Consider the following 57,671-nt stretch of genomic DNA (forward strand, 5'->3'; position numbering starts at 1 on the left):
AAGTGGGAAAGGATGTGGAGTTGCACAGACAACCAGGATGTTGGCTTAGAAGCAGCCACCATTTAAAGAGTGCGTAATAGCTCACTGGTCGAGTGACTCTGCGCCGAAAATGTAACGGGGCTAAACACACCACCGAAGCTATGGCTTGATGCTTTGCATCAGGGGTAGGGGAGCGTTGTATGTAGGTTGAAGGTGTACCGTAAGGAGCGCTGGACAGCATACAAGTGAGAATGCCGGTATGAGTAACGAAAAGATCAGTGAGAATCTGATCCGCCGAAAGCCTAAGGGTTCCTGAGGAAGGTTCGTCCGCTCAGGGTAAGTCGGGACCTAAGGCGAGGCCGAAAGGCGTAGTCGAAGGACAACAGGCCCTAATTCCTGTACCACCGTAATCCGTTATGAGCGATGGGGTGACGCAGCAGGGTAGTGACGCAGACTGATGGATGTCTGTCCAAGCAGTGAGGCTGGTGTGTAGGCAAATCCGCACACCGTTAAGGCTGGGCTGTGATGGGGAGTGAAAATTACAGTAGCGAAGGTCATGATCTCACACTGCCAAGAAAAGCCTCTAGTCAGGAGAAGGTGCCCGTACCGCAAACCGACACAGGTAGGCGAGAAGAGAATTCTAAGGCGCGCGGAAGAACTCTCGTTAAGGAACTCGGCAAAATGACCCCGTAACTTCGGGAGAAGGGGTGCCCCGGTAGTGTGAATAGCACGAGGGGGCCGCAGTGAAAAGGCCCAAGCGACTGTTTAGCAAAAACACAGGTCTGTGCGAAGCCGCAAGGCGAAGTATACGGGCTGACGCCTGCCCGGTGCTGGAAGGTTAAGGGGAGTGGTTAGGGAGTAATCCCGAAGCTATGAACCGAAGCCCCAGTAAACGGCGGCCGTAACTATAACGGTCCTAAGGTAGCGAAATTCCTTGTCAGGTAAATTCTGACCCGCACGAATGGCGTAACGACTTGGGCGCTGTCTCAACGAGAGATCCGGTGAAATTTTAATACCTGTGAAGATGCAGGTTACCCGCGACAAGACGGAAAGACCCCATGGAGCTTTACTGCAGCTTGATATTGGACTTTGATACGATTTGTACAGGATAGGTGGGAGCCTAAGAAGCAGGAGCGCCAGCTTCTGTGGAGGCAACGTTGGGATACCACCCTGATCGTATCGGAGTTCTAACCTGGTACCGTAAACCGGTATGGGGACAGTGTCAGGTGGGCAGTTTGACTGGGGCGGTCGCCTCCTAAAGAGTAACGGAGGCGCCCCAAGGTTCCCTCAGAATGGTTGGAAATCATTCGAAGAGTGCAAAGGCATAAGGGAGCTTGACTGCGAGACTGACAAGTCGAGCAGGGACGAAAGTCGGGCTTAGTGATCCGGTGGTACCGCATGGAAGGGCCATCGCTCAACGGATAAAAGCTACCCTGGGGATAACAGGCTTATCTCCCCCAAGAGTCCACATCGACGGGGAGGTTTGGCACCTCGATGTCGGCTCATCGCATCCTGGGGCTGAAGTAGGTCCCAAGGGTTGGGCTGTTCGCCCATTAAAGCGGTACGCGAGCTGGGTTCAGAACGTCGTGAGACAGTTCGGTCCCTATCTGTCGTGGGCGTAGGAAATTTGAGAGGAGCTGTCCTTAGTACGAGAGGACCGGGATGGACGCACCGCTGGTGCACCAGTTGTTCCGCCAGGAGCACAGCTGGGTAGCTAAGTGCGGAAGGGATAAGCGCTGAAAGCATCTAAGCGTGAAGCCCCCCTCAAGATGAGATTTCCCAGTATGTAAGACCCCTTGAAGACGACGAGGTAGATAGGCTGGAGGTGGAAGTGCAGCAATGCATGGAGCTGACCAGTACTAATCGGTCGAGGGCTTATCCTCAAAGTTTCACGAAGTGAAACTACTTCGGAAGCATATTCTAAGAACCCCGAGAACAATGGGGCACACGCAAATTCGTTTCGTATCTAGTTTTCAGGCGATCAAGCCTGAAGAGAAGATGTGGGCTTTTATTAAGGTCTGATATTTTCTCGCAGCGATGAGTTTTCTAAAGTCGGATATTTTCCTGAAGTGATTCAGGGAGTATTGACCCGGAAAAATCCCGTTTGGTAGCGATGGCGGAGGGGTTCCACACGTACCCATCCCGAACACGACCGTTAAGCCCTCCAGCGCCGATGGTACTTGGACCGCAGGGTCCTGGGAGAGTAGGACGCCGCCAAGCGAAGAACCACTGCCGATTATCGGTGGTGGTTTTTATTTTTTTATAAAGCGGATCTTTAACTAATCCATATATGAGAACAACCCGTCTCTCTAAAGCGAGAAACGGGTTGTTTGCTTATGTGCTGTAGTTTTAAGGCATATAATAGGAGATATCTTGCTCATTGAGCTTGATCACGCCGCCCTTGGGTTGTCTGCGAAGTGAGAGGAAACCATAGTAACGAGGAAGTATAATCCAAATATGCCAGAACATCATTGAAATTACAAAGGATATGGGTGACCATGGCAGGAGAATTGCAATCAAGCACAAACCTATCCAAGTCGTATGTAACTGAACTTTGCGAAATGTCCGGTAGCTAACATGCTGATCTGGCATATAACCGATCCAGGGAAGCTTGTAGCTGACTCTCCAGCGCTTACTATAGGAGTGAAGGACAATGATAAGTACCGAGCGGGAAATAGCCAGTTGAAACCATAGGATTATAGGTAATGAGAAAATAAATGAAAATACGCTTGTCCAAAAGATTAAAATAATTTCTGCCAGTACACAGACAAGGGGCAACAACAGGAAACTAACAACGAGAGGCCTGGGGAATGTAACTTTCTTAAGAAGCCTGTACTGGTAGAAGGTTGCCTGGCTGGTATTTTCAAGGGACATGGAGTAGCAAGTCCTCCTTTAGAAATCACTTAAATTGTAAACATGTATGTATGCGCATGTCTTATTAATATATCGGATGTAAAAAAGAATATTTAAGGTTTGCCCCGTACAAACACCTAAAGAAAGCCCACTGCATACATATATAGAAACAATTGAAAGGGCTATGAAATAGGTTTAAAATAATAGAAACTGTGCCATACTGATAGTAAAAAGATAAGGTGGGATCTTTAATGGACGGGCAGAGTGAAGGAAAGTGCATCATTTGCGGCGAGCACAAACAAGAGGGTATTGTCATTGTCTCTGAGTTTATCTGTGACGCATGTGAGTCGGAAATGGTTCATACAGATGTTAAGGATGATAAATACCACTTTTTCATTCACCGAATGAAGCAGATCTGGTTACAAAATAATGCTTAGGCTTTGACGAAAGGATCCACTTAGGTAGAAGGGGGTCCTTTTTTGTTTGGCTTTTTGGGGATAGCAGAGTCATGAAATATATAGGACACAGGGCTATTATACGCTAAAATATAGATAAACTGCAGGGAAGGATTCCATATCATATGTCTAAACAGAACGACAATATAAATGCTCCTTTAGCAGAGGCACTTGTGAGATATGCTGAGAGGAAGGATGCTTCTTTTCATGTTCCCGGGCATAAGAATGGGCGTGTGTTTCAGAGGCAGGCTGAGGAATATAAGCCTTTTCGTGAAATAGCGAGTATAGATGCTACAGAGATTTCCGGGTTGGATGATCTTCATCATCCGGAGGGGGCAATAGCTGAGGCTCAGGAAAAGGCAGCCCGCTTCTTCGGAGCCGAAGCGACTTATTTCCTGGTTGCCGGAAGTACTGCCGGCAACCTAGCCTTGATTCTCTCGGTGTGTACATCACCGGGAGATGTGCTGCTTGTTCAGCGCAATGTGCACAAATCCGTGATTCACGGACTTATGCTGGCTGGCGCGAACGCGGTGTTCTTAGGGCCGCAGGCTGATGCCGCCAGCGGCCTGACGACCATCCCGTCTGTAGAGACGGTGCGTGAGGCCCTCCGCCGGTATCCCGGCGCCAAGGGGCTGTTAGTAACGCATCCGAATTACTACGGGATGGGGGGCAGCCTTGCTCCGCTTGCCGAGCTGTGCCACAGCAGCGGAATTCCGCTGCTTGTTGATGAGGCACACGGTGCCCACTTCGGGCTGCATCCTGCGCTGCCAAGAAGCGCGCTCAGCGACGGTGCGGATGGCGTCGTACAATCGACGCACAAGATGCTGTCGGGGCTGACCATGAGCGCCATGCTGCACGTGCAGGGGAGCCTGATTGACCGCCAGCTGCTCCGTCAGCGGCTGACTATGATCCAAAGCTCAAGCCCTTCCTATCCTATCATGGCGTCCCTCGATCTTAGCCGGGGCCATCTGGAGGCAGAAGGGCCCTCCATTTTTGAAGAAGGTCTTAGGTACGCCGTCAAGCTCCGTAAGGAGATTCAGAAATTAAAGCGATTCGGTATAGTTGATATAACACCAGTTGCAGACTGTATAGATCCCGGCGAAATAAATGGAGCTCTGAATGGATACACCTTTCAGGATCCTTTTAAAGTGGTGATCTATGATAAATATGGCTGGTTAAGCGGGTATCAGCTGCAGGAACGTCTGGAACAGGCGGGCTGCATTCCTGAAATGAGTGATCCCCAGTACGTAGTCTTGGCACTTAGCCTAGGGACAAGCTTTGAGGATGTAGAGAGGCTATTATCGGTTCTCGTTAATCTTGATGAAGAGAGCCAGGGGGCAGGGATATCATCGGAGGGGCAGGCTCTGAGCAGAGAAAGTTATTCCGAAACTCTAGGTAGACAAGATACCTCCTCCGACTCGGAGACTTCATGGGGGCTTAACCATAGTAAGGCAGAGGGAAATCCGGCGAATAATAATCAAAAATTTTCCACGTGGAACATTCACAGCGATTCGGATATTAGCACCATGGTACCCTTTCGAATGACTCCGGTAAGGGAAGAGGAGATTGAGAGGGTGTCTATTTATCATACAGAAGGACGGGTGGCAGCAGAAATGGTGATCCCTTATCCACCTGGGATTCCCTTGCTACACCCTGGTGAACTGATTACTCCAGAGATATCCCAGCTGCTTACGAAATTGCACCAAGCAGGTGCAAAGTGTCAAGGAACAGCGGATTCAACAATGAGCACCCTACGTGTATATAAAAATCAGAAAGTTGGAGCAGAACATGAACGGTAATTTGGGGAAATTTATTACTTTTGAGGGAGGAGAGGGGTCTGGGAAGACAACAGTCCTAAGCAGGCTTTCAGATATGATGAAGGAACAGGGTTCTTCATTCATGATCACCCGGGAGCCAGGTGGCATCGAAATTGCTGAGAAGATCAGAACCATCATTCTTGATCCAGTGAATACAGCGATGGATGGACGAACCGAGGCACTGCTCTACGCGGCAGCAAGGCGGCAGCATTTAGTTGAGAAGGTTATCCCTGCACTGCAGCAAGGGATACATGTCTTCTGTGACCGTTTTATTGACAGCAGTCTGGCTTATCAAGGACACGCACGTGGGCTAGGCATCCAGCATATTTTATCGGTAAATTCCTTTGCTACGGAAGGGACAATGCCTGATCAAACGTTTTACCTGGATATCGAACCGGAGAAGGGGCTTGCAAGAATAGAAGCCAATCAAGGCCGAGAGGTGAATCGCCTCGATCTTGAAGGATTAGCCTTCCACCACAAGGTAAGAGAGGGATATCACTTGATAGCGGAGTCTTTTCCTGAACGGATTGTCATAATTGATGCAGACAGAGATATAGAAACTGTGGTTAATGATATAAAAGGCCACCTCAGCTTGACTTTAAAGGGTTTTCGCGGGTAATTGTTGAGTGGTATAATATTTTCTAAGAGGAGCTATGCTTTTCTTAAAAAGTGTAGGGAAGCTGCCGGAAGCAGATGCCTACACCACGAATTCAAGGGGGACTGTGAAGATGAAGCTGATTGTTGCAATCATCCAAGACAAGGACAGTAATCGTCTATCGGCCGCGCTAGTGAAATCCAACTTCCGTGCAACCAAGTTGGCCAGTACGGGCGGCTTTCTTCGTGCCGGGAACACGACGTTTATGATCGGGGTAGACGACAATCAGGTAGAGACCGTGCTGGGTGTCATTCGAAGCAGTTGTAAGGTTCGTGAGCAGCTAGTCACTCCGGTTACTCCGATGAGCGGAACTACAGATTCATATCTGCCTCTGCCTGTTGAGGTACAGGTTGGCGGGGCCACCGTGTTCGTTCTTCCAGTTGATCGGTTTGAACATTTCTAATCGGTTAGAGTATAACCAAGGTTAAGCTAATGATTAAATGAGGAATGGCGTGATATAGATTGAAAATTGAACCGGGATACAGACCGCTTACTAGTGGTAGAGGGATTACAGACGGATCGAATAAGCCTGTAGCAGCCAAAAACTTCTCAGATGCGATGCAGCAGCAAGGAGAGCAGGCGTCTCAGCAGGAACTGAACCGCCGGGTGAAGGAAATTCAGCTGCAGGGCGACCGTCTGGCACATTCCATGACGGTTCGGGAACTTAAAGCTTACCGGCTTCTGGTCAAACGCTTTCTGGAGGACACCGTTCGGCGCGGTGTCCGAATGAAGGAAGTGAAGGGCTGGGATCGGCGAGGAAGAGGTAAAAAGTATAACCTGATTGATGAGATTGACTCAGCTCTGCTTAGTATGGCGGATGAGCTGCTTGAAAGTGAGCAGGGTAAGATTGAACTGCTCCAGAAGATTGGTGAAATACGCGGAATGCTGATTAATTTAAGTTTTTAAGTTGACCTTTTGCGTAGAGGAAGAGAGGAACTATGTCTTTTAAGGAAATTGCCGGGCAGGAAGCGGCCAAGAAGCTGCTGCAGAATGGGCTTCGCCAGAACAAGATATCTCATGCTTATTTGTTCAGCGGCCCTGCTGGAAGCGGACAGAAAGAAATGGCTTTATCCTTCGTACAAGCTCTATTCTGTACGGAAGGTGGAGATGATGCCTGCGGGGAATGCCTTGAATGCCGCAAGCTGCTCCATGGCAATCATCCGGATCTGCATCTGATAGAACCTGAAGGGAACTCCATAAAAATTGACCAAATCCGCGATCTGCAGCGGATTTTCTCTTATCGCTCAGAAAGTGGAAATTTGAAGGCTTATATTATTCAAGACGCAGAGAAAATGACCGTACAGGCAGCAAACAGCCTGCTGAAATTCCTGGAGGAGCCCCCTTCTCCAGCGGTTGCAATTCTGCTGTCTGATAATGGACGAGCCTTGCTTCCAACTATTCAATCCAGGTCACAGCTGGTTCCCTTTACGGCCCTTAGCCCGGGACTGATGATGCAGGTTTTGTCGAATGAGGATTATCCGGCTGCTTTAGTTCGTGCAGCGGTTCATTTGGCGGCAGGTCTTGGGGCTTGCCGGGATCTACTGCAGCAGAATTGGTTTGCAGAAATCAGAAATGTAGTGGTACAATTGGGAAAGGAATCGACGAGCAGAGCGGGTTCTACTCTAATTACAGCTCAGCAGGGCGTAATCAAAGCAGGACTCGGTGATCACTTGGATGTCCTATTCGACCTGTTTCATTTGTGGTTTAAAGATATGATTCATGCCAGTTATCAAAAGCACGATAGTATCGTTTTCATAGATGAGTGGGAGTTTATCTCCAATCATGCCAGAACACGAAGCGCCGAAGAATGGATCTCCTATATGGCGCTGGCCGCAGACAGCAAGAAGAAGCTGCGGTATAATATGAACGGCCAGCTATGCCTGGAGCAGTTCCTGATTACTTTGATGGAACAGAAATGAAGCCGGTGCTTTATGGACGGGCTAGTAGGACAAACTTTCTCCCACATATATGGATTGAAGCCTTGGATTCAATTTGTATAGGTTTAGAATTTAGTTACCAGGCGGGTAATTCCGCTGGATTAGCACAAGCTATACGAGGGGGTTAGTTTTTGTACACTGTAGTGGGTGTCCGTTTCAAAAAAGCGGGCAAAATATATTACTTCGATCCACTCGAGCTTACGGTGGAGAAAGAGAATTGTGTCATCGTAGAGACAGCCCGAGGGATTGAATACGGTAAAGTGGTCGTCGGCAAAAAGTTGGTGGACGAGTCGGATGTGGTGCTTCCACTGAAGAAGGTCATCCGGGTTGCAGATGGATCAGATGCCAAGGTTGTTGAGGAGAATAAGCTTGCGGCAAAGAATGCTTTTGCCACATGTTTAAATAAAATTAAAGATCATGATTTAAAAATGAAGCTGGTCGATGTGGAATTTACCTTTGATCGTAATAAGATTATTTTTTATTTTACGGCTGAGGGTAGGGTGGATTTCCGGGAGCTTGTTAAGGATTTAGCAAGTATATTCCGAACAAGAATTGAACTCCGCCAAATTGGTGTCAGAGATGAGGCGAAGATGCTGGGCGGAATCGGACCGTGTGGCCGGGTGCTGTGCTGTTCATCATGGCTTGGTGATTTCGAGCCCGTATCTATTAAGATGGCTAAGGATCAAAGCTTGTCCTTAAATCCTACCAAGATCTCCGGTCTGTGCGGCCGGTTGATGTGCTGCCTTAAGTTTGAACATGATAATTATGAAAGTACAAAAGAAGAGCTGCCTTCCGTAGGTAAATTGGTCATCACTTCCCTGGGTGAAGGGAAAGTGGTAGGAATTAATGCCGGTTCACGGACAGTGCATGTACAGCTTTTCGAAATCGGCAAGGTTAAAGAACTTCCATTGGATGACGTGGTCATCAAGTAAACCATAGAGATGACTCTTGGGGTGGGAACTTGGACAAAAAAGATATTTATACAAACCTGCTTGATTTGGAAACCAAAATGGAAAATTTGCATAGTGAACTTGGAATTCTCAAGCTCGAAGTGAAGAAATTGCTGGAGGAGAACCAGCGTTATTCTCTTGAGAATGAACAGCTGCGCAAAGTATTGAAGCGAGAAGCGGAAGCTAGTGGGTCTGCGTCTGTGATATCTGATTATCCTGCCGACCTCCATCTCCATGAGGACGGGGAGAATATTGATATTGTTGGCGAGGGCTATGATAATCTGGCTCGCCTGTATCATGAAGGCTTCCACATTTGTAATGTGTATTATGGACATCTGCGTACAGAGGGCGACTGCCTTTTCTGCCTGTCTTTTCTTAATAAATAACAAGCCGTAGGAGGTTATTCCTACGGTTTTTTTCAAATTCAAATGAAATGGAAGTAATAGATGAATGCAAACCGTACCAATTTATGATCAAGAGCGGGTAGATGATTTGCTTACTCATAACCTGCACATTATACAAAGTGATGAGGTATTCAGCTTCTCTATGGATGCTGTCCTGCTTGCACGGTTCGCCTCTGTGCCGAAGCATGGCAAGATATTGGATCTCTGCACTGGGAATGGGGTCGTCCCACTTCTGCTAACGACAAGAACAGAAGCGCAGATTGAAGGGATTGAGATTCAGGAAAGGCTGGCAGATATGGCGCAGCGAAGCATCCGGATGAATGGACTGGAGGACCGTATTAAGATTAGACTCGGAGATCTGAGAGATCTGGTGAGCGAGACCGGGCATGGGGCCTATGATGCGATTACGGTGAATCCTCCTTATATGCCGCTTAGAGCAGGGGAAACCAAGCTAAATACACACCAAGCTATCGCGCGCCATGAGATTCACTGCAGCCTGGAAGAGGTTATACAAGCCTCAATGCGACTTCTACGCAATGGGGGGAAAGTTACCATGGTACATAAGCCACAGCGGCTGGGTGAGATCATCTCGCTGCTCAGGCAGTATCGGCTTGAACCCAAGCTAATCCGGTTCGTACACCCACGCAAGCATATGGAGGCTAATATTGTGCTAATTGAAGCGTTAAGAGACGGGAAGCCGGATATGCGTATTCTCCCGCCCCTTATCGTGTACCAAGAGGACGGCCAATATTGCCCGGAGATTATGGATATCTATTACGGATCAAATGAGGGAACTGAATGAATATACACGTACAGAAAAGCTTTCAATTAGATGGGGAGCGGCAGATCGGAAGACTGTTCCTTGTAGCTACACCCATCGGCAATCTGGAGGACATGACCTACCGGGCAGTACGTACGCTGCAAGAGGCTGATATTATCGCTGCTGAGGATACCAGGCAGACTCGCAAGCTGCTATCACACTTTGAAATCTCACCTAAGCGGCTGCTCAGTTATCATGAACACAACAAGGTGGCAAGCGGTCCTGAACTTGTTAGACTTATAATAGAAGGAAATGATCTTGCACTCGTCAGCGATGCTGGTCTTCCCGCTATTTCCGACCCTGGCCATGACCTGGTTAAGCTAGCACTTGAAGAGGGCATTTCCGTCATTCCGGTTCCTGGAGCCAACGCCGCACTTTCCGCGTTGATTATATCCGGGCTTCCAACCGAACGGTTCCAGTTCGCCGGATTTCTGCCCAGAGATAAGAAGGACAGGGAACGTCATCTTAGCTCACTACGAGATTATGAAGGAACCATCCTGCTCTATGAGTCGCCTCACCGGATTATCAAGACATTACAGCATATTCTAGATGTGTGCGGGGACCGGAATATTGCGATGGCCAGGGAGCTGACAAAGAGGTATGAAGAGGTGGCAAGGGGACCGATTAGTGATTGTCTGAGCTGGCTCGAGGAGCATCCGCCTCTTGGGGAGTACTGCATTGCGATTGAGGGTGCCCAGGAAGATGAGGTCCAGGAGCGTAAAGGGTTATGGTGGCAGCCGCTAACTATTGAGGATCATGTCACACACTATGAGCAGGAGGAGGGCCTTGGCAGGAAGGATGCCATGAAGAAGGTGGCGATTGACCGGGGGGTATCCAAAAGGGATATCTACAATGCCTTGCTATAAAGACAAAATTCAGGTTAATAAAAGAGTACACAAAAAAATGACCTTCTTCAGGCGTATACAGGGCCTGGAGAAGGTACCAAGGAGATATGAAAAAGGTTAGAATTAACAGTTTAAGTAAATCTATTATATACTAATTTTCTTAATTTGTCACAGGTGCAGGAATCTCGGAAAGACACTCGTGACATACAATTTTGCCTTTAAAGTAAGTAACATTCTCGGCATTACCACAGAAAATGCAAGCGGGCTCGTATTTCTTAAGCATGATGCGTTCTCCATCTACATAAATTTCGAGCGCATCTTTCTCGCCAATACCCAGAGTACGGCGTAATTCAATAGGAATAACCACCCGTCCCAGCTCGTCTACTTTTCTTACAATACCTGTTGATTTCATCATAACCGATGATTGCCCCTCTCGCTATAATTTAAAAATGTCATAATTCGACACGGTTCTCTGTTTTATGATAATTATAATACCAACGATTGCCAAAACAGTCAACCTATTTAATGCTAACATGCTATTTTTTTCTTATAGCTATAGTCTATAATCCCAAACAGAGCTTTACATCTTCCGGATATATTATTCCGATGCATTATTCGACATTTGGAAATTGGTACATTTGATTATACGACAACATTCGACAAAAATTGTGGTTAATTTCTAAAATATATAAAAAAACATTTTGGATAAGGAGCTAGAGATCATGAACCATCCACTTTCTGAAGAAAAAGTATTCAAAGATCCGGTACATAATTATGTTCATGTACAGGATGACTTGATCTGGTCGCTCATTAATACCCCGGAATTCCAGCGCTTAAGAAGGATCCGGCAGCTGGGGACTTCTTATCTGACCTTTCATGGGGCAGAACACAGCCGGTTCTCCCATTCACTAGGGGTCTATGAAATTACACGTAGAATCATCTCCCAATTTGAGAGGTCATCATATTCAGATTGGCCGCTGGAGGAGAAGCAGGTCGCCTTATGCGCGGCCCTTCTTCACGACCTTGGACATGGCCCCTTCTCCCATTCTATTGAAGAAGCCTTCAATATGAATCACGAGGACTGGACATGCCGGATTGTACTCGGGAATACCGAGGTCAATAAAGTGCTGAGAAGAGAAGGCGATGATTTCCCGAACAAGGTCGCCTCGGTTATACGCAAAGACTACGATAAAGCTATTGTGGTTAATCTGGTGTCAAGCCCGCTTGATGCGGATCGTATGGATTATCTGCTTCGGGATGCCTACTTCACGGGTGTTAACTATGGAACGATAGATATCGACCGAATTTTGAGGATGCTTCGTCCTTTCCAGGGCAGAGTGGTTGTTAAGGAGTCAGGGATGCACGCTGTGGAAGATTACCTGATGTCGAGATATCAAATGTATTGGCAGGTGTACTTCCACCCGGTTACCCGGAGCTCGGAAATTATATTGCGTCAGATCTTTCGCAGAGCGAAGGAGCTTCATCAGGATGGGTTCCGGTTCTCCTTCTTGCCAGATCCTCTGCCGGGCCTCTTTAACCGTGATCTGACTGTGGAAGAATATCTACTGCTTGATGAAGCGTTGGTGCAGACCACATTCGTACAATGGAGAAGAGAAGGCGATCCGCTATTGGCAGATCTATGCTCCCGCTTTATCGACAGGAGACTGTATAAATATACTGAACTGGAAATGCTGGATATGGAAATAATTGATGAAATCCGTCGTGCTTTCCGAGAGTTGGGACTAGATCCTAATTACGACCTCGAAATTGACTTTCCGACTGATCTTCCTTATGATGTGTTCCGCCCTGAGGATGACGCTAGGAAAAAACAAATTTTGCTGCTCGACCGCCAAGACAGGCTGCGTGAAATTTCGGAGGTATCTGACATTGTTCGTTCCATCAGCGGGATTCACCGCGGTAAGTATCATATGTACTATCCGGAAGATAAGCTGCGTGCAGTAGCTCATCTGCTGCCTGTAGAAACAGCTAAATTATTCAATTTGTAGTCATTACTTAAGGAGGTAAATGCACAATGCTATTTGACACACATACCCATTTGGATGCCCCGCAATTTGACGAGGACCGGGAACAGGTCATTGCCCGGGCGGTTGAGCAAGGGGTGACCCGGATGATTAATGTCGGATTCAATCGAGAGACGATTCCTTCCACCATGAAGCTCGCTGAAACTTATGATTTCATATACGCTGCTGTAGGATGGCATCCACAGGATGCGATTACGATGAAAGATGGGGACCTGGAATGGATAGCCGAGCTCTGCGGGCATAAGAAGGTCGTAGCCATCGGAGAGATTGGACTCGATTATTATTGGGATACCTCACCAAAAGATGTCCAGCATGCCGTATTCCGCAAGCAAATTGGACTGGCCCGCAGTCTGAATATGCCAATCGTGATTCACAACCGGGATGCACACGAGGATGTGATTCGAATTCTCAGGGAGGAGAAGGCCAGTGAGGTTGGAGGAGTTATGCACTCATTCTCGGGCAGCTGGGAGACCGCTAGGATGTGCCTGGATTTGGGATTCCATATTTCCTTCGGAGGTCCTATTACCTTCAAGAATGCTAAGCAACCGAAAGAAGTATTAAAGCAGGTTCCGAATGACCGTTTACTGATCGAAACAGATTCCCCTTATTTAACTCCACATCCATTTCGTGGCAAGAGAAATGAGTCGGCGCATGTGCGGCTTGTAGCCGAAATGGCAGCTGAGCTGAAGGGCATTTCTCTGGAGGAATTGGCCGACATTACAACCAAAAATTCACTGGAACGATTTGGAATTAGGTGAAATCGGGAGCAAAAGCGGTGAAATAAAGAGTATTTTGAAAAGATTAATTGTTTTTAATCAATAAAAGGATGATTATTACAAAAAATTAACCAAATATTTAAAAAAACTAGTTGATTCCCGCTTTACAACATGCATACAAACAGGATAGAATCTTTTCAGTAATTGATTTGTTAGTTTTGTAAAGCGGCATGATTTTGCTAGCTATGTGAGTTGAACTAAGTTTTGGTTTGATTTACAAAGCTTAAGTTCATTCACGCGATCAATTACAAGGTTCCAAGAACCAGTCTCGCTGAATCTCCCTCACCGGAGAACGGGGGAACCAATACGGATATTTGAACATGAATATTCCGTATTTGATTTCTTTACGGGTCTTTGGGGTGAATTCAAGGTCATTGCGCCATGAGCGGATGAACTAAGATAGGGCAGCTCTCTACGCCCGAACCCGACAGCTAACCTCGTAAGCGTATGAAGAGAGAGGCATACTCGTGCATCCTACATTCCTTTAGTCAGCCGGAAGCCACGAAAGAGATCCTCTTAAACTCTTTCTCTAGGCTTCTTTTTGTTTTGAATAAAGGTGATAGGATCGTCATACAGTGGTATGACAGGAGGAGACGCCTAACAGGCTGGAGCAGGATGCGAAATGCGGTTAACTTGGCATTTCGTAAAAAACGGTATATAGTCGCGTCAAATTCTATATGAGTCGATCTTAGACGGCGGGGCTATGAAGGAGGACGGAAGAAGTGGGCGTTTTCGGACCTAAAGAAACAACCCATGGTTCACGATCATCCAGCATGTCTTACGCGTTGCGATGGAAGCAAGAGAACAAGCGTCAAATTATAGTTGGAGGAATTATCACCGTCGCATTGCTTGTCAGCGTAATGGCTTGGTTCTACACCCAGGCTGACAAGAACATTTACTTGGTTGCAGATGGCAAAACGCAGTCTGCCGGCACGCCGGAGACGAAGCCAGATCAAGTGCTGGAACAGCAAGAGGCTAACCTGAATTCTGGAGAGAAGGGTTCTCCATCCCTCGGCAGCACTTTTCAAGATGGGAATCAGCTCTTCATCGACCGTGTGGTTCCGGTTAAGGTCACGGCGGATGGCGTGACTAATCAGCACCTTACTACCGCGGATAATGTTCAGGAAGCTATATCCAAGCTGGGCGTATCTGTATCAAGCGAAGACAAAGTGTATCCTTCCTTGAACAGTCCGATTCAATCGGATCTGCATATTCGTATCGTTCGGGTTGATAAGCGTACTCTAAAGAGAACAGAGAGTATTCCTTACACCTTCGTTAAGACTTCGGATCCTTCCTTGGAGAAAGGCAAGACCAAGCTGGTTCAGAAGGGCCACGCCGGTGTCGTGGTTCATGAAATCGAGAAGGTGTATCAAGATGGCCAGTTGGTGTCGAAACGGTTAGTTAATAAGTCCGTGGAGAAGCAGCCATCAACGAAGGTATTGGCTGTAGGCACGAAGCCAAAGACCCAAGTCCTAGCAGCGAGCATTGACCGTTCCAGCCAGGCTGTGAAGATCAGTCAGAATAACAGCGTCAAAAAGGGCGGCGTGCAGTTTAAATATAAAAAGTTGCTGAAGAACGTATCCTTAACTGCCTACTCTGCCGAAGAGGGCGGTATTGGTACCAAGACAGCTTCAGGAGCCCGCGTAAGCGAAGGAAGAACCATTGCGGTAGATACCGATGTGATTCCGATGGGCTGGTGGGTCTATATTGAAGGTGTGGGCTTCCGCAGAGCGGAGGATACCGGCAGCGCGATTAAAGGCAACAAAATCGATGTGTATTATGATAGTTTGAAGGATGCCAATAACTTTGGACGCAAAAAGGGACGTACGGTCTACGTGATTGGTCCCGTCAAACCGGAATTGAACTAATCCATTCTGTACTGACATTTACTTTGAGTGTGGAATAAGGTACCATTACAGATGGTGAATATGTATATGATAAGAAGAGGAGCTATCCTCTTCTTTTTGTTATTCTGGATGGATTGAACGAGAGAAGCGAGTCCTAAAGTACCCATTCTTATGCACTTCGCCTAAGTGTAGAAATGTATAAGACTTAAGAGAAGCTGAATACTTTATATATCGTAATAAGGGCTTTGTTTTTTAAGGAATTTGACGAAATTAACGAGAACAGGCGCCGAAGGGTGCTTTCTTTTATGATAAGCTGCTGTAGAAAGGATGGCGTCCAATGATTAAGGAGGTCATTGTAGTAGAAGGAAGGGACGATACCGTTGCCGTCAAGAGAGCGGTTGAGGCGGACACAATTGAGACTGGAGGGTCCGCAATTGGTCCGGCTGTTATAAGGAAGATCAAGCTGGCACAAGAACGGAGAGGGGTTATTATTTTTACAGACCCTGATCATGCCGGAGAACGGATACGCAAGATTGTGGCTGCGAAGGTGCCTGGATGCAAGCATGCCTTTCTGACGGAGGCGGAAGCTACCCACCGGGGGGATATCGGGGTCGAGAACGCCTCACCTGAGACGATCCGAGAGGCGCTGTCCCGGGTCCGCAGTGAGTATACGGGGGAAGAGACGCTTATCGACTTTAATGACCTCATCGAGGCGGGGCTGATTGTGCATCCTAATGCTGCCGCAAGACGTCACTTCATGGGTGAATTGCTTGGAATAGGATACTGCAATGGGAAGCAGTTCTTTAAGCGCCTGCGTATCTTCCACATCAGCAGGGAGGAATTCGCTGCAGCCCTTCATCAATTAGAGGAAAAAGGAGTATAACACGAATGAGCAGGATGGAAGATATATCAACCCCGAAGCGGACTAAGGAAATTATTCAGCGGCACGGATTCTCATTCAAGAAAAGTCTGGGTCAGAACTTTCTTATAGATCAGAATATCCTGTCCAAGATTGTGGGAGCTGCTGAACTGGATGAAACGAAGGGTGCCCTTGAGATCGGGCCTGGTATAGGTGCATTGACTCAGAAGCTTGCTGAAACCGCAGGCAAGGTCACTGCCGTAGAAATTGATCAGAGGCTGATCCCGATTCTGGAAGAAGTACTTGAGCCCTACTCTCATATCAAAGTCGTTCATGGGGATGTTCTGAAGCTGGACCTGCGGTCATTAATCGAGACGGAATATGCCGGACTAACTGGGGTCAGTGTAGTGGCTAACCTTCCCTACTACGTAACGACACCGATTATTATGAAGCTGCTGGAAGAACATCTGCCGCTTGAGAACATTGTGGTGATGATTCAGAAGGAAGTGGCAGAACGTATGGCCGCGGCACCAGGAGGCAAGGAATACGGAAGCCTAAGTATTGCAGTCCAATATTATTGTGAGCCCGAACTTGTATGTATCGTTCCGCATACCGTCTTTATACCGCAGCCGAATGTGGATTCCGCTGTCATCCGTCTCAAGGTCCGCAAGGAGCCGCCAGTTCAGGTGGATGATGAGGGGTTCTTCTTTGGGGTAGTCCAAGCCTCATTCGCGCAGCGGAGAAAGACGATCTCCAATAATCTCAAAACCCGCTTCTTCGCAAACGAAGGCCGTGAAGAGCTGGAGAGACTGCTTCAGGAAGCGGAGATTGTTCCGTCTAGACGGGCGGAGACCTTGAGTCTTGATGAATTCGCAAAGCTAAGTAATGTGTTGATGCGAGCTGGGCTGAAATAGCTTGTTCCATAGGAACCAAAGATCACATTCGCCCATACGATGAGTCTAGAGGTGATGGACTTGACGAATTTGGGAGACTTGGTTGTACGCAAATCTTACGGAGGAGACGTTACCTTCCGTGTGGAATCCATGACACGCAGCCAAGCAATCATTAAAGGTACTGAATTTCGGTTATTGGCGGATGCCCCGCTTATGGATTTGGTTAAAGTGGATCGTCCCGTTACATCCGAGAAGTCCCAGCGGGCCAGAGTGAAGGCCACGGAATCACTGGAGCGGCTGCAGCAGGACCAAAAGGACCAGGATGAACGGAATCAGGCCGAGCTGATGCATGGGCTGCATTCGCTGAGTGGACCCGCCTATTTTGAAGTGCCAGGGAAGGTGCTTCATTTGGACGGCGACCCCGCTTATTTGAAGAAGAGTCTTGATCTCTATGAAAGGCTGCGTGTTCCTGCAGATGGTTACTATGTCCAGGAGCCAGCGATGGCGGATGCATTGCGGAGCCTGCTGCCAAGGGTGCAGCCGGATATTCTGGTCATTACGGGGCATGATGGAGTGCTTAAGAGCATGATTAACCATGACCTGTACAATTTGAACAGTTATAAAAACTCACGCAGCTTCGTAGAGGCGGTGCAAGTAGCCCGTCAGTATGAGCGCGGATTTGATGCGTTGACGATTGTCGCAGGGGCCTGTCAGTCTCACTTTGAGGCCCTGCTGCAGGCAGGAGCTAATTTTGCAAGCTCACCAGCCCGCATTCTCATTCATGCGCTGGACCCTGTATATGTGGCTGCCAAAGCCTCCTTTACCCCGGTTCGGAGCACAATTCATATTACCGATGTGCTGAATCATACAATCAGCGGTATTCAAGGGGTAGGAGGGATTGAAACCCGAGGTAGCTACCGAATTGGTCTACCCAGGTTTCGGGACCTTTCGACTTTAAAGGTAGTTCCATCAGCTAATTAACATATATTTAGGTTAATCATATTTAGGTCCCGGATTCGGGGCCTATTTTGTTATGGCTTTAGCCGGTTGAGTGCGTGAAACGCGCGAAACAAAAAACCACCCGCTATGCGGGTGGAGGGATCAGCGGTTTGACCACTAAGACCATTCCGATAAAATTGAGATGTTCAGGCTCAAAGAAAGGAATGGTCTTAAATGGCAAACAAGAGCTATAGTCTAGCTCACACAAAGTGGATGTGCAAATACCACATTGTCTTCACCCCGAAGTATAGACGGAAAGAGATCTATAATCAAGTAAGAAGAGATTTAATAGAAATTTTCAAACGCTTATGTAAGTACAAGGGAGTAGAAATTATAGAAGGTCACATGATGCCTGATCATGTCCATATGTTGGTCGCTATCCCACCGAAAATTTCAGTCTCATCATTCATGGGATATCTAAAGGGAAAAAGTTCGTTAATGATCTTCGAGAAGCACGCACAACTAAAGTATAAATACGGGAATCGAAAATTCTGGGCAGAAGGATATTATGTGAGTACGGTAGGTTTGAATGAAGCAACCGTAGCGAAGTACATTCGTGAACAAGAGGCACATGACCAAGCTGTAGATAAGCTGAGCGTAAAAGAGTACGAAGATCCATTCAGCAGCAACAGGGGCAAAAAGAAATAAACCAGTTTAACTGGTAAGTGAAAGTGACAATTAACACTGAGCCTGAACAGATTTGTGGTCAGGCTAGCGTCTTTAGGCGCAGTTTGGCAACAGGGGGTTATACCCCAAGAGCAAACCACCCGTTGGACGGGTGGTCATGATTGTGTTCAAAAGTCATCCTAAATTCCCGGTATTCTGCATAAGCTAATTAGGTCACCTAGGTTTAATTTTTCCCGGCACAACAGGGGTTCGGCAGGGATTGCAAAAAAAATCGTTGACAACAGAATTTGACCCTTGATATAATTATTTATTTTGATTTGACAAGTTATGTGTTTGGGAGTATAATGGACAAGAAAGAGGTGGTCATAGGTAATGGCGAAAAATGCGCTGTCGGAAATTAAGAACAATCTCGAAGCTCACGTTGGACAGAAGATTCTGCTGCGTGCGAATGGAGGTCGCCGTAAGACCGTTGAACGCACGGGTGTTCTAGAGGAGACCTATCCCTCTGTCTTTATTGTCAAGCTCGACCAAGAGCAGCAGACTTTCAAACGCGTATCCTACAGTTATGCCGATATACTAACCGAATCCGTTGAAGTCACGATCTGTGATGATAATGCAGACAGCGAGATGAGGATTTCGTATATTAAACCTTAGAACATCATGTTATACAGTTTATAAGCGGTCTTGACGCTCACGTCAGGCCGCTTTTTTATTGGCAGGGCATCCTGTGCCAAATTGGCAGCAGATTATGTGAATGAGATCCGGCAGGCGCGATATACTAACAAGGTTCCTTACTCATAGATCTTAAAGGAGGGCCTCTCATGTCGCGCAGAAGACGCAGTGTCATGTCCGAAGACCTGAAAGTGGAACTTGCCAAGGATCTGGGCTTCTACGATACCGTGCAAAAAGAGGGATGGGGCGGGATTAAGGCCAAGGACGCAGGTAATATGATCAAAAGGGCCATACAATTGGCGGAACAGTCCGCATCCCGCAATTCCTAAACGGTAAAGGCTCCTCCACACTGATGGAGGGGTCTTTTGTCTCTATTCCACTGCATAAATAAGACTTCATATAAAGTTTTTGTTATAATGAACAAAATAACCATGTAAGGCATATGGAATGAGCTCGGGATTACCGGGCTCAAGCCATCCTAGACGGAAACTTAAGAGTAGGTGAACGCCTTGAAGATTTACGAAAAAGCACCGGCCAAGATTAATCTTATGCTGGATGTCCTACATAAACGGCCTGACGGCTATCACGAAGTGGAAATGATTATGACCATGGTCGATTTGGCTGATCGACTAGAAATGTATGAGCTGCCAAGAGATACGATTATTATCTCCAGCCAGGTTGGTTACATCCCGCTTGACGAGAAGAACCTGGCGTTCCAGGCAGCCAAGCTCATTAAAGAGCGGTATCATGTAACCAAAGGGGTATACATTCATCTGGACAAGAAGATTCCGGTAGCCGCAGGTCTAGCAGGAGGCAGCAGTGATGCGGCTGCTACGCTTAGAGGCCTCAACCGCTTATGGAATCTGAACATCCCGCTAGAAGAGCTGCAGACACTTGGAGCCGAGCTTGGCTCTGATGTTCCCTTCTGTGTAACTGGAGGAACCGCGCTGGCTACAGGACGCGGGGAGCAGCTTACCCCGCTGCCAGGTCCACCGCAGTGCTGGGTGATTCTCGCCAAGCTGCCGATTAATGTATCGACTGCTGAGGTATATGGACGGCTGCGGAGCGATAAGCTCCAGAAGCATCCTTCTGCTCAGCGGATGCAGGAGGCTATTATGCAGGGTTCTTTCCCTGCGGTATGCAGCGAGCTTGGCAATGTGCTTGAGGATGTAACGCTGCAAATGCACCCCGAGGTAGCTCAGCTCAGAGAGACGATGATACGTCTTGGCGCAGACGGTGTGCTAATGTCGGGCAGCGGACCTACCGTATTCGGCCTGGTGTCCAAGGAATCTAAGGTGGCCCGGATATATAACGGTCTTCGGGGTTTCTGTAAAGAAGTGTATGCTGTGCGTCTGCTTACCTGATTCAGGACGAATCCGGCAACATTTTTTGGACAATTCCGTACAAAGATGGTATATTTTCATTAAAATATTCGGATTTTATATAGTAGGAACTCGGGGCTAGACTTAATCCGGGTTCTATCTATTTAGCGAGGGGTCTTTCGTGAAAAAATTAAAAAGAAGCGCCAGATTAGTGGAAATGACCCAGTATCTGTTACTCCGCCCACACCACCTAATTCCACTAACCACATTTGCTGAACGATATGGAGCGGCCAAGTCATCCATTAGTGAGGATTTGTCAATTATTAAAGAAGTTTTTGAAGAAGAAGGTATGGGGGATCTGCTGACCCTTGCCGGTGCGGCCGGAGGCGTGAAATTCATTCCTAAAGTCGGAGAGACGCAAGCACGGGAGTTCATTGATCAGCTGTGCGGGATGCTGTCTGACCGGAATCGTATTCTTCCAGGCGGCTATCTGTATATGTCAGACTTACTGGGTCTTCCGAATTTGATGAACGAAGCCGGGAAGCTATTCGCTACCGTATTCGCCAACCAGAATATCGATGTTATTATGACCGTGGAGACGAAGGGTATTCCGCTTGCTTATGCTACCGGGGCTCAGCTCAATCTTCCGGTTGTGCTGGTACGAAGGGACCATCAGGTAACAGAAGGCTCCGCCGTAAGTATTAACTATGTTTCTGGCTCGCATAAGAGCCTTCACACGATGACGTTATCGCGGCGGGCACTGAAGGAGAATTCCCGTGTCCTGATCGTAGATGACTTCATGAAAGCAGGAGGCACGATTCAAGGCATGGTAGATCTGCTGGCTGAATTTAACGCCACCGTGGCCGGTGTAGGAGTGCTTGTAGAGTCCGGAGAGGTCGAATCCGAGCAGCGACTTCTCCATGACTATGTATCCTTAGCCACGTTAACGGCCGTGGACCCTAAGGAGAAAGAAATTGTAGTTCAACCTGGCAACTATTTCAGCAGAATTGAAGACCAATAAATTTTGTCGAAAAATCTAAGGTTATAGCGGATTATCACGAATTCAGTCGAAAAGGTAGTCTTATAAAAAAAAATTCCTTAATTTAGGGCTTTTTGTTCGCAAAAAAAAGAGGATTTCCGTTTGCAATGTGGAATATTACACCAAGTCTCTGATGGAAAAAGGTGGTGAACACATATGCAAATTACGGATGTAAGACTTCGCCGTGTAAGCTCAGAAGGCAGAATGAAAGCAATCGCATCCATTACCATCGATAACGAATTCGTTGTTCATGATATTCGCGTCATCGACGGGAACAATGGAATGTTTGTTGCAATGCCTAGTAAGCGTACACCTGATGGTGAATTCCGAGATATCGCTCATCCGATTTCTTCCGGTACCCGCGAGAAGATTCAAGCTGCGGTCCTGGCTGAGTATGATCGTGCTGCGGTTGAAGAAGAGGAAGCCATTGTTGAAGGGGCTTAAGGTTCAATCTGTATAGGAGTTATGTCTTATCTTATTGGGGTTCAAGAAAAGAGGGCCATGTACTGTGGCTCTCTTTTCTTTTTGCGCAGAATAAGATATATTCAGTAATGAGTTCAAGAGAAGGAGGCCGTGGCCTTGAAAAGATTAGCAATTGTTCTGGCTGCAGGACAGGGAAAACGCATGAAATCAAAGCTATACAAAGTGCTGCATCCCGTATGTGGCAAACCGATGGTTGGACATGTTCTAGACACCGTGAAAAAAGTCAATTGTGAACGTAGTATCGTGGTCGTAGGTCATGGTGCAGAAGCCGTCCAGTCTTATCTTGGAACATCAGCTGAGTACGTACTGCAGGCACAGCAGCTCGGTACGGGTCATGCTGTGAAGCAGGCCAAGGAACTGCTGGGGAGTGAAGAGGGAACAACGATTGTGATTTGCGGAGATACTCCTCTTGTCACACCAGAGACGCTGGAAGAGCTGATGAAGCTTCACCAAAGTAAGGGCGCAGCCGCAACGGTGCTATCCGCTGTGATGGACAATCCTAAGGGGTATGGCCGTGTCATTAGACGAGAAGACGGAGCTGTTGTTCAGATCGTCGAACAGAAAGACTGCACGCCAGAGCAGGATGCCGTAAAGGAAATCAATACAGGCACTTATTGTTTTGATAATGCAAAATTATTTGCCGCGCTGGAGAAGGTTACGAATAATAATGCACAGCAGGAATATTATTTAACGGATGTAATCGGCATTTTCGTACAGGAAGGCGAAGTTGTTAGCGCTTACGTAACGGATGACCATGCGGAATCCATTGGCGTAAATGACCGTGTTGCTTTGTCAGAGGCTGAAGGCTTCATGCGTCAGCGGATTGTTAAAAAGCATATGTTAAACGGAGTTACTATTATTGATCCAAGCTCGACTTATATCGGAGCAGATGTTGTTATCGGGTCAGATACCGTGATTTACCCGGGAACTACAATTTCCGGAAATACTATAATCGGGGAACAATGCGTAATAGGGCCTTCTACAGAGATTGCAGACAGCAATCTTCAGGATGGGGTTACTATTAAACATTCCGTACTCCATCAGGCGGAAGCCGGCAGTGGAACAACGGTCGGACCTTTCGCTTATTTGCGTCCAGGAACTAAACTTGGACAAAAGGTGAAAGTGGGCGATTTCGTAGAAATCAAGAATGCCTCACTGGATGACGGTTCCAAGGTATCTCATTTGAGCTACATTGGGGACGCTAAGGTCGGTAAGAATGTAAATATCGGCTGCGGGGCGATTACGGTAAATTATGATGGTTATAATAAGTCAATCACCGAAATCGAAGACGATGCCTTTATTGGCAGCAATGTCAATTTGATTGCACCTGTCAAAGTAGGTAAAGGAGCATACGTAGTTGCGGGCTCCACTATTACGCAATCTGTGTCAGATAATGATCTGGCTATTGCAAGACAGCGCCAGGAGAACAAATCCGGTTATGCGGAGAAGATTCGGGCCCGTGCACAAGCGAAGAAACAAAGAGAACAGGATTAGACCAAGCATCAAGATCTGCACGAATATTTCAATGACCATACTAGTATGGAATGAACTAAATTTAGTGATCAATCCGTATGGATTGAGCTAAAGCCTGGTCATCGATATTCTTTAGTTCAATCTATTTAGCACGGAGGGTTTTAATTTTATGACTTATTGCGATTCCAAACTAAAGATTTTCACATGTAACTCCAACCCTAAGCTTGCCCATCAAATTGCAGATTACATCGGTATTCCTATGGGTGATTCGGAGACAACAAGCTTTAGTGATGGGGAAATTCAAGTGAAGCTGTCGGAAAGTGTTCGCGGTTCTCACGTATATGTTGTTCAATCCACATGCGGACCTGTTAACGATAACCTGATGGAGCTTTTGGTCATGGTAGATGCTCTCAAACGGGCTTCTGCAAAAAGCATCAACGTCGTTATCCCTTACTACGGATATGCGCGCCAGGATCGTAAGGCACGTTCCCGTGACCCGATTACAGCCAAGCTTGTAGCGAACCTAATCGAGAAAGCAGGAGCTCACCGCGTTATTACGATGGACCTTCATGCTATGCAGATTCAGGGATTCTTCGATATCCCTGTGGATCACATGCTCGGAGTTCCGATCCTGGCTCAATACTTCCGTTCTAAGCAAATTGAGAATCCGGTCGTTGTCTCACCTGACCACGGGGGTGTCGTTAGAGCCCGTAAATTGGCTGACTTCCTGAATGCGCCGCTTGCCATTATCGACAAACGTCGTCCGGAGCCCAATGTCAGTGAAGTGATGAATATCATCGGAAATATTGAGGGTAAAACCGCCATTCTGGTGGACGATATCATCGATACGGCCGGAACTATCGTGTTGGGTGCGAACGCCCTTAAAGAAGGCGGAGTTAAGGAAGTGTATGCGTGCTGTACACATCCGGTTCTGTCTGGTCCAGCTATGGAACGGCTTGAGAACTCCCCGCTTAAGGAAGTTATCGTGACCGATACGATTCCGATTACGCATCCGAATCCTACAAGCAAGCTTAAGGTGTTATCGGTGGCTCCCCTCATGGGCGAAGCGATTATCCGTGTACACGAGGAGTTATCGATCAGCAAACTGTTTGAAATCGAGTAATAACGGACTTCTAGAAATGCAGAGGGGTTACCGCTCCCGTTGGGGAGAGGTAACCCCTATCGGCGTATAACGCTAGGGTGGGAATACGGGGTACCCGGACGGCAAGCTAATAACCGGGCCGGGATATGAAGATGTAAGCCGTTCTTTTGTACAGCGTGTCACCTACCAGAACCGCATGTTCATCAAAGTCTCTGATCCAGCCAATATCGACATGAATGCCGTGGCGGTAGATTTGAACGGGAATGGCATGTTCTAAGTGGTCTTGGAAGTGGGAATCTTGGTTAAGTTCTGAGCCAAATGCATGCAAAGATGTCTCACCTTCTAACGAGATAATGGTTAGTGGTTGTAATAATATGAGGGTAATAGAGACTCATGTCATTTATTTTAATCAAAAATGGCCAAAATGAGAACGATTACTTTTTACAAAGGATACAAACCCTTGATTTTAGAGAAAAAAGAAGGGGTATGATGATAGAAAAGGGGTAAGCGCAGAGTATGAAATGGATTGTAGGGCTCGGCAACCCAGGCCCAAACTATGAGAAGACAAGACATAATATCGGGTTCATGGCACTGGATGCGCTCGCGGCCAGACACGGAATCGCAATCAAGCAAAGCAAATGTAAGGCAGTCATAGGCGAAGGGAATATCTCTGGAACCAAGGTTGCTTTAATTAAACCGATGACTTATATGAATCTGTCAGGCGAGTCGGTTCGGGCATTCATGGATTATTATAAAGTGTCTTTAGAAGACCTGATTGTGGTGTGCGATGACCTGGATACGGAGATTGGACGGAATCGTCTGCGCTATCAAGGCAGTGCGGGGGGGCATAATGGAATTAAGTCCATTATTCAGTCTACAGGAACCCAGGTGTTTAACCGGATAAGAATGGGGATTTCACGTCCTCAGCCCGGATATCCCATTGTGGATTATGTGCTTGCGCCTTTTCCAAAGAAAGAGGCAGAGCTGCTTCAGCAATCAATAGACGAAGCGGGGGATGCGATTGAATTCGCATTGACCCATACGTTTGAGCAGACGATGGCCAAGTTTAACAAGTAAATATAGGCTTCAAAACATCGGGAAGGGCTAAGAATGGTGGGCTCGGGGCATACTGAAAGGTATAATTCACCTTCTGGAGGCATAACAATGGCAGTAAACTATGTATGCCGGCACTGCCGGACTTTTATTGGAAGAATCGATTCCGAACTTGTGACCGAATCTAGGCTCGGCTTCCATTTCTTGACCCCCGATGAGCGGAGAGATATAATAGCGTATGATTCGAACGGGGAAATGACCGTAAGGGTTACCTGTGATTACTGCAGGGAAGCACTAGAGAATCATCCGGAGTTAACTCTTCTTTCGAACCCGCTTCAATAGTAGGCGGTAGTGTAATTTCGGTGGTTCTACCGAAGACGTACTGTAGAGCCTTGGCACGAATGCTGAGGCTTATTTCTGGTTATTTACAGCCTGCGTCCGTCTATTTATAAGGCGGGCAAGGATTAGTAAGCATAAGAGAGGTGCAACTCTTGTTACAAGCACTTATAGAAGCATTTTCTAAAGATCCGGATTTCGAGTCTCTAAGCACCGGTGTGACAGCCGGTATGAAGGAGCAGCTCATCTCCGGTCTCTCAGGTTCCTCCAGACAGGTGATGCTCGCAGCTCTGCATGAACAGATTCAGCGGCCGCTTCTGGTTGTGACACATAATATGTTCTCCGCCCAAAAGATTGCCGAAGATCTGCAAGAAGCTCTATCACCAGATCAGGTTCTCTTATACCCGGCGAATGAACTTGTGGCCGCTGAAGCCGCGGTATCTAGTCCCGAGACTCTAGCTCAGAGAATAGAAGTACTACTCAAATGCTCGCAGGGGTTCCGCGGGATTGTTGTCGTGCCTTTCTCCGGGGTTCGCAGGTACGTACCCATACCTGAAGTGCTTGCCAAAGCAGAGCTGAAGCTTGAGCTTGGCGGCACGATTGGGTTGGACTCTTTCTTGACGCAATTGGTCGAACTTGGTTACGAACGGGTTCAACGTGTCGAGAACCGGGGGGAGATGAGCGTTCGCGGAGGAATTATAGATATTTACCCGCTTACGTCGAAGCTTGCCTACCGAATTGAATTGTTCGATGACGAAATTGACTCCATCCGTACGTTCGATCCTGTCGATCAAAGGTCTGTGGATCAGGTCAAACAGGTGTCTCTTCCCCCAAGCAAGGAGCTTATCGCTTCCGGGGAGCGTCTTGATCGTGCAGCTGAGGCCGTAAGCGCGAGGCTTGCGGATCAAATGGAGAAGATGACCGACCGTCAGGCGAAGATTAAGCTTAAGGAAGAAGTCTCCCGCGAGATCGAGCTTCTGAAGGAACATGTTAATTTTCCGGAAATCTATAAATATATTTCTCTGATTTATCCCGAGAATAAGACTTTGTACGATTACATGCCTAAGGATACACTGCTTATTATTGATGAACCGGCAAGGCTGGTGGAGACCGGCAAGCAGCTTGAACGGGATGAGGCGGAGTGGCATCTTCATTTGTTCCAGAATGGGAAGACTCTTCCGGAGCTCCCTTTATCGGTGGATAGTGACAAAGTCATCTATGAGCGTCCATTCCAGACTCTCTTCATGTCGTTATTCCTGCGTCAGGTTCCTCACATCCAGCCTCAGAACATCCTGAACTTCACAAGCAGGGCTATGCAGGACTTCCACGGGCAGATGAACGTGCTGAAATCTGAGATGGACCGCTGGAAGAAGAGCGGTGCACAGGTGCTTATGCTCGCCAGCAATGAGGAACGGGTTGAACGTATGCGGCGCGTTCTTCAGGATTACAATATTGACGAGCCGACCTTGCTGCAGGGCAATCTGCAGACAGGGTTTGAGCTGCCTTCCATTCACCTGGTTGTAATTACTGAAGGAGAGATGTTCTCGCAGAAGCAGCGTAAAGCCCGCAAGGTTGGACGCAGCATGGATAATGCGGAGCGCATCAAGAGCTATACGGAACTGAAGATCGGTGATTATGTCGTTCACCAGAATCACGGAATCGGGAAATACATTGGCATAGGAACCCTTGAGGTTGGCGGAATCCACAAGGATTATCTGCACATCATGTATGCCGGCGGTGACAAGCTGTCCGTACCGATAGATCAAATTGACCTAATCCAGAAGTATGTGGGTTCTGAAGACAAGGAGCCGAAGGTCTATAAGTTGGGCGGCACGGAATGGACCCGGGTTAAGAGCAAGGTCCAATCTTCGGTTCAGGATATTGCGGATGAATTGATCAAGCTGTACGCAGACCGTCAGGCTTCACCGGGTTACGGATTTGAGAAGGATACACCGGAGCAGCAGGAATTCGAAGCGATGTTCCCCTATGATGAGACCCGCGACCAGATGCGGGCGATTGAAGAGATCAAGAAGGACATGGAGCAGAATCGCCCGATGGATCGTCTGCTCTGCGGCGACGTGGGATACGGGAAGACCGAGGTCGCTATCCGGGCAGCATTTAAGTGTGCGATTGAAGGCAAACAGGTGGCCGTACTTGTGCCGACTACGATTTTGGCTCAGCAGCATTATGAGACCTTCCGTGAACGGTTCTCAGGCTATCCAATCAATATTCAGGTGCTCAGCCGCTTCCGCAGCCGGAAGGAACAGAATGAGACTACTAAAGGAATCAAGTCGGGAACTGTGGATATTGTGATCGGAACCCATCGTCTGCTCTCGCAAGACTTGGTATTCAAGGATCTTGGACTGTTGATTGTGGACGAGGAGCAGCGGTTTGGTGTCACGCACAAAGAGAAGCTTAAGCGGCTCAAAGTGAATGTCGATGTTCTGACGCTGACGGCGACACCTATTCCGCGGACACTTCATATGTCGATGCTGGGTGTAAGGGACTTATCGGTCATTGAGACACCTCCGGAGAATCGATTCCCGGTACAGACGTATGTGGTGGAGCACAGTCAGGCGCTCGTTCGTGAAGCAATCGAAAGAGAACTGGCCCGCGGAGGTCAGGTATACTATCTGTATAACCGAGTCCAAGGTATTCAGGAGATGGCGGCTCAAATCTCGATGCTTGTGCCGGAGGCCAAGGTGGGGATTGGGCATGGTCAGATGTCGGAGCAAGAGCTCGAGAAGACGATCTTGGACTTCCTGGATGGTGAATATGACGTCCTTGTAAGTACAAGCATCATTGAGACCGGCGTCGATATTCCGAACGTGAATACCCTGATTGTGCATGATGCGGACAAAATGGGCCTCTCCCAGCTGTATCAGCTGCGGGGACGGGTGGGACGTTCCAACCGGATAGCTTACGCCTATTTCACCTATCAACGCGATAAGTCACTTACTGAAGTGGCGGAGAAGCGGCTGCAGTCTATCAAGGAGTTCACAGAGCTTGGCTCTGGCTTCAAGATTGCGATGCGGGACTTGTCGATCCGCGGGGCCGGCAACCTGCTTGGCGCGGAGCAGCATGGGTTCATCGCTTCGGTCGGCTTCGATCTGTATTCCCAGATGCTTGCGGAAGAGATTCAGAAGCGCAAGGTGACTCTCCTCGGAGAAGAGCCGCCGGAGAAGCACGAGTGGAATACTGTGCTTGATTTGAGCATTGATGCCTATTTACCGCCTGAATATATCTATGATAGTATTCAAAAAATTGAGATCTATAAGAAGGCAGCCACGCTTACGACACTTGAAGAGGTATCCGAGCTTGGAGACGAGCTTCTGGACCGTTTCGGAGAACCGCCTGAGGCTGTGGAGAATCTGCTTGCTGCGGCCAGGCTGAAGATTTATGCAAAGCAGTATGGAATTGAGTCGGTTACACGTCGTGGTGATGAAGTCCTGCTGAAGTTCCACGAAGGCCGGGAGAAGGCTCTAATCCCGGCTAAATTTGCCGAAGTTGGAAATCAATTCGGAAGACGTGTACAATTTAATCAAGGGACGGGCATCCTGATTCAGATTAAAATTAAAGGTTTGAGTGACAAAGAGATGATGGGTCTGCTGGAACAGTTCCTTGAATCCCTTAAGGATGCATTCAAATCGAAGGGAGAACTACATGATGTTGCGAAATAATAGCAGGTCCTGGAAGACGCTGCTGGTAGCTTTGATAGCGGTGCTGACCTTCTCCATACTGGCCGGTTGCGGGAAGAAATCAGAGACAACCCCGGCGGATAACACCAAGAACACAGCCGCGGAGACCAAGAAGGATACAAGCAAGGTCGTGGCTACCTATGAAGGCGGCGAGATTACAGCGAATGAGTTCGATCTGGAGCAGCGTATTATGCTGCTGCTGCAGCCGGAGATGGAACAGCTTGCACAAATGGACGAGTTCCGTGATTATTTGGTCAAGCAGGAAATTGCCTATGCTTACTTGAGCTCCAAAGCGGATGACAAGTCTAAGGATGAGGGTAAGAAGAAAGCGGACGAGAATGTCAACCAGATGAAGAAACAGCTGGGGGACGAGGGGTTTAAGAAGCTGCTGGATAGCAAAAAGGTAACCGAGGCTGACCTCAAGAATTATATGGTTAAAGTCTTCACGGTCATTGAAAGTGAGACTTCCAAAGTAACTGAGGATGAGATCAAGAAGGAGTTTGAGACCAAGAAGGGTGACTTTACCGTTGCTACTGTTCGTCACATTCTCATTGGTCTAACCGATGCTAACGGCAAGGAACGCAAGCAGGCGGATGCCCTCAAGCTGGCGAAGGAAGTTAAGGCCAAGCTGGATAAAGGCGCTGACTTTGCAGAGCTTGCTAAGAAATACTCCGAAGACGAAGGCTCCAAGGATCAGGGTGGTCTCTACAAAGACAAAAATGCGGGCGAGTGGGTTCCACAATTCAAGGAGAAGGCAGTGACACTGCCGCTGAACAAGATCAGTGATCCGGTCGAGACCGATTATGGATACCATATCATGCGTGTAGAGGCTCGTACGGAGAAGGCCCTTAACGATCTGACACAGGAACAGAAGGATTCTCTGAAGATGAACGTGGCTTCAACCAAGCTGGATGATTTCATGCAGAATGGCCTTACCAAGATCATCAAGAAGATCGAGCTGCCTAAGGTGGAGACCAAGAAGGAAGATGCTGCGGGTTCTTCCAAGAGTGGATCAGCAACGACACCATCCGGTACCACAGATAAGGGGACTCCAACTAACGAAGCAACAACACCTGGTACAGACACAGGTGAATAGCAGTAATTTTATTGGTTCGGGCAGCGCGGGATCCTCGCGCTGCTTTTTGTCCCCCGTCCTGGTGCGAAAGTTAAAGGATAAGGTTAATGTATAAGGAATTGGGAGCAGCCTAATACTATGGTCAAGAACTAAGTGATATGGATTTAACTGAATCAGTCCATATGGATTGGACCCTTCTCTATTCATAATAAAAAGCTACAGTAGTTCAATAACTTCTTTAGAAAGCGGGGCAACATGTGAAATGAAAGCTACTGGAATTGTACGTCGTATTGATGATTTGGGCAGGGTTGTAATCCCTAAAGAAATCCGCCGGACTTTGCGTATTCGCGAAGGGGATCCGCTTGAGATCTTTGTGGATCGTGACGGGGAAGTTATATTGAAGAAGTACTCACCAATCGGGGAGCTTGGCGATTTCGCCAAAGAATATGCGGAATCCTTATATGAGAGTACAGGACATATTACGCTGATCTCAGACCGTGATACCATAATTGCGGTGGCGGGAGCCTCCAAGAAAGAGTATTTGGACAAGCAGGTAAGTATGCTGCTTGAGAACAGCATGGACAACCGCAAAATTATTGTTGAAGCGAATACCGGGACCTATGAACTTATTAAGGATCATGCGGAAACGATTTCGACCTTCGTTATCGCTCCTATTATTGCGGGTGGCGATCCAATCGGCTCAGTGACCCTTGTGAACAAAGATGAATCGGTAAAGATGTCCCAGCTCGAATCCAAGATGGCCGAGACGGCTGCGGGATTCCTTGGCAAACAAATGGAGCAATAAGCCTAAATAAATTTATTTACTTGCAAGTAAAACTCCCACTGCCTACTCTTTGGCCTACACAGCCGGCAAGCAGAGGGGGTTTTTTTGTGATCATTTCCATGAGGGGAGGACAAGGATTATAATAGTTAGGATTAAGTATTGTTAATGTAAAGTGGGGAACCTCATGAAAGAAACCACAGCAGCCGGAAAAATGCTTAGAGGAGCATTGCTGCTAAGTCTGGCGGCAATTGTGACCAAGCTGCTAGGGACACTGCAGAAGATCCCTCTGCAAAATATCGGGGGAGACGGAGTCTTCGGCATTTATAATACTGTCTACCCCTTTTATACACTGCTGCTGACGCTCGCTACTGCGGGCTTCCCGGTGGCTGTATCCAGGTTCGTAGCTGAGCGTGAAGCCGCGGGCAACCGGGCGGGGGCCGCCGAGGTGCTTCGGCTGTCAGGCATGGTCATGCTGGCCTTAGGCTGTGCAGGGGGCCTCGGAATGTACTTCGGGGCGCCGCTGCTAGCGCATTGGATTGGCAATCAGCAGCTTGTACCCGCCCTACGGTGTGCGGCGCCGGCGCTCTTCTTCGTACCGGCTTCGGCAGCGCTGCGCGGTTATTTCCAAGGCTTGCAGGATATGCTGCCGACCGCGGTGTCACAGGTTATGGAGCAGGCCATAAGAGTTGGCGTTATGATTGTGCTGCTGCTTACTTATACGGCTGCAGGCGCTTCTGACAGTACCGTGGCTGCGGGAGCGATGATCGGATCGGCAGCCGGGGGCCTCGCGGGACTTGGGGTCATGCTGCTGTACTGGCAGAAGCACCGCAGAAGCACTGAGGTCATCTCTTGGGAGAGAGACCGAAGCGGGTGGAAGGATAGTCATGAGGATACGCTGTCTAAGCCCATAGCCGGAGGGCGAAGGCATGGAGAAGGAGAACCGCGGGATGTGGAAGCGCGTGGGGGCAGGCTGCTGAAGCAGCTGCTGGCCTATGCCATTCCGATCTGTCTGGCTGCCTTGGCTGTGCCTCTGATGGGCCTAGTGGATACCTTCACGCTGCCCCGTCTATTGAAGCAGGGAGGATGGGATGAGCTCGGTTCCATGATTCAGGTGGGCATCTATAACCGGGGAATCCCGCTTGTCCAGCTTGTGACGATGCTGGCGTCCTCCCTATCCGTTCTGTTCATTCCCGCCATGGCGGAATTCAAATTTCGGGGAGACCAGGGAAACATTGAATCTCACTCGCGCCTCGCCCTGCGCTGGTTCTGGCTGATCGGTCTTGCGGCGTCCGCCGGGCTTGCCGTGTTGGCGGAGCCTATCAACATCATGCTCTACAAGGATACTGCCGGAACAGACGCGATGCAGTGGATCGCCCTCACAGCAGCACCGGGCACGATGCTGGCTTTGACGGCCGCCCTGCTGCAAGGGCTGGGCACCGTCCGGGCACCGGCCCTGTACCTGGCAGGGGCCGCGGCACTCAAGATCGTGCTCAATCTGCTGCTCGTACCGCAGCTTGGCATCACCGGGGCCGCCATCGCAGGCGTGGCGGCCTACAGCTTTGCCGCAGCGCTCAGCCTCGCGCTGCTGGTGAAGACCACAGCGCTGCGGCTGCGCCTGGCAGACGCTGTGCTGAAGCCAGCGCTGCTGGTAGCCGCGCTGGCCCTGGCCGTGCTCGCCCTGCGCTGGCTCGCGGACGCAGCCGGCCTAGGGCCGGGCCGCGCCATCGCTGCCGCCGAGAGTCTGCTCGGCGTCTTCCTGGGCGCGGCGGTCTTCGCGGCCGGCGTAGTGTGGCTGCGCCTGATGACAGGGCCGAAGATTGAGGCCCTGCCTAAGATCGGGCCGAAGCTCGCCAGGCTGCTTCGGCGGGTTCGTCTGCTGCCTCCGCAGGAGTAGACTGATTAGAGACCTGATTGGGCCGGATAGTTGAGAACTCATTCGAGAAATATAGAACGGCTATGATTACGGTCATTGGGTTTAGTGAGCTATTATAACCCCGCCGAGAAGCGGGATTTCGGGAGTGTGATACAGGTGAGTGCTGCAATTACTGTTATGGGTCTCGGATCAGGAGATCCGGACAAGCTGACCATGGGGAGCCTGAAGAAGCTTCAGCAGGCGGAGCTCCGTTATGTGCGGACTCTGGATCATCCGGTCATCAACTGGTTGGAGGAGACCGGAATAACCTTTAGATCATTCGACGAGGTGTATGAAGAGAAGGATGATTTCCCGTCCGTATATGAAGAGATTGTAAGTCAACTTCTTGCTGCCGCGTCAGAACTGCCGCCAGAACGTGAAATTATCTATGCGGTCCCCGGGCACCCTATGGTGGCCGAGTCAACCGTCAAGCTGCTGCGGGAACGCTGCGCAGACCTGGGGATTCGTCTTGAGATAACAGGTGGGGAGAGCTTTCTGGACGTGGCCTTTACCCGCCTCGGTTTTGATCCGATTGAAGGATTCCAGCTGCTGGATGCGTCTGAGCTTGCATCATCGTTAGTTGAGCCAAGGGTACATACGTTGATTGGACAGGTCTATGACAGCTTTACGGCTTCTGATGTGAAGCTGAGCCTGATGGAGACCTACCCGGATGATTATCCGGTTACGGTAGGGCACGCTCTCGGTGTAGCTGGTCAGGAGGAGATCAAGGTGATCCCCCTGCATGAGCTCGACCGTGTAGAAGGATACGGCAACCTGTCGCTAATCTATATTCCACGGGACGATAATGAGATGCTGCGTCAGCGCAGCTTCGAGAGGCTACATGAGATTGTAACGATCCTTCGTAGTCCTGAAGGCTGCCCATGGGACCGGGAACAGACCCACCAGTCCATCCGCAAGAACTTGATCGAGGAGACCTATGAAGTTATCGAGACCATTGATGAAGATGATCCGGGTCATATGCAGGAAGAGCTTGGGGACCTGCTGCTTCAGATCATGCTGCATTCCCAGATGGAAGAAGAGACAGGCATGTTCACGGTCTATGATGTTATCGGCAGTCTGAACGACAAGCTGATCTTCCGCCATCCGCATGTATTCGGAGATTTATCCGCCGAGGATGCGGAAGAAGCCCTGAACAACTGGGAGGGTATGAAGGCTGAAGAGAAGAGAAAGAAGGGAATTCTGCCTGAGAAGCAATCTGCACTGAGCGGAGTTCCACGTGATCTTCCGGCGCTGATGAAGGCCTACAAGCTCCAGAAGAAGGCCTCCAAGGTAGGGTTTGACTGGGAGGATGTCGAAGGGGCCCTTGGCAAGATTGATGAGGAATTGGCCGAACTTAAGCAGGCCGTAAGAGAGGGACACGCGGCATCAGAGCAGGCATTGGAGCTGGGTGATGTTCTATTTACTGTGGTGAATGTAGCCAGATTCATCGGGGTAGATCCCGAGGAGGCGTTAAGCCTGGTCAACCGCAAATTCACTTCCCGCTTCCAGTACGTGGAGAGCAAGCTGCAAGAAGCCGGCAGAACGTTACCTGAGAGCAGCCTGGAAGAGATGGACCGCTTATGGGATGAAGCCAAGGAAGTAGAGCGCTCCGGCCGTAATCTTTGATGGAGCCAGGGGCGATTTTGTCTAAATCGAGGTTTTTTTTGATGAATCAAAGAATTTAATAAAGTTTAAGCAGGAATTTGTTAATGAAGCAAGAATAACCATAAGGATTACTTTGCGGTTGAACTTTGGCTTATCCAGCCTGTTCACCACCGCATATACTTTATTTTTTTGAATATTGGGAGGCTTTTAATTTATGAACAAGACAGATCTGATCAACAATATCTCGAGCAAAAGCGGTTTGACTAAAAGAGACGTTGAAGTCGTGCTTAACGGTTTTCTTGGCGAAATCACGGATGCTCTTTCCAGCGGAGACAAAGTTCAATTGATCGGCTTCGGTACTTTCGAGACCCGCAAGCGTTCCGGACGTACAGGCCGCAACCCACAGACAGGGATGACTATTGAAATTCCAGAATCCAACGTTCCTGCATTCAAAGCGGGCAACAAGCTTAAAGAAGCTGTAAAATAATGCGTCTTGATAAATTCCTGAAGGTCTCAAGGTTGATTAAACGGCGCACCGTGGCGAAAGACGTCTCCGAACAAGGCAGAGTGCTGATTAATGACCGGGAAGCCAAGCCGAGCAGTTCCGTTAAAGTGGGCGATGAAATCACCGTTCAATTTGGACAGAAGCTGGTTACGGTTAGGGTGGAACGGCTTGCCGAGAACACCCGCAAGGAAGAAGCATCAAGCCTATATACATTAGTGAAAGAAGAGCCAATAGCAAAGGACCAGGGTCTAGACTGGACCTAATACCTAAGCTTATCTTCTTAATAGGGCTGTTCCCTGGCAGAATTTCTGACCGTGGGAGCAGCCCTTTAGATTTTTATGAAATTGAAAGGACATCCAGTTCTAAAGGCTGTATTCCGCCCATAAGATGGTTACTGTAAAGGGAGGGGTACATGCCATGAATGATCAAGGAAGAGGAAAGCTGCAGGAAGTGCACATGCATAACCGCAAGCTGCTTGAAATATCCGGCGTGAACAATGTGGAGAGCTTTGACAGCGAGGAATTTCTGCTCAAGACGGAACTCGGGCATCTTACCATCCGCGGGCAGAACCTGCATATCAAAAATCTTAACCTGGAGCAGGGACTCGTCGCTATTGAGGGTGTTGTGAATTCCTTATCGTATTTAAACCCCGGATCACAGCCTAAAACCAAGGGCTTCATCGGGAAGCTGTTTAAATGAATCTGCATGTGCAGTGGGTGACCCTGCTATGGATGTTTTTTTCCGGGGGAATACTGGGGGTCGCCTTTGATAGTTACCGTGTTGTATCGGGGCAGCTGCGATTTCCGCGGTGGACGGTTCACGCCCTTGATCTGCTCTACTGGGCAGCTGCTTCGGTCTTCGTATTTCGGATGCTGTATCATAGCAATCAAGGCCAACTCCGATTCTATGTGTTCCTAGGATTGTTTGTAGGAGTTTGGATTTATTTTTTATTCTTAAGTGTTATAACCGAGCGTTTTGTGGTAATGTTAATGGTGGTAATCAAACGGATTTATGCTTTGGTGGTGCGATTAATAGAGCTATTTATCATCGCTCCTATTCGTATTTTGCTGAAAGGCACCAAGCTTGCGCTCGGCTTTGTGTGGATCGTCGTGCTTTTTCTGGGACGTATCTCTCTATTGCCAATATGGAGAATTCTAAGGTGGATGTCCAGGCCTTTGCTAAGGCGCTTCCATATTCCTGAGCGGGCTGACAAGCTTAAATCATGGACGGTTCAACTCTGGAACCGTTGGTTCACCAAGAATTAAAGGTTTTGGGGGTGGGACATTTTGCGCGTTGTATCCGGGAATGCGGCTAAGAATAGTGAACCTGCTGCTGTCAAGAATGCAGGTGCTCGCAGGCGTTACAGGCTGTGGCTTGCTTTCATTGTCATTTTTATAGGGTGGGCAGGGTATACATTCATCTCCCAGGCCAGTCAGATAGGAGCCGGCTCGCGTGAACTCTCAGAGAAGCAAGACTCCAAAGCCAAGAGTGACCAAGCTTTAAATCAGCTCAAAAATGAAATAGAACGTCTGAAGGATCCTGAGTACATTGGGCAAATCGCAATGAAGAAATACGGGCTCTACAGACCCGGAGAAGTGCCGATCCGTGTACCGTCTTCCGATGACGAGAAATAGATAAACTCATACAGGATATACGTCTGTTGACCTTGTATGAGTCATTCGGTATAATCAAATCACCGAAGCCAAGATCATGATGTCTTGGTGACATTTTTAAGGGAGGATCATTTTATTTTATGGCAATAGAAGTGGGCACCAAGTTAGAAGGCAAGGTGACAGGCATCACGCACTTTGGAGCATTTGTGGATCTATCAGGAGGTGTCACCGGTCTCGTACACATCTCGGAGATCGCCGATAACTACGTCAAGGATGTTAACGATCATCTTAAGATCAACGATGTTGTGACGGTTAAAGTCATTAACGTTGATAAGGACGGTAAGATCGGGCTTTCGATTAAGCAGACTGTAGATAAGCCTGTGGAAGCACCAAGACCTCCACGTGCACCAAGACCAGATCGTCCAAGTGGCGGCAGAGACGGAGATCGTCCTGGTGGTGGCGGAGGCGGTTTCAATCGGGATCGCGGAGGGCGTTCATTCAAACCTCCAGTGGGCAAAGCTTCTTTTGAAGATAAAATGTCACGCTTCCTCAAAGATAGTGAAGAGCGTATTTCGTCGCTGAAGAAGAACACCGAGGGCAAACGCGGTGGACGCGGCGCGAAACGAGTATAATCCATCTTTAATATTTGAATACAACAAACCGTAAGCCTAGCGCTTGCGGTTTTTTTGTCGTCCTGATTTGTCGCCAGGAAACGCATTCCATTTTTTTACCGACAGCATCCAACGGTTTTCCGTAAGTCTCAGGGCAAATCGCTAAGAACGCGGGGCGAACGTAACGAAAAAGTAGTACTGCTAGGGGCGAACATAGATTTGGCTAACGGGCTCTGTTCCGAGTACTGGCAAGGGGTCAAGGGCGGAGTGTAAGCCCTCTCAATTTGTCGGAAACTTTTTTGTGGCTTACCCCGCCTTCTGACAAACTTTCCAAAGACACGCTCCTATAATGGGACATACCTCACTATGCAGGTTGAGCTAAAGACAGCGGGGCCGAATACTCCAGGTGGACATGAATACATAGGGAAGAACTACGTTCAATACCTACCCGATTGGCATTCATCTCTTTAGCTCAATCTGTATAAAATCCATAGAAGGTGGTGCCATGATGGAGAAATGGAATGTGATTGCTTTTCCGGGAATGAAGAAGGCGAAGGAGCAGGACGGGGAGAAGTGGTGGCTTAAATGGAGACAGACCCCGGCCGCTTTGAGGACAAGCCGTTTTGTGGCTGCGAACAAATGGGCTTTTCTTTTGACGATGATGGGTTTTCTGCTGGGTAAGGCCACGATTCTAAATGAATTGTCCCCTTTTGCTGTTGCTTATTTTGCCGTTATTGCTTTCATGCGCAGGGACCTTCTGCTTCCCGTTTTTGCCTCCGTTGTAGCGGGTGCCCTATTTGCGCCTCACCATCACTTTCTCTCGGTAGTCTGGGAGCTGATTATCATCTTCCTGATGCAAAAAGGCCTTGAATCGTTCGAGAAGGCGGAAATTTCTTATGCTCCAATTATGGTCTTCACCTCCGCCTTCCTGGTTAACTTTTTTGTAGCCCTTATTGGACCTTCTCTATCCTGGTACACCTTGACCATGGCCGTGATGGATGCGGTGCTCAGCTTCGTTCTTACACTGGTATTTCTGCAGGCTGTACCTATCTTCACATATAGAAAGAAGAATTATAATCTGCGTAATGAGGAAATTCTGTGCCTGATCATCCTGCTGGCTTCTGTGATGACGGGTGCCGTCGGATGGGTGATTAAGGGACTGTCTTTGGAGCATATTTTGTCCAGATATCTCATTCTTCTGTTCGCATTGGTAGGCGGGGCGCCGCTCGGGGCTTCGGTAGGTGTAATCACCGGGCTTATCTTAAGCTTGGCCGATATGTCTGCCATCTATCAAATGAGCCTGCTGGCGTTCTCAGGTATGCTTGCCGGTATGCTGCGTGAAGGCCGAAAGTGGTCAGTAGGGCTTGGCATGCTGCTGGGTTCATCGATTCTATCAATTTATCTGACGGGTCCTGGCGATGTGATGTCCTCCACCTGGGAGACCTGCGCAGCCGTTGTGTTATTTATGCTTACCCCAAAGACCGTAATCGGGTATATAGCCAAATATGTGCCTGGAACCAAGGACTACACGGAATCGCAGCATGAATATGCCAAGCGGATCCGGGATATTACAGCAGAGCGGGTCACGCAGTTCTCACATGTCTTCAAGCAGCTGTCCCGCAGCTTTGGACAAGTATCCAGCTCAGGGGAAATTACAAGGCGCGGCGAGGAAATGGATCATTTCATGAATGCGGCCACCGAGGGGGCCTGCGGCACCTGTTTTCGCAAAAATCACTGCTGGGACGGGAACTTCTATCAGACTTATAAGTTTATGACCGAAATGATGACTACTATAGAAGAGAACCCGGAGGTTAGGCATGACGAGCTTCCGGTCAAGTGGAATAAGGTATGTAAGAAGACGGAGCAGGTCCTGAATATTATGAAGCGGGAATATGACCTTTATCAGAATGATATGCACTGGAAACGGCAAATATACGACAGCCGTCAGCTGGTAGCCGAGCAGCTTTCCGGGGTGTCTCAGGTTATGGAAGACTTGGCCAAGGAGATTAAAAGAGAGAGTCAGACAATGTACCGTCAGGAGGAGCAGATTAGAGAGGCTCTGGAGATTATGGGTTTATCCATCCACAGCGTGGATATCATTTGTCTGGACCACGGTAATGTTGAAATTGAGATCACCCATGCGTATACCCGTGGTTATGATGAGTGCCGCAAGATTATAGCGCCATTATTATCGGATATCCTGGATGAGCATATCGCGGTTATGAATGAGTCCGTTCCGTCCGGCAAGGAGGGCTTGGTGAATGTAACCTTCGGTTCAGCCAAGTCCTATGAGATATCCACCGGGGTAGCCGGTACCGCCAAAGGGGGCGACCTGCTATCCGGGGACAGCTTCAGTGCAGCGGAGCTTGGCAACGGGACTTTTGCGGTAGCCTTGAGTGACGGCATGGGGAATGGAGAGCGGGCGAGACTGGAGAGCAGCACGGCTCTGAACATTTTGGAGCAGCTGCTTCAATCGGGAATGGATGAGACCTTGGCTATTAAATCCGTCAATTCTGTTCTAATGCTCAGATCACCTGACGAAATTTATGCAACGGTTGATATGGCTCTCATCGATGAGCATTCGGCACGAACGACGTTTATGAAGATCGGCTCTTCACCCAGCTTTATTAAGAGAGGGAATGAGGTGATCTCCGTCTCTGCCAGCAACCTTCCTATCGGAATTATCCAGGATATTGAGGTAGACTTGGTTACTTTACAGCTGCTCCCAGGTGATATATTGATTATGATGACCGACGGGATTTATGATGCACCGGGATATGCGGTGAACAAGGAGCTGTGGATCAAGCGTCTCATTCAGGAGATTACTACAGAAGAACCTCAGGCTATTGCCGATTGTCTTCTAGATGCAGTCATCCGTTATCAAGGGAACCAGATTAATGATGACATGACCGTGGCTGTAGCCAAGGTGAATCATCGCAGTCCGGAGTGGTCCACGCTGCATATTCCTGGAGTAGACCGTCTAGAGCGGCCAAGAACGGTTAGCTGATCTGCTGCGTATCACTTGGAATAGCTTAGCTTGTTATCAAGTTAATATGCATTGCCCGGGAAATGGAGGCTGCTGGGCTGGGCTTCCATTTTCCTTTCTTTCGGATACGATATGGATCGGTCTAAAGATGGCACTCACTCATTGCAGATTCGCCATGTAAAAGTAATACAAGCTCGTTAACCCTTTTGTTCATTCCATATGATTCTTTCAATCTCTTAGGTTTGAACCTGTAACAGGTTGGAGATAACTAGAGACAAGGAATCTGGAATCCGGAAGGGACGGCGAATACAAATGAAGCAAATTCTATTAATTACAGATGGCTGCTCTAATGTGGGGCAGAGCCCGGTTATGACTGCGTCATTGGCACGTCAGGAAGGAATTACAGTGAATGTGATCGGAATCGTGGATTATGGAACGATTGGAGAGCTTGGCAGCTTGGAGATTAAGGAGATTGCCAAAGCGGGTGGTGGGATGAGCCGGTTATCTGGAACCGAGCAGCTTGCCCAAACGATGCAAATGATGACAAGGAAGACCGTGGTTCAGACGATTCAGCAGGCGGTTAATAAAGAATTGAGACAAATTTTAGGAAAAACATCGGTTGAGGAGCTTCCTCCTGACAAGCGTTCTGAAGTCGTCGAGGTGGTTGATGAGCTAACCGAGACAACGCCTCTAGAAGTAGTGCTGTTGATTGACGCCAGTGCAAGCATGAAGCCAAAGCTTGCCGCGGTGGAGGAAGCGATTCGGGATTTAATGATCAGCTTGAGCGCACGAGAAGGGATGAGCCGGATAGCGGTCTTTCATTTTCCAGGCCGCCATGGGGGAGAAGATGCAGTGATGGATCAGGGCTGGACCTCGGATCTTAGCGGGGTGCGGAGCTTGTTTCAACGTTTGGTGATGCGAGGAGCTACTCCAACGGGACCTGCGATCCTCAAGGTGATTGATTTCTTCCGATATGGTACAATAAATGGAAATCAGACTAGGCCGGAGGACAATGATGAAAGAGAAGGGATGCTCGGTGACTACGTCGTATAGAACGGGCATCCCGGCCGGGACGCTTGTGACGGGCCGCTGGCGCGGAGGACGTTATGTGGTTCAGCGGCTTCTCGGCCAGGGGTCGAATGGGATTGTATATCTTGTTCAGCAAGCTGGAACTCGCAATCTGTATGCGCTGAAGATGGGGTATGACGCCATGGATCTTCAATCAGAGATCAATGTGCTGAAGGCGCTGCAGCGGCAGAGTCAGCATAACGCAGAGGAACGGGATCTTTCTTATCTGGTGGAGGTGGATGATTACACCTTGGGGGATAGAGAGATTCCTTTCTATGTTATGCGGTATGTGAAGGGTGAGCCGCTGAGTAAATTCCTTACCCGCAGAGGAGCACAGTGGCTGGATCTGGCCGGTCTTAATCTGCTCAAGCAGCTGGCAGCTCTTCATAATGGGGGCTGGGTATTCGGTGACTTGAAGCCCGATAATGTACTGGTATCCGCGTATGGAGATGTTGAGCTTATTGACTATGGGGGCGTAAGCCAGAACGGACGAAGTGTGAAGCAGTTCACCGAGTGGTATGACCGCGGATTCTGGAATGCAGGGGGCCGGACGGCTGATGCGGCTTATGATTGGTTTTCTTTTGCCGTGGTATGTATCCATATGCTGGCGGAGGGCCGCCTCAAGAGTGCGGCGAATCAGCTACCGCAGACCCGAAGTACTGCCGATCTGGTTCAGATCATGAATCAGGAGCCGCGTCTTCGTCCTTATTCCAATTGGCTGAAGAAGGCAATCAGCGGCGGGTTCGAGCACACGGATGAGGCTTATAATGCCTGGAAAAGAATGATCACGCGGAAGCCGACCCGGCAATCTGTCCGCAGAACACCAGGCTGGCTCAAGAGCGCATTTGCCATTTCATTGTTTCTGCTTGTCTGCGCCATTTATTTAACACTTCGTTAGCAAGTACTTTTGGTGATTTGGCAGACGTAGCAAGGGGAGAACTGCATGGAAGACATGAATCAGCTTGTAACTTATGTGCGCGGCATAGCGCGGAAATATGACTTATGGTCTGCTCATGACTGTATTGTAGTCGCAGTATCCGGCGGTCCGGACTCTGTGGCTCTTTTGCATGCACTTCATCATTTAGCCGGGGAGCCGGGCTCTTCCCTCCGCTTGGTGTGCGCGCATGTGAACCACGGGTTTCGCGGCGCGGAGTCCGATGCGGAAGCTGAATTTGTAAGGGAGACTGCGGACAGGCTCGGTATTCCCTTCGAACTTGGCAATTACGACGTACCGGCTTTTATTGAAGAGACTGGGATGAGCCTGCAGACAGCAGCCAGAGAGAAGCGGTATGAATTTCTGCACAGGATTGCGGATCAATACGGCGCTTCGGCTATCGCTTTAGCCCATCACGGGGATGATCAAGCTGAGACGGTCATGCTGCGATTGCTTAGGGGGACAGGGATGACAGGACTTGCCGGCATGAGGATCAAGCGGCGTGAAAAAAATGTGGAACTTATCAGACCCCTGCTGCGTATATACAAGACGGACTTGATCCGGGTGTGTCATAACTGTGATCTGGCGTATGTGATAGACAGCAGTAATTTGAGTAATAAATATGCCCGTAATGCCGTCCGATTGGATGTATTGCCCTTTTTGGGGCAATATAATGGTCAGTTGGCTGAATCGCTGAATCGCCTGGCTGAAGTTGCCGGTGAGGAAGATGATTATATGCATCAAGCTGCCGAGGAGGCATATGGCCGTCTTGCCAGGTCAATAGGAGAGGGAATTGCCTTCTCTGCAGAAGATTTCGGCCATTTACATGTCGCTTTACAACGGAGGTTGATTAAACTAATATTAAATTATCTGCCTTTGAATACGGATGACGTTGATTTTCTTAAAATCGAGCTCATACGAGAACGTGTTCTGCAGGACTTTCCCTCCAACTGGAGTCTTGATTTAGGCGGGGGCCTGCGATGCAAAAGGGAGTATGATGAAGTATCTGTTTCACCGGACAATACGGATAAGGTTAAGCTGGAATATACATACCGTCTGGAGGAAGTTCCCGCAAGATTACCGATACCCGAAACCGGAAGAGAATTAAGATTTACTTTACGGCCGATTGGCACACAGTCAGACTGGAAGGCATCCGGTAACGATGAAGCCTTATTTGATGCGGATAAGATTAACTATCCGCTAATCGTACGTTCCCGCCAGCCGGGAGATATCATGAAAGTCATGGGATTAAACGGAAGCAAAAAGGTTAAAGATATTTTCATTGATCAGAAAATACCTCCATCTGTCCGTTCAGCCATCCCCGTTGTAACGGATGCAACTGGCCGCATATTATGGCTGCCCGGTGTCCGCAGATCCGCATACGCGGCAATAGGGAGTCATACCTCGACCGTTCTGCGCATGCAGATCGATCATGAGGGCGGAAGGTAACCGGTTATCGCCATAGTCAGGCTTTCATAGTATAACTTAGGAGGTTCTTGCATTGCAGAACGATATCAAAGAAGTCCTTATTAGCCGGGAACAGATTCAAGACAAAATAGTGGAGCTCGGCCAGATTCTCAGTAAGGAATACGAGGGCCGTAATCCACTCGTTATTTGTATTCTCAAAGGAGCCTTTATTTTTATGGCCGATTTGGTTAAAGAGATAACAGTACCTTTGGAGCTGGACTTTATGGCTGTCTCCAGCTACGGGGCATCCACGAAGTCTTCGGGGGTTGTGAAGATTATCAAAGATCTTGACACTTCTGTAGAAGGACGTGATGTACTCATCGTCGAAGATATTATTGATAGCGGGCTCACGCTAAGCTACTTGATCGACGTGCTGCAGCGCCGTAATGCAAAGTCCACAACAGTAGTAACGCTGTTCGATAAGCCGGCTCGCCGGACGGTGGACCTGGAAGCGGATTACACGGGGTTTGTCCTTCCTGACGAGTTCGTTGTCGGGTATGGCCTAGACTATGCCGAGAAGTACCGCAACCTCCCTTACATCGGGATTTTGAAGCCTGAGATTTACACCAGCTAAGACAGCACTCCGCAAGTGCCTAGTGCCTCCTCTGCGCCATTGTTGAGATGGCGAGACAGGCTATGGTAAAATAACTTAAGTGTTTTGAGAGGAGGTAGGGGATGAATCGGTTCATCCGGAATTCTGGTTTTTATTTAATTCTTTTCTTAGTCGTGGTGGGCATCGTCCAATTCCTCAGCGGCGGGGGCGAAGCGGCCGACACCCCTAGATATGACCAATTGCGCCAGCAGCTGCAGGCGAACAATGTCAAGGAAATGACAGGTCAATTTGACGGTTACGCGTATCTGGTGACCGGTAAATACAGGGCAAAGGTTGACAATAAAGAAAACTTTCAGACCTATGTCCCATATGATACAAACGTAGTTGCTGAGCTTACCGCTTACAGCCAGAAGAATAGCATAAGTTACAGCTGGAAGAAGATGGAGGGCGACAGCATTTGGCTTACGCTCCTGACATCCATTGTTCCACTCGCGATTATGTTCATTCTGTTCTTCTTCCTCTTTAACCAGGCTCAAGGCGGCGGCGGCAAAGTGATGAATTTCGGCAAGAGCCGGGCTCGGTTATATAATGAAGAGAAGAAGAAGGTTACTTTTGAAGACGTAGCCGGAGCGGATGAAGAGAAGCAGGAGCTCGTTGAAGTCGTTGAGTTCTTGAAAGATCCTCGCAAATTCGCCGCCGTAGGTGCACGTATTCCTAAAGGGGTGCTCCTAGTGGGCCCTCCAGGTACAGGTAAAACCTTGCTTGCCCGTGCAGTAGCCGGTGAAGCAGGCGTTCCTTTCTTCAGTATTTCAGGTTCGGACTTCGTGGAAATGTTCGTCGGTGTCGGCGCATCCCGTGTTCGTGACTTGTTCGAGAATGCGAAGAAGAATGCTCCTTGTATCATCTTCATTGATGAGATTGATGCAGTGGGTCGTCAGCGCGGTGCCGGACTTGGCGGCGGACATGACGAACGTGAGCAGACGCTCAACCAATTGCTCGTAGAAATGGACGGCTTCGGAGGCAACGAGGGGATTATTATCGTAGCCGCAACGAACCGTGCGGATATTCTAGATCCTGCACTTCTTCGTCCGGGACGTTTCGACCGTCAAATCACGGTGGACCGCCCAGATGTGAAGGGCCGTGAAGCTGTACTTAAAGTACATGCGCGTAACAAACCTTTGACCAAAGATGTTCGTCTGGATGTCATCGCCAAACGCACAACAGGATTCACAGGTGCAGACCTGGAGAACCTTCTTAACGAAGCGGCCCTGCTTGCAGCGCGCCGTAACCGCAAGGATATCTCCATGCGCGAAGTAGATGAAGCCATCGACCGTGTTATCGTAGGTACTGAGAAGCGCAGCCGTGTGGTCAGCGAACGTGAGAAGCGCATTGTGGCCTTCCACGAAGCGGGTCATACGATCGTGGGTTACTTCCTTGAACATGCGGACATGGTTCACAAGGTTACTATTATTCCACGTGGTCGTGCCGGCGGGTATGTAATTATGATGCCTAAGGAAGACCGCATGCTGGTTACAAAGCAGGAGCTGCTTGATAAAGTTACCGGTCTCCTCGGAGGACGTGTATCAGAGGAACTGTTCATCGGTGAAATCGGAACCGGGGCTTACAGTGACTTCCAGCAAGCTACCAGCATTGTTCGCAGTATGATTGTCGAGTATGGTATGAGTGAGAAGCTGGGCCCAATGCAGTTCGGAACTTCTCAAGGCCAAGTGTTCCTGGGCCGCGATATTGGGCACGAGCAGAATTATAGTGATGCAATTGCCTATGAGATCGATCAGGAAATGCAGCGGTTCATTAATGAAAGCTATGAACGTTGTAAGCAGCTGTTGATGAAGTATTCCAAAGAGGTTCACCTCATTGCAGAAACACTCCTTGAGGTGGAGACACTCGAACTGGATCAAATCAAACAGTTGATCGAGACAGGTAAGCTTACCCCGGATCCTGATGGTGACGGAAGCAGCTCTTCTGAATCTGGCGCACCGATTGTCGACACAATTGGGGATGTGAACGTTCGCATTCAAGCAAGAGATGAGGAAGCTCAGCCTACTATTCCGGGTGGTGACATCCCTAATGATGTTCCAGGAAGCTCGGCGAATGATATCCGCGGAGATCATCCGGTGGATACACCCGAAGGAACCGTGAAGGATGCCCCAGTACCTCCGCAGCCGAAGGATCAAGATGGAAGCGGAAATGGCGGCAGCACACCGCTTTAAATTAGCGATTCATGTGCTGACCAACAAAGGTATATAGGAAGCAATCATTGAAGCAAACCGGAAAACACTTGGTGTTTTCCGGTTTTTTTGCGGATTGCGGCTGATTGACAGCAGAACTCTCGTTGTGTAAATTAATTGTTAAACAATGCACAAAGTTTTTAATGGATCCGGATAGAGAAAGAGACCGGGCTTTAGAGGCTTAGTTAAATCCATATTGCTGTAAGATACAGGGGAGGATGTCTGGTGGAGGCACTAGCTTTGGAACGCAAAGCGCAGCAGAACCGCGAACTACGGGAGAGGCTGGCACAGCTTAAGAAGGAAAGAAACGCCATCATTTTAGCACATTACTATCAAAGAGATGAGATTCAGGAAGTTGCCGATTTTCGCGGAGACTCTTTTTTGCTTGCACAGAAAGCAGCAGAGACCGATGCTGAGGTAATTGTATTCTGCGGGGTTCATTTTATGGGGGAAAGCGCCAAGATCCTGGCTCCGAACAAGACAGTCCTTATTCCTGACGAGCGGGCAGGCTGCCCGATGGCGGATATGGTTAACGTGGACGGACTGAGAAAGGTGAAGGCCGAGCATCCGAATGCCAAGGTCGTTACTTATATTAATTCATCAGCCGAGATCAAGGCTGAGACTGATATTTGCTGTACGTCTTCAAACGCCGTTAAGGTAATTAATTCTGTAGATGCAGATGAGATCATCTGGGTACCAGATAAGAACCTGGGTGCCTATGTACAGCAGCATACCGATAAGAAAATGATTATCTGGGAAGGGTACTGCAACACCCACGATATGCTAACGGTTAAAGACGTGGTTGAGATGAAAGCCAAATATCCGGAAGCCCAGTTTGTGGTTCATCCTGAGTGCCGCCCTGAGGTCGTTGAGATGGGTGACTTTGTAGGAAGCACCACAGCGATTTTGGATTACTGCAAGCAATCCGACTGCAAGCAATTCATCGTTGGGACAGAAGACGGTACAGGCTATCAGCTTAGGCTGGATAGTCCGGATAAAGAGTTCTATTTTGCTACCAAATTCCTGGTATGTCCGAATATGAAAGTAAATAATCTGAAGAAGCTGGTCAAATGTCTGGAGACTATGCAGCCACAAGTGTACGTACCGCCGGCTGTTGCAGACAAAGCCAGAGCATCCCTAGAGCGCATGTTACAAGTTAAGTAGCATGCGCTACTCTCTTGCCCTAAAGACAGGTGAACGAAATGATACCTAAATACTTAGTGGATTTTGATCTGGGAGAAATTCCGGTGCGTGAGACAGAAGTAATTGTTATTGGTACGGGGATCGCGGGTCTGTTCACAGCGATTAAAGCAAGTGAAGACCGCCGTGTCGTTATGATTACGAAGAATGGGTTAATGGAAAGTAATACACGCTACGCACAGGGTGGAATTGCGGCTGTGATCTCGGAGGAGGACTCACCTGAGTCCCATCGGGATGATACCCTTTTTGCAGGTGCTGATTTCTGTCTGCGTTCCGCGGTGGATGTGCTTGTGCATGAAGGCTCCGAGGGAGTAAGAGATCTCATACGGATGGGTGCTGCTTTTGACCAGGAGAACGGCGAATTAGCACTGACTCAGGAAGCTGCCCACAGCCACCGGCGTATTCTTCATGCGAATGGAGATGCTACCGGATATGAGATTGTGCGCGCACTGTCCCAAAAGGTTCGTGAGACTGAGAATATTGAGATACTGGAACACCATTATGTCATTGATCTCATCACGGAAAATGAGGAATGCCTGGGTGCGTTGCTGCAAGGGCCTGATGGTGAGCGTTTCTTCTTGCGTGCGGATGCAACGATTTTGTGCAGCGGAGGAGCCGGGCAGCTGTATCGTTACACGACGAACCCTGAAGTAGCCACCGGGGACGGAGTAGCGATTGCTTACCGGGCGGGTGCTCTAATTCGGGATATGGAGTTTATTCAGTTCCATCCTACTGCTCTAAGTTATTCGGGTGCACCGCGGTTTCTGATTTCGGAGGCGGTAAGAGGAGAAGGCGCAATTCTTCGTAATATTCATGGTGACCGATTCATGGAGAAATATCATCCTCAGCTGGAGCTTGCTCCGCGGGATATTGTGGCCCGGGCGATTGTTAGTGAAATGGAAGCCACAAAGACTACTTTTGTATATTTGGATATCACGCACGAGCTCCCCGAGATGGTGAGGAATCGTTTTCCTACCATATATGAGACTTGTATTCGGTACGGGCTCGATATCACGAGCGACTGGATTCCAGTCGCCCCTGCTGCGCATTATATGATGGGCGGGGTACTGACCAACCTGCAGGGAGAGACTTCGGTTGCCCGGCTGTATGCTTGTGGCGAGGTATCCTCAACGGGAATTCATGGAGCTAACCGGCTGGCCAGCAACTCATTGACGGAAGCGATTGTATTCGGTCGCCGAATTGTGGAACAGATCCGAGAGCTTGTTCCCCTGAAGACGGCCTGGGAGAATATCTCTTACCGGGAAGAACGAACAGGCTTGGCCAACTTCAAGATTAGTGAGCGAAGGCTGAAGCTTCAGAAGACGATGGTTCGGCATGTGGGAGTCAGACGGAGTGAGGAGTCGCTTAGGAAGGGACTTGGAGAGCTGAAGCAGCAGACGGATATCTTCGGGTATGAACTGCGGCAAAGTGAAGAACTGGAGTATGCCAATATGCTCACTTGCGCGCTTCTCATTACGGAATCTGCGCTCGCTCGTCAAGAAAGCCGGGGTGGGCATTGCCGGGAGGATTATCCGGAACGTAGAGATCTGGACTGGCTGAAGCGAATTGTTCACCATCGTGAAAAAGGAATGTTGGAGGCTGGGATCGATGATATTTAATGGATATAATGAAGGCCTTATAGAGTCTATACGTGGTTGGCTTAGAGAAGATGTTGGTTCTGGAGATGTGACCACATCGGTTACTATTCCATTCGGGCATGAATCCAAAGGAATAATCCATGCTAAAGACGATGGGATTATCGCGGGAATCCCTGTCGCCCAGCTTGTATTTGAAGTAGTGGACCCTACGCTTTCATTCAAGGCACATGCCGAGGAAGGGCAGTATGCTGCCAAGGGAAGTGTCTTAATTGAAGTGGAGGGCAGCACACACAGTATTCTCACCGGGGAGCGTCTGGCGCTGAACCTGCTGCAGCGCTTATCGGGGATTGCTACACGTACGCGTACATATGTAGATGCTTTGGAAGGACTTGAGGTGAGACTGGTCGATACTCGCAAGACAACCCCAGGCCACCGGATGCTGGAGAAGTATGCCGTACGCATGGGCGGGGGCGCAAATCATCGGTTTGGACTGTATGATGCCGTCATGATTAAAGATAATCATATCAAGGGTGCCGGCGGTATCGCTCAGGCTGTTAGCCGGGCACGGGCGAATATCCCGCACACGATGACAATCGAAGTCGAGACAGAGAATATGGAGCAGGTGGAAGAGGCGCTTGCAGCCGGAGCGGATATCATTATGCTGGATAATATGCAGCCGGAATTAATGAAGCAAGCGGTTCAGCGAATCAAATCGGCTGCTCCCCATGTTACGGTGGAGGCTTCAGGAAATGTGTCGCTGGCTACCATAAGAGGAATTGCCGAAAGTGGAGTAGACGTAATATCTGTAGGAAGACTAACCTACTCCTTTGAAAGTCTGGACATCAGTCTGGATCTGAATGACAAGAAAGTGAGGTGAGAGCCATGATCCTTGTGGTTGACGTGGGCAATACGAACATTGTGCTCGGGATCTACAAGAACCGTGAGCTGCTGCACCATTTCCGGTTGGGAACCAATCGGCAGTCTACGGGGGATGAATACGGCGTATTGATACATAATCTGTTTCAAATGTCGCATATTGATGTACGGGATATAGAAGGTGTTATTATATCCTCCGTCGTTCCTCCGCTGATGCATGTGCTGGAGCAAATGTGTGAGACGTATTTGAAGAAAGCCCCTCTGATCGTGGGTCCGGGGATCAAGACAGGACTCAATCTGCGATATGAGAATCCTCGTGAGGTCGGTGCTGACCGGATTGTCAATGCGGTGGCTGCTGTGGAGCTTTATGGCGGCGGGCCTCTGGTTGTGGTTGATTTTGGAACAGCGACTACTTTTGATTGTATAGATGAAAAAGGCAATTATTTGGGCGGCGCTATTGTGCCGGGCATTGGAATTGCAACCGAAGCGCTCTATCAGCGCGCATCGAAGCTGCCGCGCATCGAGCTGGAGAAGCCGAAGAAGGTAATCGGGCGCAATACGATTCATGCTATGCAGGCAGGTATTATTTTTGGATATGCGGGTCAAGTTGATGGAATTGTAGGAAGAATTCGCAGCGAGATGAACGCGAAGCCCAAAGTGGTGGCCACGGGTGGCCTTGCAGGACTTATTGCTAGCGAGACAACCAGTATCGAAGAGGTTAATCCGCTGCTCACACTTGAGGGGCTAAGACTGATTTACGAGCGGAATTGTTAATACGGAGCATATACCTCCAAGACATGAAGCGGGGCTTTATCCATATACTAAGCTGGAACATCTGAGAACTTAGAGGAGGCGTAACGGAATATGAGCCAAGAGAAGGATCGATTAATAAGAGGAACAGCAATGGACGGGAAAGTACGCGCCTTCGCTGTAAGAACAACTCAGCTCGTAGACGAGCTGCGCCGCCGGCATGACACCTATCCGACCGCAACGGCCGCCCTTGGGCGTACACTTACGGCCGCAGCTATGATGGGTTCGATGATGAAGGGCAATGAGAAATTAACGGTTCAGGTTAAGGGTGATGGTCCAATCGGGCAAATTGTCGTCGATGCGAATGCAAATGGGCAAGTCCGTGGTTATGTGAATGATCCGCATGTCCATCTTCCGAGCAATAGCCTTGGTAAGCTGGATGTGGCTGGAGCCGTAGGAACAAGCGGCTTTATCCATGTGATCAAGGATCTTGGACTCAAGGAGCCGTATCGCGGGAGTGTGCCGATTATCTCTGGAGAGCTCGGGGAAGATTTCACGTATTATTTCGCTGTATCCGAACAGACGCCATCCGCTGTGGGACTGGGCGTGCTTGTAGATAGTGATTCGTCGGTCATCGTGGCGGGTGGATTTATCATTCAGCTGCTTCCGGGCCTTGATGATAAAGAAATTGCGGCAATCGAACAGGCGATCGGACAGCTTCCGCCGGTTACTTCTCTGCTTGACCAAGGCTTGGAGCTTGAAGAAATGCTGAAGTGGATTGTTCCGGACATCCGGGTCCTGGATGAAATGGATATCACCTTCGCCTGCTCCTGTTCCCGGGAACGAGTTGAGAAGACTTTGATCAGCCTTGGGGAAAGTGAACTTACTCAACTAATGGAAGAAGATGAACAGACCGAGGTAGTATGCGACTTCTGCCGTGAAGCTTACGTGTTCAAGCGTGAGGAACTGCGAGAGCTGCTGGAACAGGCAAAAAGTGAATAGAACGTGATCAAGATACTTTGCTGTGCGGGTTCGGACTTTTGACACGAATAGCAAAGTATTTTTGGCGTCTATTATTGACAACCCAAGTAGGTATTGATAAGATAAGACTAGTGGAAAACCTACTTATTTACTCGGATATCATAACAGCCAGGATATAGGATGTGTAGAAAGATTCCTCTCCTGCGCTTGTTCTATATACAGCCTAAGTTTCTTCATACGTTTTTTTGATATGAAATGGCTTACTATTCAGGGGAGGGTTTATATCATGGCTAAAGTCGTAAATAATGTAACAGAACTGATTGGTGGAACACCTTTGGTGCGTCTGCAGCGCATTGTACCGGAAGACAGCGCGGAGATCTATGCAAAACTTGAGTATCAGAACCCGGGCTCAAGCGTGAAAGACCGTATTGCGATCAGTATTGTTGAAGAAGCTGAGAAGCAAGGACTTCTTAAGCCAGGCGGTACAATCATTGAAGCTACAAGTGGTAACACAGGGATCGGTCTTGCTCTGGTAGCGGCTGCTAAAGGATACAAAGCGGTTATCGTAATGCCTGAGACGATGAGCATTGAGCGTCGTAACCTGCTTCGCGCATATGGAGCTGAGCTGGTATTGACTCCTGGAGCAGAGGGCATGAACGGAGCTGTTAAGAAGGCGGAAGAGATTCTTGCCGCTAACCCTGACTATTTCCTCGCTGATCAGTTCAGAAACCAAGCTAACGTGAAGATTCACCGTGAGACTACAGGTCCTGAGATCGTGGAAGCGATTGAGTCCTTGGACGGCAAGCTGGATGCTTTCGTAGCTGGTATCGGTACAGGCGGAACTATCTCCGGTGCAGGTGAAGTGCTGAAGAAGCGTTTCCCTGATATCAAAATTGTGGCTGTTGAGCCAGCGGCCTCCCCGATCTTGGCAGGCGGTAAGCCAGGACCTCACAAAATCCAGGGTCTGGGTGCGAACTTTATCCCGGAAATTCTGAATCGTGATATTTATGATGAAATCATTCATATTGAGAACGAAGAAGCTTTCGAGCAGGCTCGTAAAGTAGCCAAAGAAGAAGGTATCCTTTCTGGTATTTCCTCTGGCGCGGCTGTACTGGCAGCTCTAAAGGTAGCCAAAGAGCTTGGCAAGGGCAAACGCGTAGTTGTAGTCATTCCAAGTAATGGCGAGCGTTACCTGAGCACACCTCTTTATAATTTTGAAGGTTAATACGAAGCTCGGACTTTGAATATAACAAGATGATACGGCCCCTATGAATTCCTAAGCGGAGTTTATGGGGGCTGCTTCTCTATGTTCAGCAATCACCAGGCGAAGAAAGATTGGGGCTTTCATCGGAACAGAACCTTTAGTATACTAGCAAACAATAGACAGGCTTTTGAGCAGGAGGCTGAAGGTGGATGAAAGTATTAACTTCATTAGAGCAGTGGCAGCAGTGGGCGAGTGAAGAGTATACCCTGCTTCCGCTGGCTATGCGTATCAGTGAGGGGAATAATCTGCCCCTTTCATGGCAGCAGGCATGGGAATACGCCTCACCTTACTCCTTTGTGCTGGAAAGCGGTAAGGACGGTAGATATACTTTTCTTGGATTGAGCCCTGTTTCTGTAATTCGAGGTAAAGGAAGCCGGGCGGAGGTCAGTGACCTATCGACAGGAGAGCGCAGCCGTCTCCAGGGAACTCCTCTGGAATTGATCAGACAGTGGATGGAACCGTACACAGCGCCTTCTGTTGAAGGTCTCCCCAAATTTAGCGGAGGCTGTGTCGGGTTTCTGGGCTATGATGTTGCCCGTTCTCTGGAGAATCTGCCCGAGAAGGCGGCAGATGATCTGAAGCTGGACGATTATGTATGGATGCGGATGGAAGAGATGTGGATTGTGGATCAGGCGGAGCAGGCGGTCTACGCCATTGTTCATCTTCCGCTTGAAGGGGCCAAGACAACCGATGGTGACGTTGATCAGGACCAGCTAACCGCCTTATACGAGGATGCCTATCAGCGTGCGGAGAAGATGATAGAGCAGTGGAAGAACATGATGAGCTGGGGAAGATCAGGTGAATCGGCCCAAGAGGTCCAGCGGAGAAGGTCGAGAGCCCAGGAGATCCAAGAGGCAGGGCAATGGCCGGAGAGCGGACTTACCACTTCTTTTGGGCAAAAAGACTTCGAGAACGCCGTTACCCGAATCCAGCAGTACATCTCGGCAGGTGACGTGTTCCAGGTGAATCTGTCGTTACGTCAGCAGCGGAATCTCCGCTCCACACCGGAAGAAATCTACGAATGGCTGCGCTATTTGAATCCTTCACCCTACATGGGTCTGCTCAGGTTCCCGGAATACCAGCTCGTGTCAGGCTCCCCCGAGCTGCTGGTAAAGCTGGAGGAGGGAGAGATCAGCGCAAGACCCATCGCCGGGACAAGGCGGCGGGGAAGAACGGCCGAGGAAGATAGGCGGATGGCGGAAGAGCTCCGAAGCAGCGAGAAGGAGCGGGCCGAACATATTATGCTGGTTGATCTGGAACGCAACGATCTTGGCCGGGTCGCGGCCTATGGATCAGTGAAGGTGAGCGAGCTGCTTGCCGTTGAGTATTACTCGCATGTTATGCATTTGGTCTCCGAGGTGAAGGGTCAGCTTGCCGCGGGGCGAACCTTATATGAAGTTATCGCCGCCAAGTTCCCCGGGGGAACTATTACAGGTGCTCCCAAAGTAAGGACGATGGAGATTATTGAAGAGCTTGAGCCAGTAACCAGGGGACCATACACCGGGTCCATGGGCTGGATTGACTATCGTGGTAATATGGAATTGAACATCATTATCAGAACGTTAGTGGTTAAGGACGAAGTCGGATATATTCAGACCGGCGCAGGAATTGTAATCGATTCGGAGCCATACCGCGAATATAGGGAATGTCATAACAAGGCCCGGGCGATGGCGCTCGCGGTGGAGCTTAGTGAAGAAGCAGTCCAAATTAACCGAGGACAGGAGATGTTGACATGATTTTAGTTATAGATAACTATGACTCGTTCACTTATAACCTAGTACAGTATCTTGGCGAGCTTGGAGAGAAGGTTACTGTTCGGCGGAATGATGAGATTGATATTGATGGAATTAAGCAGCTTGCTCCAAACCATATTTTGATCTCGCCAGGTCCGTGCACCCCAAATGAGGCAGGCATCAGCCTGGAGGTTATCGAGAACTTCAAAGGAGTTATTCCGATCTTTGGCGTATGTCTGGGTCACCAGGCTATTGGCCAGTCTTTTGGAGGCAATGTGATACGGGCAGAGCGTCTGATGCACGGTAAAACCTCTCCGATTCTCCATCAAGGAGCCTCGGTGTTTGAAGGACTTCCGACACCATTCACCGCGACCCGGTATCACTCGCTCCTTGTTGAGCGGGAGACCTTGCCAGATTGTCTTGAGATTACAGCCGAGACGGAAGAAGGCGAAATTATGGGACTTCGCCATAAAGAGTACGAAGTTGAAGGAGTACAATTCCACCCCGAGTCCATTATTACCGATCATGGCCACCAAATTCTACGTAATTTTCTCAGCCGTAAAGCGGGAGCCAGAGCTTGAATTTCATCGGAATAGGTGGAAGGGTTGTACCTGCAGATAAAGCCGTGATATCCGTTATGGATCACGGCTTTATGTACGGACTCGGTCTTTTTGAGACATTTCGGACCTATAATGGGGTTCCATCCATGCTTCTCCGCCATTTGGATCGGTTGGCTCAAGGCTGTGAGTCACTGGGGTTTCATTATAAACCCGACATTTATAAGCTGCAGAACCATATATCCGAATTGCTTGCCGCATCTAATCTGGCTGAAGCCTATATTCGCTATACCCTTACGGCAGGGGAAGGCGATTTGGGCCTTCCTTCGGGCGATTACGAATCGCCTCAGGAGATTATTTACGTTAAGTCGCTACCGGAGATGCCTGATTCGCTCTATACCGGAGGAAGGCCGCTTAGATTGTTGAACACAAGGCGTAATACGCCTGAAGGGAGCATCCGTTTAAAATCACTGCATTATATGAATAATATATTAGCTAAGAGAGAGCTAGCAGGCTGCTGGAAGCCGGGGGCAGGGGCGGTAGAAGGGCTTTTGTTGACGGCTGAGGGATATATTTCAGAAGGAATTGTGAGCAATCTGTTTTTTGTGAAAGATGGCTTGCTCTATACCCCTGCTATCCAGACCGGTATTCTGCCCGGGATTACAAGAAGCTGTGTCCTTGAAGCTGCGGGTGAGCTAGGGCTGACCTGTGAGGAAGGCTTGTACACCTGGGAGCAGCTTTTGCAGGCGGATGAGATTTTCACGACGAATTCCATTCAGGAACTGGTGCCGGTCAATGCTCTATATGATACGGATAATAAGCCGAAGATAGTTGGAACCGGGAAATGCGGCGATCTAACAGCCATGCTATTGCAAGCCTACCGGGAGAAAGCGAGGAATTTGGCGTGAGACCAAAATTCTATGAGCGCAGCTATCGCTGCGGAGAGACTGACCTGACACTTGGCCACAGAACCTTGATCATGGGCATTCTGAATGTCACCCCCGATTCGTTCTCGGATGGTGGGAGATTTATAGATCCGGACGTGGCAGTCAAGCATGCACTGCAGATGGTCGCGGATGGCGCGGATATCATTGATATTGGCGGGGAATCGACCCGACCAGGACACGAGCCGGTGAGCCAGGATGAAGAACTGCGCCGGGTTATACCTGTGATTGAAGCTATTCACCAGGCCGCACCACACATCGTAATCTCTATAGATACCTATAAAGCTGAGGTGGCAAGACAAGCTCTCCTGGCTGGGGCGCATATCATCAATGATGTATGGGGAGCCAAGGCCGACCCGCAGATGGCTGCCGTTGCCGCCGAATTCGGCTGTCCAATTATTCTTATGCATAACCGTCATGATCGGAATTACAAGAGCTTTATCGAGGATATTATAGCTGATCTGCAGGAA

The 57,671-nt window shown here is 48.9% G+C and carries 55 protein-coding genes, 2 rRNA genes and 1 riboswitch (2 of these 58 only partly in view); of the genes, 55 read left to right on the top strand and 2 right to left on the bottom strand.

The window, feature by feature from the left end; translation table 11 throughout:
- The 12 genes from ACRRNK_RS00055 to rsmI all read left to right on the top strand — a co-directional run.
- Positions 1-1,862, top strand: a 23S ribosomal RNA gene (locus tag ACRRNK_RS00055); it begins 1,070 nt to the left of the window's first position.
- A gap of 220 nt (positions 1,863-2,082) precedes the next feature.
- A 5S ribosomal RNA gene (gene rrf / locus ACRRNK_RS00060) occupies positions 2,083-2,199 on the top strand.
- 884 nt (positions 2,200-3,083) lie between these two features.
- A complete protein-coding gene (locus tag ACRRNK_RS00065) occupies positions 3,084-3,269 on the top strand; it encodes a sigma factor G inhibitor Gin (protein WP_433944839.1) in 186 nt (61 codons plus the stop codon).
- A gap of 143 nt (positions 3,270-3,412) precedes the next feature.
- On the top strand, positions 3,413-5,086 hold the full coding sequence (locus ACRRNK_RS00070) for an aminotransferase class I/II-fold pyridoxal phosphate-dependent enzyme (protein WP_433944840.1): 1,674 nt from the start codon (positions 3,413-3,415) through the stop codon (positions 5,084-5,086).
- On the top strand, positions 5,076-5,723 hold the full coding sequence (tmk, locus tag ACRRNK_RS00075; RefSeq protein ID WP_433944841.1) for a dTMP kinase: 648 nt from the start codon (positions 5,076-5,078) through the stop codon (positions 5,721-5,723). Before ACRRNK_RS00070 ends, tmk begins: the two co-directional genes overlap by 11 nt.
- Before the next feature lie 109 nt (positions 5,724-5,832).
- Positions 5,833-6,162 (top strand): cyclic-di-AMP receptor, encoded by a 330-nt coding sequence (locus ACRRNK_RS00080; RefSeq protein WP_251376862.1) that lies wholly within the window; start codon positions 5,833-5,835, stop codon positions 6,160-6,162.
- A 59-nt stretch (positions 6,163-6,221) separates the two neighbouring features.
- On the top strand, positions 6,222-6,665 hold the full coding sequence (locus tag ACRRNK_RS00085) for a YaaR family protein (protein WP_433944842.1): 444 nt from the start codon (positions 6,222-6,224) through the stop codon (positions 6,663-6,665).
- A 32-nt stretch (positions 6,666-6,697) separates the two neighbouring features.
- Entirely contained in the window at positions 6,698-7,678 is a 981-nt protein-coding gene (gene holB, locus ACRRNK_RS00090; RefSeq protein WP_433944843.1) for a DNA polymerase III subunit delta', read from the top strand.
- 149 nt (positions 7,679-7,827) lie between these two features.
- Positions 7,828-8,628, top strand: coding sequence for a PSP1 domain-containing protein (locus ACRRNK_RS00095; RefSeq protein ID WP_433944844.1), 801 nt, complete (start codon positions 7,828-7,830; stop codon positions 8,626-8,628).
- A gap of 77 nt (positions 8,629-8,705) precedes the next feature.
- On the top strand, positions 8,706-9,032 hold the full coding sequence (locus tag ACRRNK_RS00100) for an initiation-control protein YabA (RefSeq protein ID WP_433946750.1): 327 nt from the start codon (positions 8,706-8,708) through the stop codon (positions 9,030-9,032).
- A gap of 64 nt (positions 9,033-9,096) precedes the next feature.
- Positions 9,097-9,852, top strand: a complete 756-nt coding sequence (locus tag ACRRNK_RS00105) for a tRNA1(Val) (adenine(37)-N6)-methyltransferase (RefSeq protein ID WP_433944845.1) — start codon at positions 9,097-9,099, stop codon at positions 9,850-9,852.
- The gene (gene rsmI / locus ACRRNK_RS00110) at positions 9,849-10,736 is read left to right on the top strand and encodes a 16S rRNA (cytidine(1402)-2'-O)-methyltransferase (protein ID WP_433944846.1); all 888 of its coding nucleotides are present in this window, start codon (positions 9,849-9,851) and stop codon (positions 10,734-10,736) included. The genes ACRRNK_RS00105 and rsmI overlap by 4 nt, the downstream gene beginning before the upstream one ends.
- 139 nt (positions 10,737-10,875) lie before the next feature.
- On the opposite strand, the gene ACRRNK_RS00115 is transcribed toward rsmI, so the two are convergent.
- Entirely contained in the window at positions 10,876-11,130 is a 255-nt protein-coding gene (locus ACRRNK_RS00115) for an AbrB/MazE/SpoVT family DNA-binding domain-containing protein (protein ID WP_068621685.1), read from the bottom strand.
- Between the two features lie 307 nt (positions 11,131-11,437).
- Between ACRRNK_RS00115 and ACRRNK_RS00120 the strand changes: the two genes are divergently transcribed.
- The 14 genes from ACRRNK_RS00120 to ACRRNK_RS00185 all read left to right on the top strand — a co-directional run bounded on the left by ACRRNK_RS00120 (position 11,438) and on the right by ACRRNK_RS00185 (position 24,870).
- Positions 11,438-12,721, top strand: a complete 1,284-nt coding sequence (locus ACRRNK_RS00120) for an HD domain-containing protein (protein WP_433944847.1) — start codon at positions 11,438-11,440, stop codon at positions 12,719-12,721.
- Between the two features lie 26 nt (positions 12,722-12,747).
- Positions 12,748-13,515 carry a TatD family hydrolase gene (locus ACRRNK_RS00125; RefSeq protein ID WP_433944848.1) on the top strand — a complete coding sequence of 256 codons (768 nt, stop codon included), beginning with the start codon at positions 12,748-12,750 and terminating at the stop codon, positions 13,513-13,515.
- Between the two features lie 277 nt (positions 13,516-13,792).
- Positions 13,793-13,995, top strand: a riboswitch (cyclic di-AMP (ydaO/yuaA leader).
- Positions 13,996-14,255: 260 nt separating this feature from the next.
- Entirely contained in the window at positions 14,256-15,401 is a 1,146-nt protein-coding gene (locus tag ACRRNK_RS00130; protein ID WP_433944849.1) for a G5 domain-containing protein, read from the top strand.
- Between the two features lie 316 nt (positions 15,402-15,717).
- A complete protein-coding gene (gene rnmV, locus ACRRNK_RS00135; RefSeq protein WP_433944850.1) occupies positions 15,718-16,263 on the top strand; it encodes a ribonuclease M5 in 546 nt (181 codons plus the stop codon).
- Positions 16,264-16,268: 5 nt separating this feature from the next.
- On the top strand, positions 16,269-17,153 hold the full coding sequence (gene rsmA, locus ACRRNK_RS00140; protein ID WP_433944851.1) for a 16S rRNA (adenine(1518)-N(6)/adenine(1519)-N(6))-dimethyltransferase RsmA: 885 nt from the start codon (positions 16,269-16,271) through the stop codon (positions 17,151-17,153).
- A 39-nt stretch (positions 17,154-17,192) separates the two neighbouring features.
- Positions 17,193-18,113: a sporulation peptidase YabG gene (gene yabG / locus ACRRNK_RS00145; RefSeq protein ID WP_433944852.1), complete on the top strand. Its 921-nt coding sequence runs from the start codon at positions 17,193-17,195 to the stop codon at positions 18,111-18,113.
- Between the two features lie 192 nt (positions 18,114-18,305).
- On the top strand, positions 18,306-18,779 hold the full coding sequence (tnpA, locus tag ACRRNK_RS00150) for an IS200/IS605 family transposase (RefSeq protein ID WP_433942914.1): 474 nt from the start codon (positions 18,306-18,308) through the stop codon (positions 18,777-18,779).
- Between the two features lie 351 nt (positions 18,780-19,130).
- Positions 19,131-19,412 carry a biofilm formation stimulator Veg gene (gene veg, locus ACRRNK_RS00155; RefSeq protein WP_127201046.1) on the top strand — a complete coding sequence of 94 codons (282 nt, stop codon included), beginning with the start codon at positions 19,131-19,133 and terminating at the stop codon, positions 19,410-19,412.
- 167 nt (positions 19,413-19,579) lie between these two features.
- Positions 19,580-19,759, top strand: a complete 180-nt coding sequence (locus tag ACRRNK_RS00160) for a small, acid-soluble spore protein, alpha/beta type (RefSeq protein ID WP_068621700.1) — start codon at positions 19,580-19,582, stop codon at positions 19,757-19,759.
- 180 nt (positions 19,760-19,939) lie between these two features.
- The gene (ispE, locus tag ACRRNK_RS00165) at positions 19,940-20,794 is read left to right on the top strand and encodes a 4-(cytidine 5'-diphospho)-2-C-methyl-D-erythritol kinase (protein ID WP_433944853.1); all 855 of its coding nucleotides are present in this window, start codon (positions 19,940-19,942) and stop codon (positions 20,792-20,794) included.
- 139 nt (positions 20,795-20,933) lie between these two features.
- Positions 20,934-21,773: a pur operon repressor gene (gene purR / locus ACRRNK_RS00170; protein WP_433944854.1), complete on the top strand. Its 840-nt coding sequence runs from the start codon at positions 20,934-20,936 to the stop codon at positions 21,771-21,773.
- A 174-nt stretch (positions 21,774-21,947) separates the two neighbouring features.
- On the top strand, positions 21,948-22,235 hold the full coding sequence (gene spoVG / locus ACRRNK_RS00175; protein WP_433944855.1) for a septation regulator SpoVG: 288 nt from the start codon (positions 21,948-21,950) through the stop codon (positions 22,233-22,235).
- A gap of 135 nt (positions 22,236-22,370) precedes the next feature.
- On the top strand, positions 22,371-23,768 hold the full coding sequence (gene glmU / locus ACRRNK_RS00180) for a bifunctional UDP-N-acetylglucosamine diphosphorylase/glucosamine-1-phosphate N-acetyltransferase GlmU (protein ID WP_433944856.1): 1,398 nt from the start codon (positions 22,371-22,373) through the stop codon (positions 23,766-23,768).
- Between the two features lie 148 nt (positions 23,769-23,916).
- Positions 23,917-24,870, top strand: coding sequence for a ribose-phosphate diphosphokinase (locus ACRRNK_RS00185; protein ID WP_068621711.1), 954 nt, complete (start codon positions 23,917-23,919; stop codon positions 24,868-24,870).
- Between the two features lie 106 nt (positions 24,871-24,976).
- Here the strand turns inward: ACRRNK_RS00185 and ACRRNK_RS00190 are convergent, their stop codons facing one another.
- Positions 24,977-25,177 carry a hypothetical protein gene (locus tag ACRRNK_RS00190; protein ID WP_433944857.1) on the bottom strand — a complete coding sequence of 67 codons (201 nt, stop codon included), beginning with the start codon at positions 25,175-25,177 and terminating at the stop codon, positions 24,977-24,979.
- A 188-nt stretch (positions 25,178-25,365) separates the two neighbouring features.
- Here ACRRNK_RS00190 and pth point away from each other — a divergent pair, with 188 nt between their 5' ends.
- From pth to folP, 29 genes are all read left to right on the top strand, one after another.
- On the top strand, positions 25,366-25,926 hold the full coding sequence (pth, locus tag ACRRNK_RS00195) for an aminoacyl-tRNA hydrolase (RefSeq protein ID WP_433944858.1): 561 nt from the start codon (positions 25,366-25,368) through the stop codon (positions 25,924-25,926).
- An 87-nt stretch (positions 25,927-26,013) separates the two neighbouring features.
- Positions 26,014-26,244 (top strand): anti-sigma-F factor Fin, encoded by a 231-nt coding sequence (locus tag ACRRNK_RS00200; protein WP_433944859.1) that lies wholly within the window; start codon positions 26,014-26,016, stop codon positions 26,242-26,244.
- 149 nt (positions 26,245-26,393) lie between these two features.
- On the top strand, positions 26,394-29,918 hold the full coding sequence (gene mfd / locus ACRRNK_RS00205; protein ID WP_433944860.1) for a transcription-repair coupling factor: 3,525 nt from the start codon (positions 26,394-26,396) through the stop codon (positions 29,916-29,918).
- Positions 29,902-31,032, top strand: coding sequence for a foldase protein PrsA (locus ACRRNK_RS00210; protein WP_433944861.1), 1,131 nt, complete (start codon positions 29,902-29,904; stop codon positions 31,030-31,032). Before mfd ends, ACRRNK_RS00210 begins: the two co-directional genes overlap by 17 nt.
- 241 nt (positions 31,033-31,273) lie before the next feature.
- Positions 31,274-31,816, top strand: coding sequence for a stage V sporulation protein T (gene spoVT, locus ACRRNK_RS00215; protein ID WP_433944862.1), 543 nt, complete (start codon positions 31,274-31,276; stop codon positions 31,814-31,816).
- Positions 31,817-31,979: 163 nt separating this feature from the next.
- A complete protein-coding gene (locus ACRRNK_RS00220; protein WP_433944863.1) occupies positions 31,980-33,689 on the top strand; it encodes a putative polysaccharide biosynthesis protein in 1,710 nt (569 codons plus the stop codon).
- A 135-nt stretch (positions 33,690-33,824) separates the two neighbouring features.
- Entirely contained in the window at positions 33,825-35,333 is a 1,509-nt protein-coding gene (gene mazG, locus ACRRNK_RS00225) for a nucleoside triphosphate pyrophosphohydrolase (protein ID WP_433944864.1), read from the top strand.
- Positions 35,334-35,526: 193 nt separating this feature from the next.
- Positions 35,527-35,799 carry an HU family DNA-binding protein gene (locus tag ACRRNK_RS00230; protein WP_433944865.1) on the top strand — a complete coding sequence of 91 codons (273 nt, stop codon included), beginning with the start codon at positions 35,527-35,529 and terminating at the stop codon, positions 35,797-35,799.
- Complete coding sequence (locus ACRRNK_RS00235) at positions 35,799-36,080, top strand: RNA-binding S4 domain-containing protein (RefSeq protein WP_127201059.1); 282 nt, start codon at positions 35,799-35,801, stop codon at positions 36,078-36,080. The genes ACRRNK_RS00230 and ACRRNK_RS00235 overlap by 1 nt, the downstream gene beginning before the upstream one ends.
- Before the next feature lie 154 nt (positions 36,081-36,234).
- Complete coding sequence (yabP, locus tag ACRRNK_RS00240) at positions 36,235-36,516, top strand: sporulation protein YabP (RefSeq protein ID WP_433944866.1); 282 nt, start codon at positions 36,235-36,237, stop codon at positions 36,514-36,516.
- A complete protein-coding gene (yabQ, locus tag ACRRNK_RS00245) occupies positions 36,513-37,082 on the top strand; it encodes a spore cortex biosynthesis protein YabQ (RefSeq protein ID WP_433944867.1) in 570 nt (189 codons plus the stop codon). Before yabP ends, yabQ begins: the two co-directional genes overlap by 4 nt.
- A gap of 21 nt (positions 37,083-37,103) precedes the next feature.
- On the top strand, positions 37,104-37,451 hold the full coding sequence (locus ACRRNK_RS00250) for an FtsB family cell division protein (RefSeq protein WP_433944868.1): 348 nt from the start codon (positions 37,104-37,106) through the stop codon (positions 37,449-37,451).
- A 119-nt stretch (positions 37,452-37,570) separates the two neighbouring features.
- A complete protein-coding gene (locus ACRRNK_RS00255; RefSeq protein ID WP_433944869.1) occupies positions 37,571-38,062 on the top strand; it encodes a S1 domain-containing RNA-binding protein in 492 nt (163 codons plus the stop codon).
- Between the two features lie 484 nt (positions 38,063-38,546).
- Positions 38,547-41,048: a stage II sporulation protein E gene (gene spoIIE / locus ACRRNK_RS00260; protein ID WP_433944870.1), complete on the top strand. Its 2,502-nt coding sequence runs from the start codon at positions 38,547-38,549 to the stop codon at positions 41,046-41,048.
- 291 nt (positions 41,049-41,339) lie between these two features.
- On the top strand, positions 41,340-42,080 hold the full coding sequence (locus ACRRNK_RS00265; protein WP_433944871.1) for a hypothetical protein: 741 nt from the start codon (positions 41,340-41,342) through the stop codon (positions 42,078-42,080).
- On the top strand, positions 42,064-42,993 hold the full coding sequence (locus ACRRNK_RS00270; protein WP_433944872.1) for a serine/threonine protein kinase: 930 nt from the start codon (positions 42,064-42,066) through the stop codon (positions 42,991-42,993). The genes ACRRNK_RS00265 and ACRRNK_RS00270 overlap by 17 nt, the downstream gene beginning before the upstream one ends.
- 45 nt (positions 42,994-43,038) lie before the next feature.
- Positions 43,039-44,478: a tRNA lysidine(34) synthetase TilS gene (gene tilS / locus ACRRNK_RS00275; protein WP_433944873.1), complete on the top strand. Its 1,440-nt coding sequence runs from the start codon at positions 43,039-43,041 to the stop codon at positions 44,476-44,478.
- Positions 44,479-44,530: 52 nt separating this feature from the next.
- Positions 44,531-45,070: a hypoxanthine phosphoribosyltransferase gene (gene hpt, locus ACRRNK_RS00280; RefSeq protein ID WP_433944874.1), complete on the top strand. Its 540-nt coding sequence runs from the start codon at positions 44,531-44,533 to the stop codon at positions 45,068-45,070.
- 101 nt (positions 45,071-45,171) lie between these two features.
- A complete protein-coding gene (ftsH, locus tag ACRRNK_RS00285) occupies positions 45,172-47,280 on the top strand; it encodes an ATP-dependent zinc metalloprotease FtsH (RefSeq protein ID WP_433944875.1) in 2,109 nt (702 codons plus the stop codon).
- A 243-nt stretch (positions 47,281-47,523) separates the two neighbouring features.
- Positions 47,524-48,462 carry a quinolinate synthase NadA gene (gene nadA, locus ACRRNK_RS00290; protein WP_433944876.1) on the top strand — a complete coding sequence of 313 codons (939 nt, stop codon included), beginning with the start codon at positions 47,524-47,526 and terminating at the stop codon, positions 48,460-48,462.
- Positions 48,463-48,500: 38 nt separating this feature from the next.
- Positions 48,501-50,117, top strand: a complete 1,617-nt coding sequence (locus tag ACRRNK_RS00295) for an L-aspartate oxidase (RefSeq protein WP_433944877.1) — start codon at positions 48,501-48,503, stop codon at positions 50,115-50,117.
- Complete coding sequence (nadC, locus tag ACRRNK_RS00300) at positions 50,107-50,973, top strand: carboxylating nicotinate-nucleotide diphosphorylase (RefSeq protein ID WP_433944878.1); 867 nt, start codon at positions 50,107-50,109, stop codon at positions 50,971-50,973. Before ACRRNK_RS00295 ends, nadC begins: the two co-directional genes overlap by 11 nt.
- A 5-nt stretch (positions 50,974-50,978) precedes the next feature.
- Positions 50,979-51,746 (top strand): type III pantothenate kinase, encoded by a 768-nt coding sequence (locus ACRRNK_RS00305; protein ID WP_433946751.1) that lies wholly within the window; start codon positions 50,979-50,981, stop codon positions 51,744-51,746.
- A gap of 90 nt (positions 51,747-51,836) precedes the next feature.
- Positions 51,837-52,724 (top strand): Hsp33 family molecular chaperone HslO, encoded by an 888-nt coding sequence (hslO, locus tag ACRRNK_RS00310; protein ID WP_433944879.1) that lies wholly within the window; start codon positions 51,837-51,839, stop codon positions 52,722-52,724.
- A 265-nt stretch (positions 52,725-52,989) separates the two neighbouring features.
- Positions 52,990-53,928, top strand: a complete 939-nt coding sequence (cysK, locus tag ACRRNK_RS00315; protein WP_433944880.1) for a cysteine synthase A — start codon at positions 52,990-52,992, stop codon at positions 53,926-53,928.
- Between the two features lie 188 nt (positions 53,929-54,116).
- The gene (locus ACRRNK_RS00320; protein WP_433944881.1) at positions 54,117-55,703 is read left to right on the top strand and encodes an anthranilate synthase component I family protein; all 1,587 of its coding nucleotides are present in this window, start codon (positions 54,117-54,119) and stop codon (positions 55,701-55,703) included.
- Positions 55,700-56,281, top strand: a complete 582-nt coding sequence (gene pabA, locus ACRRNK_RS00325) for an aminodeoxychorismate/anthranilate synthase component II (protein WP_433944882.1) — start codon at positions 55,700-55,702, stop codon at positions 56,279-56,281. Before ACRRNK_RS00320 ends, pabA begins: the two co-directional genes overlap by 4 nt.
- Positions 56,278-57,165: an aminotransferase class IV gene (locus ACRRNK_RS00330; protein ID WP_433944883.1), complete on the top strand. Its 888-nt coding sequence runs from the start codon at positions 56,278-56,280 to the stop codon at positions 57,163-57,165. The genes pabA and ACRRNK_RS00330 overlap by 4 nt, the downstream gene beginning before the upstream one ends.
- On the top strand, positions 57,162-57,671 hold the 5' portion of the coding sequence (folP, locus tag ACRRNK_RS00335; protein ID WP_433944884.1) for a dihydropteroate synthase. Its footprint extends 360 nt past the window's final position; the window shows 510 of its 870 coding nt (coding positions 1-510); it begins with the start codon at positions 57,162-57,164; the stop codon falls past the right edge of the window. Before ACRRNK_RS00330 ends, folP begins: the two co-directional genes overlap by 4 nt.

It is taken from the genome of Paenibacillus sp. SN-8-1 (assembly GCF_050995535.1).
Classification (GTDB): domain Bacteria; phylum Bacillota; class Bacilli; order Paenibacillales; family Paenibacillaceae; genus Fontibacillus.

What these genes read in the sequence shown, in the direction of transcription:
- ACRRNK_RS00125 (WP_433944848.1), top strand. Translation starts at nt 12,748, where the DNA reads ATGCTATTTGACACACATACCCATTTGGATGCCCCGCAATTTGACGAG.
- ACRRNK_RS00185 (WP_068621711.1), top strand. Translation starts at nt 23,917, where the DNA reads ATGACTTATTGCGATTCCAAACTAAAGATTTTCACATGTAACTCCAAC.
- ACRRNK_RS00200 (WP_433944859.1), top strand. Translation starts at nt 26,014, where the DNA reads ATGGCAGTAAACTATGTATGCCGGCACTGCCGGACTTTTATTGGAAGA.
- ACRRNK_RS00295 (WP_433944877.1), top strand. Translation starts at nt 48,501, where the DNA reads ATGATACCTAAATACTTAGTGGATTTTGATCTGGGAGAAATTCCGGTG.
- spoVT (WP_433944862.1), top strand. Translation starts at nt 31,274, where the DNA reads ATGAAAGCTACTGGAATTGTACGTCGTATTGATGATTTGGGCAGGGTT.
- ACRRNK_RS00105 (WP_433944845.1), top strand. Translation starts at nt 9,097, where the DNA reads ATGCAAACCGTACCAATTTATGATCAAGAGCGGGTAGATGATTTGCTT.
- ACRRNK_RS00210 (WP_433944861.1), top strand. Translation starts at nt 29,902, where the DNA reads ATGATGTTGCGAAATAATAGCAGGTCCTGGAAGACGCTGCTGGTAGCT.
- ACRRNK_RS00265 (WP_433944871.1), top strand. Translation starts at nt 41,340, where the DNA reads ATGAAGCAAATTCTATTAATTACAGATGGCTGCTCTAATGTGGGGCAG.
- yabP (WP_433944866.1), top strand. Translation starts at nt 36,235, where the DNA reads ATGAATGATCAAGGAAGAGGAAAGCTGCAGGAAGTGCACATGCATAAC.
- rsmI (WP_433944846.1), top strand. Translation starts at nt 9,849, where the DNA reads ATGAATATACACGTACAGAAAAGCTTTCAATTAGATGGGGAGCGGCAG.
- yabG (WP_433944852.1), top strand. Translation starts at nt 17,193, where the DNA reads ATGAGTCTAGAGGTGATGGACTTGACGAATTTGGGAGACTTGGTTGTA.
- ACRRNK_RS00230 (WP_433944865.1), top strand. Translation starts at nt 35,527, where the DNA reads ATGAACAAGACAGATCTGATCAACAATATCTCGAGCAAAAGCGGTTTG.
- ACRRNK_RS00235 (WP_127201059.1), top strand. Translation starts at nt 35,799, where the DNA reads ATGCGTCTTGATAAATTCCTGAAGGTCTCAAGGTTGATTAAACGGCGC.
- yabQ (WP_433944867.1), top strand. Translation starts at nt 36,513, where the DNA reads ATGAATCTGCATGTGCAGTGGGTGACCCTGCTATGGATGTTTTTTTCC.
- tnpA (WP_433942914.1), top strand. Translation starts at nt 18,306, where the DNA reads ATGGCAAACAAGAGCTATAGTCTAGCTCACACAAAGTGGATGTGCAAA.
- ACRRNK_RS00115 (WP_068621685.1), bottom strand. Translation starts at nt 11,130, where the DNA reads ATGATGAAATCAACAGGTATTGTAAGAAAAGTAGACGAGCTGGGACGG.
- pth (WP_433944858.1), top strand. Translation starts at nt 25,366, where the DNA reads ATGAAATGGATTGTAGGGCTCGGCAACCCAGGCCCAAACTATGAGAAG.
- nadC (WP_433944878.1), top strand. Translation starts at nt 50,107, where the DNA reads ATGATATTTAATGGATATAATGAAGGCCTTATAGAGTCTATACGTGGT.
- ACRRNK_RS00070 (WP_433944840.1), top strand. Translation starts at nt 3,413, where the DNA reads ATGTCTAAACAGAACGACAATATAAATGCTCCTTTAGCAGAGGCACTT.
- ACRRNK_RS00100 (WP_433946750.1), top strand. Translation starts at nt 8,706, where the DNA reads ATGGAAAATTTGCATAGTGAACTTGGAATTCTCAAGCTCGAAGTGAAG.
- spoVG (WP_433944855.1), top strand. Translation starts at nt 21,948, where the DNA reads ATGCAAATTACGGATGTAAGACTTCGCCGTGTAAGCTCAGAAGGCAGA.
- ftsH (WP_433944875.1), top strand. Translation starts at nt 45,172, where the DNA reads ATGAATCGGTTCATCCGGAATTCTGGTTTTTATTTAATTCTTTTCTTA.
- rsmA (WP_433944851.1), top strand. Translation starts at nt 16,269, where the DNA reads ATGAGCAGGATGGAAGATATATCAACCCCGAAGCGGACTAAGGAAATT.
- ACRRNK_RS00305 (WP_433946751.1), top strand. Translation starts at nt 50,979, where the DNA reads ATGATCCTTGTGGTTGACGTGGGCAATACGAACATTGTGCTCGGGATC.
- tmk (WP_433944841.1), top strand. Translation starts at nt 5,076, where the DNA reads ATGAACGGTAATTTGGGGAAATTTATTACTTTTGAGGGAGGAGAGGGG.
- cysK (WP_433944880.1), top strand. Translation starts at nt 52,990, where the DNA reads ATGGCTAAAGTCGTAAATAATGTAACAGAACTGATTGGTGGAACACCT.
- ACRRNK_RS00160 (WP_068621700.1), top strand. Translation starts at nt 19,580, where the DNA reads ATGTCGCGCAGAAGACGCAGTGTCATGTCCGAAGACCTGAAAGTGGAA.
- ACRRNK_RS00065 (WP_433944839.1), top strand. Translation starts at nt 3,084, where the DNA reads ATGGACGGGCAGAGTGAAGGAAAGTGCATCATTTGCGGCGAGCACAAA.
- hslO (WP_433944879.1), top strand. Translation starts at nt 51,837, where the DNA reads ATGAGCCAAGAGAAGGATCGATTAATAAGAGGAACAGCAATGGACGGG.
- ACRRNK_RS00080 (WP_251376862.1), top strand. Translation starts at nt 5,833, where the DNA reads ATGAAGCTGATTGTTGCAATCATCCAAGACAAGGACAGTAATCGTCTA.
- pabA (WP_433944882.1), top strand. Translation starts at nt 55,700, where the DNA reads ATGATTTTAGTTATAGATAACTATGACTCGTTCACTTATAACCTAGTA.
- ACRRNK_RS00120 (WP_433944847.1), top strand. Translation starts at nt 11,438, where the DNA reads ATGAACCATCCACTTTCTGAAGAAAAAGTATTCAAAGATCCGGTACAT.
- rnmV (WP_433944850.1), top strand. Translation starts at nt 15,718, where the DNA reads ATGATTAAGGAGGTCATTGTAGTAGAAGGAAGGGACGATACCGTTGCC.
- ACRRNK_RS00255 (WP_433944869.1), top strand. Translation starts at nt 37,571, where the DNA reads ATGGCAATAGAAGTGGGCACCAAGTTAGAAGGCAAGGTGACAGGCATC.
- spoIIE (WP_433944870.1), top strand. Translation starts at nt 38,547, where the DNA reads ATGATGGAGAAATGGAATGTGATTGCTTTTCCGGGAATGAAGAAGGCG.
- holB (WP_433944843.1), top strand. Translation starts at nt 6,698, where the DNA reads ATGTCTTTTAAGGAAATTGCCGGGCAGGAAGCGGCCAAGAAGCTGCTG.
- veg (WP_127201046.1), top strand. Translation starts at nt 19,131, where the DNA reads ATGGCGAAAAATGCGCTGTCGGAAATTAAGAACAATCTCGAAGCTCAC.
- ACRRNK_RS00320 (WP_433944881.1), top strand. Translation starts at nt 54,117, where the DNA reads ATGAAAGTATTAACTTCATTAGAGCAGTGGCAGCAGTGGGCGAGTGAA.
- ACRRNK_RS00220 (WP_433944863.1), top strand. Translation starts at nt 31,980, where the DNA reads ATGAAAGAAACCACAGCAGCCGGAAAAATGCTTAGAGGAGCATTGCTG.
- tilS (WP_433944873.1), top strand. Translation starts at nt 43,039, where the DNA reads ATGGAAGACATGAATCAGCTTGTAACTTATGTGCGCGGCATAGCGCGG.